General features: G+C 64.9%; 47 protein-coding genes, 1 tRNA gene and 1 pseudogene (2 of these 49 only partly in view). 17 read left to right on the top strand and 32 right to left on the bottom strand.

The genetic code is table 11. The annotated features are described in order from the left end of the window. From NLM25_RS40450 to NLM25_RS40440, 3 genes are all read left to right on the top strand, one after another. Positions 1-826, top strand: the 3' portion of a protein-coding gene (locus NLM25_RS40450) for an ABC transporter substrate-binding protein (RefSeq protein WP_254140617.1). The gene continues 152 nt to the left of window position 1, outside the view; 826 of the gene's 978 nt are visible here — the last part of the coding sequence; the start codon falls outside the window, past its left edge; the stop codon is at positions 824-826. Between the two features lie 193 nt (positions 827-1,019). Then, entirely contained in the window at positions 1,020-2,024 is a 1,005-nt protein-coding gene (locus NLM25_RS40445; protein ID WP_254140616.1) for an SPFH domain-containing protein, read from the top strand. A 52-nt stretch (positions 2,025-2,076) separates the two neighbouring features. Then, positions 2,077-2,520 carry an NfeD family protein gene (locus NLM25_RS40440; protein ID WP_254123457.1) on the top strand — a complete coding sequence of 148 codons (444 nt, stop codon included), beginning with the start codon at positions 2,077-2,079 and terminating at the stop codon, positions 2,518-2,520. Between the two features lie 176 nt (positions 2,521-2,696). Here NLM25_RS40440 and NLM25_RS40435 read toward each other — a convergent pair whose 3' ends face one another. Then, the gene (locus NLM25_RS40435) at positions 2,697-3,023 is read right to left on the bottom strand and encodes a helix-turn-helix domain-containing protein (RefSeq protein WP_254140615.1); all 327 of its coding nucleotides are present in this window, start codon (positions 3,021-3,023) and stop codon (positions 2,697-2,699) included. A 72-nt stretch (positions 3,024-3,095) separates the two neighbouring features. Between NLM25_RS40435 and NLM25_RS40430 the strand changes: the two genes are divergently transcribed. Beyond that, positions 3,096-3,647: a carboxymuconolactone decarboxylase family protein gene (locus NLM25_RS40430; protein WP_254140614.1), complete on the top strand. Its 552-nt coding sequence runs from the start codon at positions 3,096-3,098 to the stop codon at positions 3,645-3,647. A 165-nt stretch (positions 3,648-3,812) separates the two neighbouring features. Here the strand turns inward: NLM25_RS40430 and NLM25_RS40425 are convergent, their stop codons facing one another. Next, the gene (locus tag NLM25_RS40425; RefSeq protein ID WP_254140613.1) at positions 3,813-4,820 is read right to left on the bottom strand and encodes an SIS domain-containing protein; all 1,008 of its coding nucleotides are present in this window, start codon (positions 4,818-4,820) and stop codon (positions 3,813-3,815) included. Between the two features lie 189 nt (positions 4,821-5,009). Here NLM25_RS40425 and NLM25_RS40420 point away from each other — a divergent pair, with 189 nt between their 5' ends. Then, entirely contained in the window at positions 5,010-6,770 is a 1,761-nt protein-coding gene (locus tag NLM25_RS40420; RefSeq protein ID WP_254140612.1) for an outer membrane beta-barrel protein, read from the top strand. Between the two features lie 79 nt (positions 6,771-6,849). Here the strand turns inward: NLM25_RS40420 and NLM25_RS40415 are convergent. The 3 genes and pseudogenes from NLM25_RS40415 to gltB form a co-directional block, all read right to left on the bottom strand. After that, positions 6,850-8,025 (bottom strand): annotated as a pseudogene (locus tag NLM25_RS40415) (IS481 family transposase). A 214-nt stretch (positions 8,026-8,239) separates the two neighbouring features. Beyond that, the gene (locus NLM25_RS40410) at positions 8,240-9,691 is read right to left on the bottom strand and encodes a glutamate synthase subunit beta (RefSeq protein ID WP_254140611.1); all 1,452 of its coding nucleotides are present in this window, start codon (positions 9,689-9,691) and stop codon (positions 8,240-8,242) included. Between the two features lie 156 nt (positions 9,692-9,847). Continuing rightward, positions 9,848-14,581 carry a glutamate synthase large subunit gene (gene gltB / locus NLM25_RS40405; protein WP_254140610.1) on the bottom strand — a complete coding sequence of 1,578 codons (4,734 nt, stop codon included), beginning with the start codon at positions 14,579-14,581 and terminating at the stop codon, positions 9,848-9,850. A 493-nt stretch (positions 14,582-15,074) separates the two neighbouring features. Between gltB and NLM25_RS40400 the strand changes: the two genes are divergently transcribed. After that, entirely contained in the window at positions 15,075-15,845 is a 771-nt protein-coding gene (locus tag NLM25_RS40400) for a hypothetical protein (RefSeq protein ID WP_254140609.1), read from the top strand. A 155-nt stretch (positions 15,846-16,000) separates the two neighbouring features. Here NLM25_RS40400 and NLM25_RS40395 read toward each other — a convergent pair whose 3' ends face one another. Beyond that, a complete protein-coding gene (locus NLM25_RS40395) occupies positions 16,001-16,771 on the bottom strand; it encodes an alpha/beta fold hydrolase (RefSeq protein ID WP_254140608.1) in 771 nt (256 codons plus the stop codon). A gap of 152 nt (positions 16,772-16,923) precedes the next feature. After that, the gene (locus NLM25_RS40390) at positions 16,924-17,385 is read right to left on the bottom strand and encodes an Hsp20 family protein (protein ID WP_254123447.1); all 462 of its coding nucleotides are present in this window, start codon (positions 17,383-17,385) and stop codon (positions 16,924-16,926) included. Positions 17,386-17,590: 205 nt separating this feature from the next. Between NLM25_RS40390 and NLM25_RS40385 the strand changes: the two genes are divergently transcribed. Next, positions 17,591-18,538 carry an alpha/beta fold hydrolase gene (locus NLM25_RS40385; protein ID WP_254123446.1) on the top strand — a complete coding sequence of 316 codons (948 nt, stop codon included), beginning with the start codon at positions 17,591-17,593 and terminating at the stop codon, positions 18,536-18,538. A 42-nt stretch (positions 18,539-18,580) separates the two neighbouring features. Here NLM25_RS40385 and NLM25_RS40380 read toward each other — a convergent pair whose 3' ends face one another. Continuing rightward, a complete protein-coding gene (locus tag NLM25_RS40380; protein ID WP_254140607.1) occupies positions 18,581-21,349 on the bottom strand; it encodes a di-heme-cytochrome C peroxidase in 2,769 nt (922 codons plus the stop codon). 198 nt (positions 21,350-21,547) lie between these two features. Beyond that, positions 21,548-23,344 (bottom strand): adenylate/guanylate cyclase domain-containing protein, encoded by a 1,797-nt coding sequence (locus NLM25_RS40375; protein ID WP_254123444.1) that lies wholly within the window; start codon positions 23,342-23,344, stop codon positions 21,548-21,550. Positions 23,345-23,557: 213 nt separating this feature from the next. Between NLM25_RS40375 and NLM25_RS40370 the strand changes: the two genes are divergently transcribed. Continuing rightward, positions 23,558-24,190, top strand: a complete 633-nt coding sequence (locus tag NLM25_RS40370; RefSeq protein ID WP_254140606.1) for a LysE family translocator — start codon at positions 23,558-23,560, stop codon at positions 24,188-24,190. Between the two features lie 151 nt (positions 24,191-24,341). Here the strand turns inward: NLM25_RS40370 and NLM25_RS40365 are convergent, their stop codons facing one another. Then, positions 24,342-25,094, bottom strand: coding sequence for a sulfite exporter TauE/SafE family protein (locus NLM25_RS40365; RefSeq protein WP_254140605.1), 753 nt, complete (start codon positions 25,092-25,094; stop codon positions 24,342-24,344). Positions 25,095-25,184: 90 nt separating this feature from the next. Here NLM25_RS40365 and NLM25_RS40360 point away from each other — a divergent pair, with 90 nt between their 5' ends. Continuing rightward, on the top strand, positions 25,185-26,075 hold the full coding sequence (locus tag NLM25_RS40360) for a LysR substrate-binding domain-containing protein (protein WP_254140604.1): 891 nt from the start codon (positions 25,185-25,187) through the stop codon (positions 26,073-26,075). Between the two features lie 226 nt (positions 26,076-26,301). Here NLM25_RS40360 and NLM25_RS40355 read toward each other — a convergent pair whose 3' ends face one another. The 3 genes from NLM25_RS40355 to NLM25_RS40345 all read right to left on the bottom strand — a co-directional run bounded on the left by NLM25_RS40355 (position 26,302) and on the right by NLM25_RS40345 (position 29,485). Further along, entirely contained in the window at positions 26,302-27,267 is a 966-nt protein-coding gene (locus tag NLM25_RS40355) for a tripartite tricarboxylate transporter substrate binding protein (RefSeq protein ID WP_254140603.1), read from the bottom strand. 18 nt (positions 27,268-27,285) lie between these two features. After that, complete coding sequence (gene hisN / locus NLM25_RS40350) at positions 27,286-28,068, bottom strand: histidinol-phosphatase (protein WP_254123439.1); 783 nt, start codon at positions 28,066-28,068, stop codon at positions 27,286-27,288. Between the two features lie 526 nt (positions 28,069-28,594). Further along, complete coding sequence (locus tag NLM25_RS40345; protein WP_254123438.1) at positions 28,595-29,485, bottom strand: N-formylglutamate amidohydrolase; 891 nt, start codon at positions 29,483-29,485, stop codon at positions 28,595-28,597. Positions 29,486-29,839: 354 nt separating this feature from the next. On the opposite strand from NLM25_RS40345, the gene cpdR reads away from it, so the two are divergent. Together cpdR and NLM25_RS40335 are read left to right on the top strand one after the other, a co-directional pair. Further along, complete coding sequence (gene cpdR, locus NLM25_RS40340; protein ID WP_007597092.1) at positions 29,840-30,199, top strand: cell cycle two-component system response regulator CpdR; 360 nt, start codon at positions 29,840-29,842, stop codon at positions 30,197-30,199. A gap of 70 nt (positions 30,200-30,269) precedes the next feature. Continuing rightward, positions 30,270-30,344 (top strand) — tRNA-Val (locus NLM25_RS40335). Positions 30,345-30,522: 178 nt separating this feature from the next. Here the strand turns inward: NLM25_RS40335 and NLM25_RS40330 are convergent. Continuing rightward, complete coding sequence (locus NLM25_RS40330; RefSeq protein WP_254140602.1) at positions 30,523-31,047, bottom strand: DUF4440 domain-containing protein; 525 nt, start codon at positions 31,045-31,047, stop codon at positions 30,523-30,525. Between the two features lie 160 nt (positions 31,048-31,207). Then, complete coding sequence (locus NLM25_RS40325) at positions 31,208-32,497, bottom strand: heme-binding protein (protein WP_254140601.1); 1,290 nt, start codon at positions 32,495-32,497, stop codon at positions 31,208-31,210. 487 nt (positions 32,498-32,984) lie between these two features. Between NLM25_RS40325 and NLM25_RS40320 the strand changes: the two genes are divergently transcribed. Continuing rightward, the gene (locus NLM25_RS40320; protein WP_254140600.1) at positions 32,985-33,230 is read left to right on the top strand and encodes a hypothetical protein; all 246 of its coding nucleotides are present in this window, start codon (positions 32,985-32,987) and stop codon (positions 33,228-33,230) included. 12 nt (positions 33,231-33,242) lie between these two features. Here the strand turns inward: NLM25_RS40320 and NLM25_RS40315 are convergent, their stop codons facing one another. From NLM25_RS40315 to NLM25_RS40290, 6 genes are all read right to left on the bottom strand, one after another. Continuing rightward, positions 33,243-33,710, bottom strand: coding sequence for an NUDIX hydrolase (locus NLM25_RS40315; protein WP_254140599.1), 468 nt, complete (start codon positions 33,708-33,710; stop codon positions 33,243-33,245). Between the two features lie 177 nt (positions 33,711-33,887). Beyond that, positions 33,888-34,688: a shikimate dehydrogenase gene (locus NLM25_RS40310; protein WP_254140598.1), complete on the bottom strand. Its 801-nt coding sequence runs from the start codon at positions 34,686-34,688 to the stop codon at positions 33,888-33,890. A 4-nt stretch (positions 34,689-34,692) separates the two neighbouring features. Further along, a complete protein-coding gene (locus tag NLM25_RS40305) occupies positions 34,693-35,520 on the bottom strand; it encodes a carbohydrate ABC transporter permease (RefSeq protein ID WP_254123432.1) in 828 nt (275 codons plus the stop codon). Further along, entirely contained in the window at positions 35,517-36,344 is an 828-nt protein-coding gene (locus tag NLM25_RS40300; protein WP_254140597.1) for a carbohydrate ABC transporter permease, read from the bottom strand. Before NLM25_RS40300 ends, NLM25_RS40305 begins: the two co-directional genes overlap by 4 nt. A gap of 65 nt (positions 36,345-36,409) precedes the next feature. Next, positions 36,410-37,762: an ABC transporter substrate-binding protein gene (locus NLM25_RS40295; RefSeq protein WP_254140596.1), complete on the bottom strand. Its 1,353-nt coding sequence runs from the start codon at positions 37,760-37,762 to the stop codon at positions 36,410-36,412. A gap of 31 nt (positions 37,763-37,793) precedes the next feature. After that, positions 37,794-38,549: a FadR/GntR family transcriptional regulator gene (locus tag NLM25_RS40290; protein WP_254123429.1), complete on the bottom strand. Its 756-nt coding sequence runs from the start codon at positions 38,547-38,549 to the stop codon at positions 37,794-37,796. A gap of 170 nt (positions 38,550-38,719) precedes the next feature. Here NLM25_RS40290 and NLM25_RS40285 point away from each other — a divergent pair, with 170 nt between their 5' ends. Next, positions 38,720-40,147 (top strand): sulfatase-like hydrolase/transferase, encoded by a 1,428-nt coding sequence (locus tag NLM25_RS40285; protein ID WP_254140595.1) that lies wholly within the window; start codon positions 38,720-38,722, stop codon positions 40,145-40,147. A 197-nt stretch (positions 40,148-40,344) separates the two neighbouring features. Here the strand turns inward: NLM25_RS40285 and NLM25_RS40280 are convergent, their stop codons facing one another. After that, entirely contained in the window at positions 40,345-41,436 is a 1,092-nt protein-coding gene (locus NLM25_RS40280) for an enolase C-terminal domain-like protein (RefSeq protein WP_254140594.1), read from the bottom strand. A 192-nt stretch (positions 41,437-41,628) separates the two neighbouring features. Between NLM25_RS40280 and NLM25_RS40275 the strand changes: the two genes are divergently transcribed. Beyond that, on the top strand, positions 41,629-43,191 hold the full coding sequence (locus NLM25_RS40275; protein WP_254140593.1) for an adenylate/guanylate cyclase domain-containing protein: 1,563 nt from the start codon (positions 41,629-41,631) through the stop codon (positions 43,189-43,191). A 267-nt stretch (positions 43,192-43,458) separates the two neighbouring features. Here NLM25_RS40275 and NLM25_RS40270 read toward each other — a convergent pair whose 3' ends face one another. Together NLM25_RS40270 and NLM25_RS40265 are read right to left on the bottom strand one after the other, a co-directional pair. Further along, on the bottom strand, positions 43,459-44,682 hold the full coding sequence (locus NLM25_RS40270; protein WP_254140592.1) for an ABC transporter substrate-binding protein: 1,224 nt from the start codon (positions 44,680-44,682) through the stop codon (positions 43,459-43,461). 243 nt (positions 44,683-44,925) lie between these two features. Then, positions 44,926-45,990, bottom strand: a complete 1,065-nt coding sequence (locus tag NLM25_RS40265; RefSeq protein ID WP_254140591.1) for an AraC family transcriptional regulator — start codon at positions 45,988-45,990, stop codon at positions 44,926-44,928. Between the two features lie 195 nt (positions 45,991-46,185). Between NLM25_RS40265 and NLM25_RS40260 the strand changes: the two genes are divergently transcribed. Next, positions 46,186-47,337, top strand: a complete 1,152-nt coding sequence (locus tag NLM25_RS40260; RefSeq protein WP_254140590.1) for a DUF3047 domain-containing protein — start codon at positions 46,186-46,188, stop codon at positions 47,335-47,337. A gap of 35 nt (positions 47,338-47,372) precedes the next feature. On the opposite strand, the gene NLM25_RS40255 is transcribed toward NLM25_RS40260, so the two are convergent. The 5 genes from NLM25_RS40255 to NLM25_RS40235 all read right to left on the bottom strand — a co-directional run bounded on the left by NLM25_RS40255 (position 47,373) and on the right by NLM25_RS40235 (position 51,979). Next, positions 47,373-48,305 (bottom strand): alpha/beta hydrolase, encoded by a 933-nt coding sequence (locus NLM25_RS40255; RefSeq protein ID WP_256570805.1) that lies wholly within the window; start codon positions 48,303-48,305, stop codon positions 47,373-47,375. 122 nt (positions 48,306-48,427) lie between these two features. After that, a complete protein-coding gene (locus NLM25_RS40250) occupies positions 48,428-48,943 on the bottom strand; it encodes a hypothetical protein (protein WP_254141350.1) in 516 nt (171 codons plus the stop codon). Positions 48,944-48,963: 20 nt separating this feature from the next. Then, positions 48,964-50,586, bottom strand: coding sequence for a flavin monoamine oxidase family protein (locus NLM25_RS40245; RefSeq protein WP_254140588.1), 1,623 nt, complete (start codon positions 50,584-50,586; stop codon positions 48,964-48,966). A 211-nt stretch (positions 50,587-50,797) separates the two neighbouring features. Further along, positions 50,798-51,202, bottom strand: a complete 405-nt coding sequence (locus NLM25_RS40240; protein ID WP_254123420.1) for a DUF3606 domain-containing protein — start codon at positions 51,200-51,202, stop codon at positions 50,798-50,800. Between the two features lie 207 nt (positions 51,203-51,409). Next, positions 51,410-51,979, bottom strand: coding sequence for an alpha-ketoglutarate-dependent dioxygenase AlkB (locus tag NLM25_RS40235; protein ID WP_254140587.1), 570 nt, complete (start codon positions 51,977-51,979; stop codon positions 51,410-51,412). 79 nt (positions 51,980-52,058) lie between these two features. Here NLM25_RS40235 and NLM25_RS40230 point away from each other — a divergent pair, with 79 nt between their 5' ends. After that, on the top strand, positions 52,059-52,199 hold the full coding sequence (locus tag NLM25_RS40230; RefSeq protein ID WP_007597071.1) for a hypothetical protein: 141 nt from the start codon (positions 52,059-52,061) through the stop codon (positions 52,197-52,199). Here NLM25_RS40230 and NLM25_RS40225 read toward each other — a convergent pair. The 3 genes from NLM25_RS40225 to NLM25_RS40215 are packed head-to-tail and all read right to left on the bottom strand — an operon-like array spanning position 52,196 to position 55,999. Continuing rightward, positions 52,196-53,782: an ATP-binding protein gene (locus tag NLM25_RS40225; protein ID WP_254140586.1), complete on the bottom strand. Its 1,587-nt coding sequence runs from the start codon at positions 53,780-53,782 to the stop codon at positions 52,196-52,198. The genes NLM25_RS40230 and NLM25_RS40225 overlap by 4 nt on opposite strands. After that, entirely contained in the window at positions 53,779-54,483 is a 705-nt protein-coding gene (locus NLM25_RS40220) for a response regulator (RefSeq protein WP_254140585.1), read from the bottom strand. The genes NLM25_RS40225 and NLM25_RS40220 overlap by 4 nt, the downstream gene beginning before the upstream one ends. 19 nt (positions 54,484-54,502) lie before the next feature. Further along, positions 54,503-55,999 carry a DUF4153 domain-containing protein gene (locus NLM25_RS40215; RefSeq protein WP_254140584.1) on the bottom strand — a complete coding sequence of 499 codons (1,497 nt, stop codon included), beginning with the start codon at positions 55,997-55,999 and terminating at the stop codon, positions 54,503-54,505. Positions 56,000-56,186: 187 nt separating this feature from the next. Between NLM25_RS40215 and NLM25_RS40210 the strand changes: the two genes are divergently transcribed. Then, positions 56,187-57,086, top strand: the 5' portion of a protein-coding gene (locus NLM25_RS40210; protein WP_254140583.1) for a glycoside hydrolase family 3 N-terminal domain-containing protein. It continues 444 nt past the right edge of the window; the window shows 900 of its 1,344 coding nt (coding positions 1-900); it begins with the start codon at positions 56,187-56,189; the stop codon falls past the right edge of the window.

The raw sequence follows: 57,086 nt of genomic DNA, 5'->3' as shown, positions 1-57,086 counted from the left end.
GGTCGAGGCGCTCGCCGTCCACGGCTGGAAGGAGCACGACAACCTCAGGATCGATTGGCGCAGCGGCGCCGGCGACCGGGCACGCATCGCGCGGCTCGCCGACGAGCTCGTGGCGCTCAAGCCGGACATCCTGCTCGCGGTCGGAACGCCTTCGGTCGAGGAGCTGCGCCGGCGCACCACGACGATCCCGATCGTGTTCGCCGTCGTCACCGATCCCGTCAGTCAGGGCTTTGTCAAAAACCTCGCCCATCCCGGCGGCAACATCACCGGCTTCACCGATTATGACGGCCCGCTCGCCGGCAAATGGCTGGAGATGCTGACGCAGGTCACGCCAAAAGTGTCTCGCGTCTTCGTCGTCTACAATCCCGCCACCGCGCCATTCGCGCCCCTGATGCTGCGCACGATCGAGGACGCCGCACGGTCGCTACATGTGATGGTCGAAGCCGCGCCGGTTCATGACGCCGCCTCGATCGCCGCGCTGGCGTCGCGGAACGATTGCGGCCTCCTGATCCTGCCGGACTTCTTCACAATGGCCAATCGTGCGCATCTCCTGGCCGCGATCGGTGAAGCCCGCGTGCCCGCGGTGTTCTGGAGCCGCACCTTCGTCGACGAGGGCGGGCTGATGTCCTACAGTACGGACAGCGCCGAGCAGGTCCGCCGCGCTGCCTCCTACATCGATCGCATCCTGAAGGGAGCGCAGGCGGCCGACCTTCCGGTCCAGAATCCCACCAAGTTCGAGCTGGCGATCAACCTGAAGACGGCGAGGGCGATCGGCGCCACGCTTTCCTCGAGCCTGCTCGCGATCGCGAACGAAGTCATCGAGTAGGCCTCCCGCTAGGTCTCCGTTTGATGGCTTTCAAGAGCGTCCTGCAAATACTTAATCGTGACCGTTCCCTCTCCGTGCGTCTTGTGCACAATCGTGCCCATGCCGACGTTGAGTCGTGGCCGCTGAACCCTTGAGGTCATGACCTCGACCAATGACAGCGCGGGAAAGGGCTTTTTCCCGCCTTGGAGGAGATATGAGCGGTTTCGACATTTTCGCGATTGTTCTGGTCTTGCTCGTCATCGTGACGCTGGTTGCCGGCGTGAAGACGGTGCCGCAGGGCTATGACTGGACCATCGAGCGGTTCGGCAAATACACCCAGACCCTGAGCCCCGGGCTCAATCTGATCGTGCCCTATTTCGATCGCGTCGGGCGCAAGATCAACATGATGGAGCAGGTGATCGACATCCCCGAGCAGGAGGTCATCACCAAGGACAACGCCACCGTGACGGTAGACGGCGTCGCCTTCTTCCAGGTGTTCGACGCGGCGAAAGCGAGCTACGAGGTCGCCAACCTCACCCAGGCGATCACGGTGCTGACCATGACCAACATCCGCTCGGTGATGGGATCGATGGATCTCGACCAGGTGCTGTCGCATCGCGACGAGATCAACGAGCGCCTCTTGCGCGTCGTCGACGCCGCGGTCTCGCCCTGGGGCGTCAAGGTCAACCGCATCGAGATCAAGGATATCGTGCCGCCGGCCGACCTCGTCGAAGCCATGGGCCGGCAGATGAAGGCCGAGCGCGTCAAGCGCGCCGACATTCTGGCCGCCGAAGGCCAGCGCCAGTCGGAGATCCTGCGCGCCGAGGGTGCCAAGCAGGGGCAGATCCTCCAGGCGGAAGGCCGCCGCGAGGCCGCCTTCCGCGACGCCGAGGCGCGCGAGCGTCTCGCCGAAGCCGAGGCCAAGGCGACGCTGGCGGTGTCGGAAGCCATCGGCAAGGGCGACGTCGCCGCGTTGAACTATTTCATCGCCGACAAATATATCAAGGCGTTCGGCCAGTTCGCCGAAGCGCCGAACCAGAAGATCATCATGCTGCCGATGGAAGCCACCAGCATGCTCGGCTCGCTCGCCGGCATTGGCGAGATCGCGAAAGCAACGTTCGGCGAAAGCGCGGCCTCCGCGGCCGCCGCCGCGCGCCGCCCCGGTTCAGTGCCACCGACTGGCAGCACGCCGCCGGCGGTGCCGCCGCGGCAGGGATAGGATCCGCGCATGCCCTTCCGAAAGGGCATGCGCCAAATTTTGAGGTCGTGTCATGACCGACATGTTCGTATCGCTCGGCACCTGGAACTGGCTGATCTTCGGCTTCATCCTGATGGCGCTGGAGGTGCTGGCGCCGGGCATCTTCCTGTTCTGGCTCGGGCTCGCAGCACTGCTCGTCGGCCTGATCTCGTTCACCGTCGCCATCTCCTGGCAGATCCAGCTCGTGATGTTCGCGGTGTTCGCCGCCGCCGCCGTACCGGTGTGGCGCCGCCTCGCCCGGCCGAAGCTCGACGCCAGCGCCAGCCCCTTCCTCAACAAGCGCACCGAGGCCTTGCTCGGCCGCGAGTTCACGCTGGAGAAGCCGATCATCGACGGCAGCGGCACCGTGCGCATCGGCGATACGGTCTGGCGCGTGGCCGGGCCCGATACGCCGGCGGGGACGAAGGTGAAAGTGGTGCAGGTGGACGGTGCCAATCTGACGGTCGCGGCGGCGTGACTATTCTTTCCCTCTCCCCTTGCGGGAGAGGGTGGCTCGCCGCGAAGCGGCGAGACGGGTGAGGGGTATGTCTCCGCAAATGCTGATCTGAGTTTGAGGAGGCATACCCCTCATCCGGCGCTTCGCGCCACCTTCTCCCACAAGGGGAGAAGGAAGATCCGAGCGCTTGGCGATCTTCAACTCTTCTTCCACCTCTCCGCAAACCGGTGCAGCGGCATGAACGTCTCGCACAATTCCCGTCCGAGCGCTGTCAGCCCGTAACCGCCGCCGTCACCCAGCTCCACGAACCCGGCCTCGCGCAACTCCGTCAGCCGGGCCTGGAGCACCGTCGGCGAAGCCTCGTCGCAGGCGGCGCGCAGCGCGCGGGAGGTGAGAGGAGCCTCGCGCAACTCCCACAAGATCCGCAGGCTCCAGCGCCGGCCGAGCAAATCGAGCAGCGCCATGATCGGCCGCCCGGTACGCGATCCCCGGACGTTCGCTGACGCTACTGCCTGCTTCGCCATAATCACCCTCTTGCGTCTTGCTACAGATAATGTAGCGTCGTGCTACGATAAATGTAGCAATGGAGGCGCCCCGTGTCCCAGGCCATGCCGCGCATCGTCCCGCTCGCGCCGCCTTATCCCCCGGAGATCCAGCAACAATTCGACCGCATCATGCGCGGCGCGCCGCCGCTGGTGCTGTTCCGGGTGATGGCGGGCCACGCCCGCGCCTGGGACAAGTTTCGCGCCGGCGGGCTGCTTGATCCGGGTCCACTCTCCCTGCGCCAGCGCGAGATCGTCATCGACCGCACCTGCGCGCTGACCCGATGCGAATATGAATGGGGCGTGCATGTCGCGGTCTTTGCCGGGCCTGCGAAACTCACCGATGAGGAGGTGCACGCGACCGTGCGGGGCGATGCGACGTCACCATGCTGGTCGCCGGCGGAGCAGGCGTTGATCGCAGCGGTAGACGCGCTGCACACCCGCGCGACGCTCGATGATGCCGAGTTCGCCGCGCTGTCGGCGCATTACGACGAGGCCCAGATCCTGGAGATCATGCTGCTGTGCGGCTTCTATCGCACGGTGTCGTATCTGGCGAACGGGCTGAAGCTGCCCTTGGAGGAGAAGGCGGCAAGATTTCCGGCGTAGCTCTCAATTCCTCATCCTGAGGAGCGCGTCTTCGCGCGTCTCGAAGGATGAAGGCCCGGCCGGTGGCCTCGCCCTTCGAGACGCGCGCGAAGAGCGCGCTCCTCAGGGTGAGGGTCTTCTGGATTGCTTCGCTGCGCTCGCAATGACGGTGGAGAGACAGCGTGCCTACGCCACACCCGCCCGCAGCAAATCGTGCAGATGCACGATGCCGACCACCTTGTCCGCCTCGGTCACCACCAGCGTCGTGATCTTGCTCGTGTTCAACACCTCGATCATCTCGGTGGCGAGCATCGAGGGCGGCACGGTCTTCGGCTGCTTCGTCATGATGTCGTCGACCAACGCCGTCAGAAGATCCGGCCGCATGTGGCGGCGCAGATCGCCGTCGGTGATGATGCCTGCGACCCCGCCGGCATCATCGACGATGCAGACGCAGCCCAGCCCCTTCGCCGACATCTCCATCACCGCGTCCGACATCTTGGTGCCGAGCGGCTTGACCGGGATCTCCGCGCCGGTGCGCATGTAGTCGCGGACGAATTTCAGCATCGCGCCCAGCTTGCCGCCGGGATGGAAATGCGCGAACTCCAGCGCGGTGAAGCCGCGGCCTTCGAGCAGCGCAATCGCGATGGCATCTCCGATCGCGACCTGCATCATGGTCGAGGTGGTCGGCGCCAGATTGTGCGGGCAGGCCTCGCGCGCCTTCGGCAGCTCGATCACGATGTCGGCGGCCTGACCGAGCGAGGACGAAGCGTTCGACGTCACCGCGATCATCGGGATCGCGAACCGCGCCGAATAGTTCACCAGCGTCTTCATCTCCGGCTGCTCGCCGGACCAGGACAGCGCCATGATGACGTCGTCGGTGGTGATCATGCCGAGGTCGCCATGGGCGGCTTCCGCGGTGTGGACGAAGAAGGCGGGGGTGCCGGTGGAGGCCAGCGTCGCCGCGATCTTGCGCGCCATGTGGCCGGACTTGCCGAGCCCGGTGACGATGACGCGGCCCTTGGCGTTGCGGATCAGGTCGACCGCCCTGGCGAAGGTCTCGCCCAGCGGGCCGCGCAGCGCGGCGGCGAGCGCGTTGATGCCGCCGCTCTCCGTCTCCAGCGTGCGGAGCGCGGATTCGACGCTTGTCGTGATGGGGCCGGATGATGGGGTCATCAGCGGTTTCGAGCTCGGCATGTTCAGGTCCAGGGAGGGGGCATTCGCCCGTTGGCGCCTGCTTAGCATGCCCGGGCGGGTGAGGCGACGAGGCCCCAAAAGCCCTCAACCGGTCATTAACCATAATTGTTTTAACTCCATTAACGATGGTTCCCGCCACCCGGCGGAGGTCGTCGTGAAAGTGTTTGATTTCGTTGAGGTAATTCCATCGTGGGGTCGTCTCCAGGCACGGGCCGGAGCAAGCGCGGGCATTTCCTGCGCGCGGCTTTGCCGTGCCTTGCGCTGACTGCCCTCGGAAGCGCGCCCGCCGCCGCCCAGAGCCTCACGCCCGACCTCTTCAATCCCAACCGCGGCGGCTTCGCCGCGCCGGACACGCTGCCGACGCGCCGCACGGCGGGCGTGCCGCAGGCGCCGTCCGACGCGCTGCCGGCGCTGCCCGATCCCAACGCCGATCCGCGCGGGCGCCAGCCGGCGCCGGCAACCTCGCGCACCGGTCAAACCCCGGCCAATCAGGTCCCGACCTATGGCCTGCCCGCCGCCAACGGCGCGAGCAGCTCCGGCTACGACTCGCTGAACCGCAAGCGGCAGCAACCAAAGCTCTATCCGGGTCAGCCGAAGCCGAAGCGCGCTGCGGGGCCGGGCTCGCCAGTGCCGTCGGCCAAGCCGCCGGTGTCCACGCTCGGCCTGCCCAAGATAGCGCCGCCGCCATCCGAGACCGCGAACAGGGCGCCGGTGCCGGCGGCGATGGCGGGCACCGTGCCGGGCCAGCCGCAGCGCCGCCGCCTCAAGGCCGACGACGATGCGTTCGGCGCGGTCGGCGACTATGCCGGCAGCTTCCTGATCAAGGGCGGGCTCGAGCTATCGACCGGTTACGACACCAATCCCGCGCGTCTCAACAAGCCGGTCGGCTCGCCGGTCTATGTCGTCGCGCCCGATCTTCTCGTGGCGTCCGACTGGGAGCGCCACGCGCTGGTCGCCGATCTGCGCGGCTCGTTCTCCGGCTACACCAACAACATGCCGGCGACGATCGACGGCTTTGCCTCGCCGTCGCCGGTCGAGATCGACCGCCCCGATTTCACCGGCCATGTCGACGGCCGCCTCGACGTCGACCGCGACTTCAAGCTGACCTCGCAGCTCCGTCTGCGGCTCGCCACCGACAATCCCGGCAGCCCGAACGTGCAGGCCGGCCTGCAGAAATATCCAATCTACGCCGCCTACGGCACCACGCTCGGCTTCGACCAGACCTTCAACCGTTTCCAGGTCGCGGCCGGCGTGACGGTAGATCGAACCGCCTACACGAACTCCAAGCTCACTGACGGTACGATTTCGAGCAACGACGATCGCGACTTCAACCAGTACGGCGGTGTGGGACGTTTCTCCTACGACCTCAAGCCGGGGCTGAAGCCGTTCGTCGAGATCGAAGGCGACAGCCGCGTGCACGACCAGCCCGCGGACCGCAACGGCTATTTCCGCGATTCATCGGGTGGCTACGCCAAGGTCGGCTCGACGTTCGAGTTCACGCGCATCCTCGTTGGCGAGATCTCGGTCGGCTATACTGCACGCAACTACGTCGACCCGCGCCTCAGCCAGCTCGCGGGCTTCCTGACCGCGGGCTCGCTGATCTGGAATGCGAGTGGCCTGACCACCGTGAAATTCTTCACCGACACGCAGATCGCCGAGTCCACGGTCCCCGGCTCCTCCGGCGTGCTGGTGCACACCTACGCCGCCGAAGTCGATCACGACTTCCGCCGCTGGCTCACCGCGGTCGGCAGGTTCACCTACGGCACCTACGACTACCAAAACCAGAATCGCAACGACAAGACCTACTCGCTCGAAGGCAATCTGATCTACAAGCTCAACCGCAACATCTGGGTCAAGGGCACGTTGCGCCACGACATCCTGAATTCGAACGTCGCGGGCTCGAGCTCGCAGGGGACTGTGGTGTTGGTTGGGGTGAGGCTGCAGAATTGAGGGGGCGGATCGCGTTCTAGCGAATGCGGTTTAGCGGCGCCCTTGCCACTCACTCCGCTGGCATGCCCCGGCTTGATGTTTAGTCCGGAGACATAGCTGACACCTGTTCGGACACATCACTGACAGGTTGGGCGTTGGTCAAGTCGATGGATGCGACCTGCCAGCTGGCGAAGAAGATTCCGTAGTGGCCGTCATGATCCAGCGGTCGGATGGCAAGGCGTTCGCGGGCGAAAGCTTGGGGAACTTTCCAGAAGCGTCCCTTGAAGGAGATGTAGGGTCTGGTCGAGGAGACCCTGCGCACGATCTCGCTGCTGTCGTACGCGACGTTCGGAACGCGGGCCGGCATGGCACGAGCGCTCGGCCGGAAGCGATCGGCAGGGACGTGCATATCCAGGCCCTCGTGGGGCCGCTCCAGATTGTAGACCGGCCGCCAGGCATCGAAGGCACGCTGGACTTCCGGGAGGGTGCGGAAGCGGCGCATGGCAAAGACCTCGGCCTTCAGGGTGCGATGGAAGCGTTCGTTCTTGCCGCGGGCCTGTGGATGGCACGGCCTGGCATGGACCACCCTGACGCCAAGCTTGAGCAGCCACACCTTCAGTCCGGTCCAACGAATGCCGGACGTGTCGCCCCAGGGTGAGCCGTTGTCGGTGTAGAAGGCCTCCGGCAGGCCATAGCAGCGGAACGTCGCCGTCAGGTGATCCTGCACGGTCAGACGCTGCTCGTCGGCACAGGCCTTCAGGCACAGAACATAGCGCGAGTGATCGTCGACGATTGTGAGCGGATGGCACCGTGTCCCGTTGGCGAGCGGCAGGTGACCCTTGAAGTCCATCTGCCACAGCAGGTTGGGAGCTTCCTTCTCGAAGCGGTGCCCCGGATTTGGCGGTGCATTCTCGCTGGGGCTGACCCGGCCGTTCCGGCACAGGATCTGGTGCACCGTTCACGGCACAGGCACCGTCTGCCCGCCCCGCTTCAGGCAATGGGCAATCTTCCGCGCTCCCCAGGCCGGATGCTTGTCGCGCACAGCCAGGACCTCCGTCTCGACCGCGGGCTCACTCCGCCTGGGCATCGCGTGCGGGCGCCGGGAACGGTCGGCCAGCTCCCGATCACCGGCCTGCCAGCGCGCCAGCCACTTGTAGCCAACATCAGGACTGATGTTGAACCGGCGGCAGAGCTCGCGCCGATTGGCTCCCTCTTGCAAAGCAAGCCGCACAAACTCGTGGCGCTGATCCATTACTGACACCTCATTCCAAGGCATGGACGGCCTCCCGAATCGGACCAATCCAGCCAATGTTGATGTGTCAGCTATGTCTCCGAACACCCGTCAGTGATCTGTCCGGGCTAAACACTTGACCGGGGCATCCAGTACGCCGCGGCCTATCCGCATACGTTTGACGTCTCTGGAATACTGGATCGCCCGCTTTCGCGGGCGATGACACCTTTCGTAAATCGGGCAGTGGAGCTAGCCGCGACTACCGCGGCAGATCCGTCTTCCCCATCAGGAACGTATCGATTGACCGGGCACACAGCCGGCCCTCGCGGATGGCCCAGACCACCAGCGACTGGCCACGGCGCATGTCGCCGGCGGTGAACACGTTCGGGCGCGAGGTCTGGTAGTCCAAGGTGTTGGCCTTGACGTTGCCGCGCGGGTCGAGGTCGACCGAGAGCAGCTTGAGCAGGCCCTCGTGCACGGGATGGACGAAGCCCATCGCGAGCAGGACAAGTTCGGCATCGAGCTCGAACTCGGTGCCGGCAATCGGCTTGAACTTGTCGTCGACGCGGACGCAGTGCAGCTTCTTGACCTTGCCGTTCTCGCCGGTGAACTTTTGCGTCAGCACGGCGAATTCGCGGATCGCGCCTTCGGCCTGGCTCGACGACGTCCGCATCTTGAGCGGCCAGTTCGGCCAAGTCAGGCCCTTGTTCTCGCGCTCGGGCGGGGCGGGCATGATCTCGAGCTGGGTCACCGAGAGCGCGCCCTGGCGCAGCGAGGTGCCGATGCAGTCGGAGCCGGTGTCGCCGCCGCCGATGACGACGACATGCTTGCCGCCGGCCAGGATCTCCTCGACGCCGTTCAGGGGCTCGCTGGAGACGCGGCGGTTCTGCTGCGGCAGGAAATCCATGGCGTAGTGGATGCCCTGGAGGTCGCGGCCGGGGATCGGCAGGTCGCGCGGGGCTTCCGCGCCGCCGGTCAGCGCCACGGCGTCGTAGTCGTTGAGCATCTCGCGCGGATCGACATTGCCTTCAGCGCCGACATGGCTGTTGTAGTGGAAGGTGACGCCTTCGCCTTCCATCTGCTTGACGCGGCGGTCGATGACGCCCTTCTCCATCTTGAAGTCCGGAATGCCGTAGCGCAGCAGGCCGCCGGCCTTGGCGAACTTCTCGAACAGGTGCACGTCGTGGCCGGCGCGCGCGAGCTGCTGCGCGCAAGCCATGCCGGCCGGACCCGAGCCGATCACCGCGACCTTCTTGCCGGTCTTGACGGCGGCGACCTCAGGCTTCAGCCAGCCATTGTCCCAGGCGCGGTCGACGATCGCGCATTCGATGGTCTTGATGGTGACGGGGTTGTCGTCGATGTTGAGCGTGCAGGAGGCTTCACACGGCGCCGGGCAGATGCGGCCGGTGAACTCCGGGAAATTGTTGGTCGAGTGCAGGTTGCGCGAGGCTTCTTCCCAGTTGCCCTGATAGACGAGGTCGTTGAAGTCGGGGATCTGGTTGTTGACCGGGCAGCCGGGCGTGCCGGGCGCGACCGAGCCGGTGCCGTGGCAATAGGGGATGCCGCAGTTCATGCAGCGCGCGGCCTGGTCGCGCGTTTCCTTCTCGGTCAAGGGAACGACGAACTCGCCAAAATGCTTCACGCGCTCGGCGACCGGGGTGTACTTGCGGTCATGCCGTTCGATTTCGAGAAAACCCGTGATCTTGCCCATTAAACCCGAAGTCCCTGCCGCTTAGTTCGTCTGCTCTCTAGCTGGACCCTCATCCTGAGGAGCGCGGAACGCGCGTCTCGAAGGATGAAGGCCCGGCTGGTGGTCTCATGGTTCGAGACGGCGCTTCCGCGCCTCCTCACCATGAGGCTCTTTTATTTACGCCCCGATCGCGATTTTCGGCTCGGCGTCCGCGTTGGCGGCCATCTCGCGCAGCGCGCGCCGGTACTCGACCGGCATCACCTTGCGGAATTTGGGCAGCCAGTCCTTCCAGTTGGCGAGGATCTCGGCTGCGCGCCTGGAGCCGGTCGCCTTGGCGTGGCGCGTGATCAGGACGTGCAGGCGCTCGACATCGGAGTCGAGCAGGTCCTTGAACACGTCGACCCGGCCGTGCGCCTCGAGGTCACCGGTGTGGTGATAGGTGCCGGCATTGATCAGCTCTTCCGACAGCACCGGCTCGAGCTCGACCATCGCCATGTTGCACAGCCTGTCGAAGCCACCGGTCTCGTCGAGCACATAGGCGATGCCGCCGGACATGCCGGCCGCGAAGTTACGCCCGGTCTTGCCGAGCACGACCACGATGCCGCCGGTCATGTATTCGCAGCAATGATCGCCGGCGCCTTCGACGACCGCGACCGCACCCGAGTTGCGCACGGCGAAACGCTCGCCGGCGACGCCGCGGAAGTAGCACTCGCCCTGGATGGCGCCGTACATCACGGTGTTGCCGACGATGATGCTCTCTTCCGGCACGATGCCGCTGTTGGCGGGGGGCTTGACGATGATCTTGCCGCCCGAGAGGCCCTTGCCGACATAGTCGTTGGCCTCACCTTCGAGCTCGAAGGTGACGCCTTGCGCCAGCCACGCGCCGAACGCCTGGCCCGCGGTGCCCTTGAGCCCGACATGGATGGTGTCGTGCGGCAGGCCGGCATGGCCGTAGATCTTGGCGACCGCACCCGACAGCATCGCACCCGCGGAGCGGTTGGTGCTGTTGATCCTGGCCTCGATCTTCACCGGCGCGCCGCGGTCGAGCGCGGGCGTTGCCTTCTCGATCAGCGTGCGGTCGAGCACGGCTTCCAGATGATGGTTCTGGCGCTCGGAGTGATAGATCTTCTGGCCCTTCTCTTCCTTCTGCTTGACGAACAGCTTCGAGAAATCGAGGCCCTTGGCCTTCCAGTGCGCGACCAGCCTGGTCTGGTCGAGCAGCTGAACCTGGCCGACCATCTCGTTGAAGGTGCGGAAGCCGAGGCTCGCCATGATCTCGCGGACTTCCTCGGCGACGAAGAAGAAGTAGTTGATCACGTGTTCGGGCTGGCCGGTGAAGCGCTTGCGCAGCACCGGGTCCTGCGTCGCGACGCCGACCGGGCAGGTGTTGAGGTGGCACTTGCGCATCATGATGCAGCCGGCCGCGATCAGCGGTGCGGTGGCGAAGCCGAACTCGTCGGCGCCGAGAAGTGCGCCGATCACGACGTCACGGCCGGTGCGGAAGCCGCCGTCGACCTGGACCACGATGCGGCTGCGCAGCCGCTCGCGCACCAGCGTCTGGTGGGTTTCGGCGAGGCCGATCTCCCACGGCGAGCCGGCGTGCTTGATCGAGGTCAGCGGCGAAGCGCCGGTGCCGCCCTCGAAGCCCGCGATGGTGACATGGTCGGCGCGCGCCTTGGCGACGCCGGCGGCCACGGTACCGACGCCGATCTCGGAGACGAGCTTGACCGAGACGTCGCCCGTCGGGTTGACGTTCTTGAGGTCGTAGATGAGCTGCGCCAGATCCTCGATCGAGTAGATGTCGTGATGCGGCGGCGGCGAGATCAGGCCGACGCCCGGCGTCGAGTGCCGGACTTTTGCGATGGTCGCGTCGACCTTGTGGCCGGGCAGCTGGCCGCCTTCGCCGGGCTTGGCACCCTGCGCCATCTTGATCTGCATCATGTCGGAGTTGACGAGATACTCCGTGGTGACGCCGAAGCGGCCCGAGGCGACCTGCTTGATCGCCGAGCGCATGGAATCGCCGTTCGGCATCGGCTTGAAGCGATCGGCCTCCTCGCCGCCTTCGCCGGTGTTCGACTTGCCGCCGATCCGGTTCATGGCGATCGCGAGCGTGGTGTGCGCCTCGCGCGAGATCGAGCCGAAGCTCATCGCACCGGTGGCGAAACGCTTGACGATGTCCTTGGCCGGCTCGACCTGGTCGAGCGGCACCGGCTTGCGCTTCTCTTCGTCCGCGTTCTTGATCCGGAACAGGCCGCGCAGCGTCAGCAGGCGCTCCGACTGCTCGTTGAGGATCTTTGCGAAGGCGCGATAGCGCTCCTGCGAGTTGCCGCGGGCGGCGTGCTGGAGCAGCCCCACGGACTCGGCGGTCCAGGCATGGTCCTCACCGCGGCTGCGATAGGCATATTCGCCGCCGACGTCGAGCGCGGTCTTGTAGACCTGAGCCTCGCCGAACGCGTCGGAATGACGGCGCACGGCTTCTTCCGCGATCTCGGCGAGACCCACGCCCTCGACGCGGGTGTGCGTGCCGGCGAAGAACTTTCCGACGAAATCGGCCTTGAGGCCGACCGCGTCGAAGATCTGCGCGCCGCAATAGGACTGGTAGGTCGAGATGCCCATCTTGGACATCACCTTCAGAAGGCCTTTGCCGATCGACTTGATGTAGCGCTTGACGATCTCGTAGTCGTCGAGCGAGCCGGGCAGGCGGTCCTTCATCGCGATGATGGTCTCGAACGCGAGGTAAGGATTGATCGCCTCCGCGCCGTAGCCGGCGAGGCAGGCGAAGTGATGCACTTCGCGCGGCTCGCCGGATTCGACGACGAGGCCGACCGAGGTGCGCAGGCCGACGCGGATCAGATGATGATGCACGGCGGCGCAGGCGAGCAGTGCCGGGATCGGCACCCGGTCGGTGCCGACCATGCGGTCGGACAGGATGATGATGTTGACGCCCTCGCGCACCGCGCTTTCCGCACGCGCGCAAAGCTCGTCGAGCACCTGGTCCATGCCGGCCGCGCCGAGACCGGCGTGGAAGGTGGTGTCCAGCGTGCGCGACTTGAAGTGGGATTCGGCGACGTCCGAGATCGAGCGGATCTTTTCGAGATCCGCGTCGGTCAGGATCGGCTGGCGCGCTTCGAGGCGCTTGGTGGTGGCGAGGCCCTGCAGGTCGAACAGGTTCGGCCGCGGTCCGATGATGGAGACGAGGCTCATCACCAGCTCCTCGCGGATCGGATCGATCGGCGGGTTGGTGACCTGCGCGAAGTTCTGCTTGAAGTAGGTGAAGAGCGGCTTGGCCTTGTCCGACAGCGCCGAGATCGGCGTGTCGTTGCCCATCGAGCCCGCGGCTTCCTCACCGGTGGAGGCCATCGGCGTCATCAGGATGGAGATGTCTTCCTGGCTGTAGCCGAACGCCTGCTGGCGATCGAGCAGCGACAGGTTGGAGCGCACGCCGGTGGTCGGCACCTTCGGCAGCTCTTCCAGCACGATCTGGGTCCGCTCCAGCCACTCCTTGTAGGGATGGCTGCGGGCGAGCTCGGCCTTGATCTCGTCGTCCGGGATCAGACGGCCCTGCTCGAGGTCGACCAGCAGCATCTTGCCGGGCTGCAAGCGCCACTTGGTGATGATCTGGTCCTCGGGGATCGTCAGCACGCCCATCTCGGACGCCATGACGATGCGGTCGTCCCTGGTCACGAGATAGCGCGCCGGCCGCAATCCGTTGCGGTCGAGAGTGGCGCCGATCTGGCGGCCGTCGGTGAAGGCGATCGCGGCGGGGCCGTCCCACGGCTCCATCAGCGCGGCATGATATTCGTAGAAGGCGCGGCGCTTCTCATCCATCAGGGGATTGCCGGCCCAGGCCTCCGGAATCATCATCATGACGGCGTGCGGCAGCGAGTAGCCGCCCTGCACCAGGAATTCGAGCGCGTTGTCGAAGCAGGCGGTGTCCGACTGTCCCTCGTAGGAGATCGGCCAGAGCCGGTTGATGTCCTTGCCGTAGAGCTCGGAGCTCACCGAAGCCTGGCGCGCGGCCATCCAGTTGGTGTTGCCGCGCAGCGTGTTGATCTCGCCGTTATGCGCGATCATGCGGTAGGGGTGCGCCAGCGACCACGCCGGGAAGGTGTTGGTCGAGAAGCGCTGATGCACCAGCGCCAGCGCGCTCTCGAAGTCCGCCTCATGCAAATCGGGATAGTACTTGCCGAGCTGGTCGGCGAGGAACATGCCCTTATAGATCACGGTGCGGCAGGACATCGAGCAGGGGTAATAGCCCGCAAGGCCGCGGTCGCGGCGCTGGTAGATCGCCTGCGAGATCGACTTGCGCAGGATGTAGAGCCGGCGCTCGAATTCGTCTTCGGTCTTGGCGGTGCCGTTGCGGCCGATGAAGACCTGCATGCAGGCGGGCTCGGTCGGCTTCACGGTGACGCCGAGCGAGGAATTGTCGGTCGGCACGTCGCGCCAGCCGAGCAGGGTCAGGCCCTCTTCCTTGATCTGGTCGGCGATGATGCTCTTGATGACGTTGCGCCAGGCGGTGTCGCGCGGCAGGAACAGCGCGCCGATGGCGTATTCACCGGGATTGGGCAGCGCGAAGCCGAGCTCCTTCGCTTTGCGGCTGAAGAAGGCGTGCGGGATCTGCACCAGGATGCCGGCACCGTCACCGGCGCGCGGGTCGGCGCCGACGGCGCCGCGATGCTCGAGGTTGCAGAGGATGTTGAGCGCGTCCGCGACGATCTCGTGGGACTTCTTGCCCTTAATGTTGGCAATGAAGCCGACGCCGCAGGAATCCTTCTCCAGGCTCGGATCGTAAAGACCAACGGCCGGCGGGCGCGAATTGTGTTCCTGAATCGGATCGGTCGTTTTCGAGGCGACCGTCGCCGACAGCTCTTCTGCCACGATGTTTGCGCGCTCGAATTGCGACCCGTTCATTGTTCCAATCCTCTCCATGCGGCAAGCTGCCTCACCGCTCTCTTCGGCGCACCTTGGGCGTTCCGCGGCACCCGCCTCTGGGTCACCGCTCGTCCGCTAGCGAGCCGCATTTTCTTAAATTCAGGCCTAGGCGTTCTTCGTCCCCGAGAACGGCTTTGCCTGGTACCTTGCCGGCGCTCGAAAGTGCCAGTTTTTGCTGCAATCCCTGTGCCGGAATCGCAAGCAAAATTGAGACAGTCTTCCTGTCCTAAACAACACCTTGCCAAATTTTTGTCTATCACACAAGCGCGCGGAAGTCCCGATTCCCGATATGTCAATCAATCGCTTTTCGAAAGTTGCGCGGCCCCGGTTTTGAAGCAAACGTGCCCTGATCCGGCCCTGCCGACGCCGAAATCCCGAATGAAGCTTCGGATCAGCCCTTCGAAAGGCGCGCCACGCCGCAAGAAGCGAAAGAGCGCGAGACGTTCGGGGGCCTGACAGGAGCGTGTCGACCATGAAGTTTTTCACAGGATGTGTGGCTGCTGCCACGCTGGCGCTGGCCGCAACCGCGATGCCGGCGCCGGTTCTTGCACAAGTTCCCGCAGGCGGGGTCGTCGCGGTGTCTGATTTCGACGGTCCCTACGCACCGCCGGACGTCGCGCCGCCACCGCCGCCGCGTTACGGCCAAGGCTACGGTTACGGCTATGGCTACGAGGAGCGCGGTCCGGGCCCGGCGCTGCTGCCGTCGATCGAGGTCTACGCGGTGCTGCGCGAAAACGGCTTCTCGCCGCTCGGCATCCCGCGCCTGCGCGGCAGCGTCTACACCATCGCGGTGATCGACCACCGCGGCGACGACGGTCGGCTCGTGATCGATGCTCGCGATGGCCGGATTATCCGTTTCATGCCGTCCGCCGATGCCTTCGGCATGGCGCCCTCCTATGAGGCGCCGGCGGTTGCACCTTACCGCCCGCAAAGCGCGCTGCCGCCGCCGACCATGGTCCGCAGCGGCCCGCCGCGTCCGCCGGCCGCGATTCCGCATGTGGCCAGCCGCACCGTGCCGCTGCCCAAGGCCGCCCCGCGGCGTGGCGAGGCGCCGGTTGCCGCGGCCAAGCCGGCCGAGCCCGCGACGCAGCAGGCGCAAGCACCACAGCAGCAGACCGCCGCCGTGCAGCCGAAGCCAGTCGAGGCAGCACCGCAACCCACGGCGCCAACCGTTGGCCAGGCCAAGCCGGCTCCGACCATCATGCCGACGCAGGACATGCCGGCGGCGCAGGGGCTCGACTAGCGCTGCGGGTTTGACGCGGCTCGCTGTGAAGGGCGAACCACGAACCATACACACGCGGTCGTCCCTGCGTTCGCAGGGACGACGGCCGGGGGGAGAGCTGAGCAAAACAAAAAGCGCCCGACGACCTCGAGCGCCTTTCTGTTACAGCGCTCGCCTCAGCTCCGCGGATACCCCGCGGCGTCCAGGATCAAATTCGCCACGTCCTTCGGATGCGACACCAGCGAGAGGTGGCCGGCATCGAGCTCGACCGTGGTTGCGTTCATGCGCTTGGCGAGGAAGCGCTCGAAATCCGGATTGATGGTGTCGTCTTTCTTCGACACCGCGTACCAGCTCGGCTTGGAATGCCATGCCGCTTCCGTGGTGCGGCCGGCGAAGATCGAGGCTGCCGTCGGCCATTGCACCGCGTAGAGCTCCTTCGCGCGTTCCGGAGCGACGCCATTGGCGAAATACTTCAGGAAGGCGTCTTCCGACAGTTTTGTGTAGCCGTCGCGCTCGACAATGCCGGCGCGCACTGGCCCCGTCGGGAATTGCTTCGACAGTGCCACAAAATCCTCGTTCGCATCGGGCGCGCGGGCGGCGACATAGACGAGGCCGGTGACTTTCGGATCGTTGCCGACCTGGCTGATCACGGTGCCGCCCCAGGAATGCGCGACCAGCACGGTCGGTCCATCCTGCTCGGCCAGCGCGCGCTTGGTGGCCTCGACGGAGTCCGCCAGCGACGACAGCGGATTCTGCACGGCGGTCACATGCAGGCCTGCGGCCTGGAGGATCGGGATCACCTCGGACCAGCTCGAGCCGTCGGCCCAGGCGCCGTGCACCAGCACGACGTTCTTCGCTTTCACCGTTTGCGGTGTCTGCGCGTGAGCGAGGCTGATGGGGGCCGCCAGCAGGCTCGCGGCGACGAAAAGGCTGCGCCAAAGTGACATGATCGTTCTCCGTCTTGTTTTGGGTTCGATGCCCAAAGGACGGAGCGTGAAGTCGCGGCGTTACGGTCCTCACCGTTCTGTGATGCAGTGCAAAACGAAAAAACGCCCCGGGGCACCGGGGCGTTTTCCCAACCTGGAAGTGGCGTGCGTGCCTAGGCGGCGACCGAGCTCTCGATCACCTGCGCCTTCGGCGCGCTGGTGTTGATCGCGATCTGGCGCGGCTTCTTGGCTTCGGGAATCTCGCGTACGAGGTCGACATGAAGCAGCCCGTTCTCGAGCGAGGCGTCCTTCACCTGCACGAAGTCGGCAAGCTGGAAGGCGCGCTCGAAGGCACGCGCGGCGATGCCGCGGTAGAGCACTTCGGACTTCGAGTTCTCGTTGGCGACTTTCTCGCCCTTGATCGTCAGCGTGTTTTCCTTCGCGACGATGGAGAGCTCGTCCTTGGCGAAGCCCGAGACCGCAACTGTGATGCGGTAGGCGTTCTCGCCGGTACGCTCGATGTTGTAGGGGGGATAACCGGGGCTGCCGTCCGAACCGGCCTGGTCGAGCAGGTTGAAGAGGCGGTCGAAGCCGACGGTGGAACGGTAGAACGGGGTGAGATCGTAGGTACGCATGGTCAAGTCCTCCATTGAGCGACTGTTGGTAACCCGCCCGCCAATCGGGCCGGGCTTTAGTCTGTGTGCAGCCTGATGTTCCGGTTCCGAAACACTGGTAGCGGCCTGCACGAAAATGATATGGGTGGAGCGAGACGGCGTTCAAGAGGGCGGCATTCGCGCCTTTTCGGCGCTTTAGCCCCTTGATTTGCAGTACTTCCCGCCCATGACGCTGGTCTCAATCCCGTCCAATCCCGTACCCGAAGACGTCGTCAGCGGCACCATCAAGACCCCCGATGGCGTCGAGCTGCGCTTTGCGCGCTGGGCGCCGCCGGCGAACCGCAAGGGCACGGTTTGCGTCTTCACCGGACGCAGCGAGCAGATCGAGAAATATTTCGAGACCGTGCGCGATTTGCGCGACCGCGGCTTTGCGGTGGCGATGATCGACTGGCGCGGGCAGGGCCACTCCTCGCGCCGCCTGCGCGATCCGCGCAAGGGCTATGTGCGCGACTTCTCCGATTTCGAGATCGACGTCGAGACCTTCGTGCAGCAGGTGGTGCTGCCGGATTGTCCGCCGCCGTTCTTCGCACTCGCGCACTCCATGGGCGGCACCGTGATGTTGCGGATCGCGCATGCCGGCAAGCGCTGGTTCGACCGCATGGTGCTGTCCGCGCCGATGATCGATCTGCCCGGCCGCGCCACCTCGTTTCCGGCGCGGATGCTGCTCAGGACGATGCGCCTGCTGGGGCAGGGCGGCCGCTATGTTCCCGGCGGCACTGACCGCATCACCGGGCTCAATCCCTTCATCAACAACCCTCTGACCAGCGATCCCGTGCGCTACGCGCGCAATGCTGCGATCCTGGAGGAGGATCCGACGCTCGGGCTCGCGTCACCGACGATCGCCTGGGCCGATACCGCCTTCCGCGCCATCAACACCTTCAAGGGCGTGAACTACCCCTCCGAGATCCGTCAGCCGATCCTGATGCTGGCGGCCTCCAGCGACACCGTGGTCTCGACCGCGGCGATCGAGGAGTTCGCCTATCATTTGCGTGCCGGCTCCCATCTCGTGATCGCCGGCGCCAAGCACGAAATCCTCCAGGAGCAGGACCGCTACCGCTCCCAGTTCTGGGCCGCCTTCGACGCCTTCGTGCCGGGCACGCCGCTGTTCAAGTGAAGGTTGCGCGCTTGATCGCGCGGACCATGGCGATTCGGCGCGCTACAACGTCTTCAGATACTCGATCAGCTCGTAGCGCTCGTTGTCGTCCTTGAACACGCGGCCGATCACGCCGGGGCGTTTCGGTTCGCCTTCCTTGCGCTCGAAGGAATGGCCGAGCACGCTGTTGCCCTGCACCGGCTTGCCGTCGGAGCCGGTCATTGAGAACTGCGTTTCGCCCGTCTTGCAGCGCTCGTCGGCGGTGACCGCGAAGCCGACGGTCACGGGATCATAGTCGCGGCGGCCCATGCAGAATTTTTGCGGGCGTTCGTTCTGCGGCTTGAGCAGCCAGTAGAGCGAAGGCACCGAACCGTTGTGCAGATAGGGCGCGGTCGCCCAGATGCCGTTCAGCGGGCGCGCCCGGTAGCGCGGCTCGGGCGCCGGATTGAGACAGTTCTTGCGCGCCATATTCCACAGCTTCGCCCGCTCGGCGTCCGGGACCTTCTCGTCGTCCATCCATTTGCGGGCGACGAGATCGACCACCGTCATGAGGCCGAGCGCGTAGACCATCTCGGTCGGCGAGCTCTTGGTCGGGATGTCGCATTGCCACCAGGTCTGGAGGTCCGCGGTATTCACCTTCAGGAAGCCCGGCACGTCGACGATCCTCTTGCCGAGCACGAGCGACTGTTCGGGATCCGTCTTGATCTCGTCGAGAGGGATCGTCACCGCGTTCAGGACCTTGCTGTCGCCGCTCGGCTCCCAATGTCCCGAGGACCAGAAGGCCTTGGTGTTGACGGCCGGCAAATGGCATCCAGAGCACATCTCGGCGTAGATCTTGCGGCCATTGTCGACCTTCTTCGGATCGATCCTCCATGCGTCGCCGAGGATCTGCGAGGGCCATTGCGGTGCCAGCAGGCCGCCGAATTTCGGATCGGCGGAGGGATCGGCCGGCTTGAACGGATCGGGACCCCTGAGCATGTCCTCGATCCAGCCGAGCGTCCTGATGTGAACCGTGGAGCGCCAAAGCCTGTCCTCCGGATAGGCGTCGGACAGGTTGAGCAGCGCGGTGACGCCGAGGGCTTCGCCGGCGTTGCGGATCAGCGGCTGCTCGATCGAGGCATCATATTGGGCGAACTTGAACCACGGCACGGTCCAGATCGCGGGGAAGCTGACCGGCGCGTCCTGGGCGTGCAGGTTCTTCTCAAATCCCTTGACCCCGCTGAGCGCGAGATCCTGCGAGAACACCTGGTTGCCGATGCGGTTGAGGGCGTCGAGGCGGCCGAACCCTTCCTCGGTATCCTTCTGCTGCTTGCCGTCCCAGGTCTGCTTGTGCTCGATCGTCTCGTTGTACTTCTCCTGCCAGTCGATCAGGAATTTGCCGATCGCGCTGAGCTTCTGCTTGAGCGCGTCGCGGTCCGTCTTGCTGGCTTCGGGCCCGAGCACGCGATCGGCGAAGCGCTGGAAGCGGAACGGGACGTACAGCGTGTAGGCGATCGACAGGCCGGTGGAGAGCTCGAGCTTCTTCAGGTCGGTCATGGCCGGGCCGCCGTCGAAGCGGACGTCGATGCCCTGGTAATGGATCTGGCCGGTATGGCAGGCCGCGCAAGTCAGCCCGATCTTGTCCTGTTCGCGATGGCCCGTCGCGGGATCGACGACGCCGGTCATGCGCGCGAAGCCGACCGGCAGGCCGTCGACGTTCTCGGCGGGGGTCCACCTCGTCGACCAGTCCGGCACCTGTGTCGTCTCGTAGACATTGGCGTAGCCGAAGCGGCGCAGCGTCGTCGCGTCGGTCTGGATCGATTGCGGGCTCGGGATGAAGCCGAAGCTCTCGAGATAGGAGCTGTCCTTCATCATGCCCGGCCGCGAGAACAGATGCAGGCGCGGCTGCTCCAGCGCCATGAACCACTCATAGGGCACCGGAAAGGTCGCGGTGCCCTGGCTGGCATGGTGGAACCAGTGCCGGTCCTTCAGCGACCAGTTCTGCTCGAGCCAGAAGGCGGCCGTCGTCTCGGGGACCGTGGGCAAGGGCGGCGGCAGAAGATTCACGAGGATCCCCTTCTGCGGCAGCATGGCGCGGACCTGGTTGGGGAATTCGGCGACCGCGACGAGGGCGAGAAGGCCGAAGGCGATCAGCAGGGCCGCAAGCTTGAGGGCGCCCCGCACCACGCGCTGGCAGGTCGACAGCACCGGCTGCGACACGACCCGCTGGTTGATGCGCGCAGGAAACTGGCGCTCGTTGAACAGCGTGCGCACGTCGGCGATGGCGAGATAGCGGTTCTCGCCCTCGCCCTTGCCCATGATCTTCAGCAGGATGGGCCATTCGAATTGCATCAATATCGGGTAATACCAGCGCACGGCGCTCCCGGCGCGCTTGAGGTTGTCGCGCATGTAGGTCTGTATTTCCGACGCGTTGATGCCGGGCTCGGTGCCGCCGCCGTTCGGATCGGAATAGGCCCTGCCGAAGCTGGCCAGGCGGGCGATCTGGTCCTCATCGACCTTGCCGTCGACGCTGAGGATTCGCGAACCGGCGCCGTGCTTGTCCAGGGGGCCGCCGCGCAGGGCATCGAGCTGTGCCCCCGAAAACATGCTCTTCAGGATGTGACCGAAGCCGTTGGCGATGAGTGCGATGCCGCGGGTCTCGACGCGGGCCACCGTCTTCATCAGCCCCTTGTCGCCGCTGGCATTCGCGATCGTCTCCGATAGCTTGCCGATCGGGACGGTGCCGCCGTCGACAAAACCTTCGCCGACGAGGCCGCGCAGGAAGGGGCAGGGATTGTCTGGCGAGACCTGGATCGAGGGATCGAAGGGGGGCTTCGAGGCGGGGTCGTTCATGGCCCAAATTCCTGAAAACAGCGAATCGTGAAATGCAGACGCGCCGATCAAGCGCGGAAAGTCCTAACAAACCGACAGCAGGTTATACTACTTCAGCGTGTAGCGAAGTGTGGCCGAATTCACTGTCGTGTCAATAAAAGCCGGCGCGAGGTTGCCTGGAGGACCGAGAAGAACCGTTGGAGGGCCGGCGACCGCCTGTCAGGACTCGGCGGCGCGTTTGACGTCGCTCTGGACCAGGGTCAGCTTGCCCAGCGGCACGCCCGCATTCAGAAGCCCCTCGCGGTAATGGGCGAGGTCCTCGGGCCGCTTCCAGTGGAAATTGCGCAAGTGACGGTCGACATTCAGGGTCGGGTAGTTGCGCATGAGCACGCCGGCGGCCTCGGCCGCCTCGTCGTCCCGGCGCAACTGTGCCAGCGCCGCGGCGCGGATCGCCAGCGCCTGCATGTGGTTCGGGTTGATGTAGAGCTGCTCGCGGGCCCATGACAGCGTCGCGTCGTATTGCCTCAGCAGATAATGGCTGAAGGCGTTCAGCGCGGCCCATTGGTAGCGTGGGTCGCTGTTGTCGCGCTGCGAGGCCATCGAGAACATCTCGATCGCCTCGCGGTGCTCGCCGGTGACGAAATGGCAGATGCCGAGCACGCCGCGCGCGCCCATGTCGTAGGGGTTGAGCGCGACGGCGCGCTTGGCGGCGTCCATCGCGGCCTCGTAGTGTCCCTCCATCGCATGCGCCCAGGACAGGATCGAGAACGCGAAGGAGGAGCGCGGGTCGAGCCGAACGCTGGTCTCGGCGAGGTTCATCGCCTCGGCCCACATCTCGCGCGTGCCCTTGACCCATCCGAACTGGATGCTCTGGATCTGGATCGTGGCAAGATAGGCGTGCGCGATCGACAGCTTGGGGTCGAGCCTGATGGCTTCCCGGAACAGGTCGACGGCGGTGGCCAAATCCTCCTTGGTCTGCCGGTAGTAGTGCGACAGCCCCTTGAGGAAGCGGTCCCAGGCGCTGACGTCGGTGGAGAGCCGCGCCGGCGCCGAGGCCTCGGCACGGACGATCTCGGTGGCGATGGCGGCGGACAAATTGGTGGTGATCTCGTCCTGCATCGCGAACAGGTCGCCGATGTCGCGGTCGTAGCGCCCGGTCCAGAGCTGCTCGCCGGTCTCCGGCGCGATCAGCTCGGCGGTGACGCGGATCTTGGCTCCGGCGCGCCGCACCGATCCCTGGATCAGATAGGTGGCGTCGATCTCGCGCGCGATCAGGCGCGTGCTGACATTGTTGCCCTTGAAGGCGAAGGTCGAGTTGCGGCTCAGCACGCGATAGAAGGATTGCAGCGACAGCGCGTGGATCAGATCCTCGGTGAGGCCGTCGGAAAAATATTCGTCCTGGGCGTCGCTGAGATTGGCGAAGGGCAGCACACCGACGATCGCCGTGCGGTACTGCTGCGACAGGGCCGAGGCCTCCCTCAGCTCGGGCGCGAGCGCCGGTGCGCCCTCGGGCGTCCAGGTCCAGACCCCGACCGCATCCTTGATGTTCTTGAAGCGATGGTTGCCGGCATCGACCAGCGGCACGGTCAGGTGCTTGCTTGCCTCCCGGTAAGCCTTGGCCGAGATGGCGAAGCCGCCGGGGCTCGCCACGGATTCGAGGCGGACGGCAATGTTGACATCGTCACCGAATACCTCGTCCTCGTCGGCGATGACGTCGCCCATGTGGATGCCGAGGCGAAACTGCATGGCGCGCTCGGCAGGCAGGTGATGGTTGCGCTCCGCCATCAGCGTCTGCATGGCGATCGCAGCCTCGGCGGCGCCGACGATGCTCGCGAACTCGAGCAGAAAGCCGTCGCCGGTGTTTTTGACGACGCGGCCGCCGTGGTTGAGGATGATGGGATGGATCGCGCTGCGATGGGCCTTGAAGGCGGCATGGGTGCCGGCCTCGTCGCTGCCCATCATGCGCGAATAGCCGGCGACATCGGCGCAGACGATGGCGGCCAGGCGTCTTTCCATATCCCGGAGCTCCAAGGGATCGATGACCGGCCACGGCGTGGCAGTCGCCTCGAATCCCGCATTTCAAGAACCCTGCCTTTATAAAGCAGATGAGGCCGAGCGAAAGTATGATCCGCATTGCAAATTCTAGGTAAATTCTCTGCAATCCTGGCGGTGGACGGCGGCGGCCGAACCGAATAAGCCCGCCTTTCAGGGCTGACGGGGACACCTCACATGCTGGGCATTCACGAAATCTGGCTCTTCATCCTGTCGGGCATACTGCTCAACATCACGCCGGGGCCTGACACGGTCTATGTGATCGGCCGCAGCATGCAGATGGGCTGGCGAGGTGGTGCCGCAGCGGCGCTCGGCATCAGTTGCGGCTGCTTTTTCCACGTCGCGGGCGCGGCGATCGGCCTTTCGGCCCTGCTGATGGCCTCATCGACTGCCTTCTCGATCCTGAAGCTGGTCGGCGCGGCCTACCTCGTCGTAACCGGACTTCAGATGCTGTGGTCACGCCCGGTGCTGGCCTCAGCCATCGATGAGCCGGCGCGGAGCTCGCTGCGGCGGGTTTTCCTCCAGGGCGTCTTCACCAACGCGCTCAATCCCAAGGTCGCGCTGTTCTTCCTGGCCTTCCTGCCGCAATTCGTCGCAGCCGATTCACCGCAGAAGCCGCTCGCCTTCCTGACGCTCGGCCTGATCTTCATCTTTACGGGGACGCTGTGGTGCCTGGTGCTGGCGGCGTTCGCAGCCAAGGCCGCGCACCGCCTGCGGCGCTCCGAGGGCGCGATCGCCTGGGTCAACCGCGCACTCGGCGGCCTCTTCGTCTATCTCGGCATCCGCGTCGCCATGCTGGAGACGCGGTAACTCGTTCGAACGAATGACACGAGGCTGCGTAGGGTGGGTTAGCCGAAGGCGTAACCCACCACTGTTCGTATCCGCAGAGGCAGAAGAGGTGGGTTACGCCCAGCGGCCTGCGCTTCGCGCAGTCCGCTGGGCTAACCCACCCTACGATTCTTCAGGTGAACTCCTTCAGCAGCGCGCTGCCGGCGAGATAGAGGCCGAGCAGGATCATCGCGATCAGGAACCAGCGGCGAAACGCTTCCGCCGGCATCCGCGCCCGCACCGACTGGCCGATGAACATGCCGGCAAAGGCCATGGCCATGCCCACTGCGCCCGGCACGGCATTGGCCGGCGTCAGCAATCCGCCAGCGGTCAGGTTGAAGGCGAGCGCCAGCGTCGCGGTCGTGAAGAAGACGCCGAGCGCCTGCACCAGCTCGTCCTTCTCCATGCCGATCGCCTGCATGAACGGCATCGACGGGATCACCTGCACGCCGGTCGAGGCCGAGATCATGCCGGTGACCACACCGACCACGCCGCCGACCCATTTCTCGTTTGGCGGCGAGACGTGGAACTTGAACTTGCTCAGCCCGATGATGGCGTAGATCACCAGGAGGATTCCGAGCACGATCGTGCCGTAGCGCGCGTGCGGGCCGGTCAGCGCGCCGGCGTTGAGCCAGCATCCGATCACGGTGCCGATCATCAGCGGCCACAGCCGCCTCAGGATGTCGCGCAGATAGGGGCCGGCGAAGGTCTGCCAGATGTTGGTGACGATGGCGGGCACGATGACGATGGCGATCGCGCGGCTGGGCGCCATGCTCACCGCGAGCAGGCCCATGGACACGGTCGGCAGGCCGAGTCCGACCACGCCCTTGACGAATCCGGCGATCAGGAAGACGGCGGCGATGAGGATGAGCAGCGGGTCGATCATATCTCGCACATTGACCGAAGCCGCGCGCGGGCACAATCTGGAGGTTACGGAGAAAGCCTTCGTCAGATACGAAGGCTGCGGAGACCTGCCATGCGCTTCGACCTCGTCGACCTCCAGCTCTTCATCGCCGTCGCCGACCAGCGCAGCATCACCCGCGGCGCCGAGCGGTCGCATCTGGCCCTGGCCTCGGCCAGCGCGCGCATCAAAGGGCTCGAGGATGCGCTCGGCGTCGCGCTGCTCAAGCGCGGGCGGCGCGGCGTGGAGTTGACCGCGGCGGGCGAGAGCCTGCTCGATCATGCGAGGGTCGTCATTCACCAGATCGACGCCATGCGCGGCGATCTCGCCGGCTTTGCCAGCGGCGTGCGCGCGAGCGTGCATTTTCTCGTCAACACGTCGGGGCTGTCGGAGCATCTGCCGAAGGCGCTGGCGGGCTTCCTGCGCGAGCATCGCGACGTCGCGATCGACATCGAGGAGCGCGAGAGCACAGATATTGCAGCCGCGATCACCGCCGGTGCCGCCGATCTCGGCTTCGCCGCCGAACACGCGCTGCCCGACCATATCGAGCGCTTCGTCTTCAGCGAGGATCATCTGACATTGGTGACGTCGCGGCGCGGCCCGTTCGCGGGCCGCCGCCAGATCGATTTTCAGGAGACGAGCGCCTGCGACTTCGTCGGGCTCACCAGCGCCACCGCGCTCCAGATGCACATTTCGAAGCACGCCGCCCGGCTCGGCATGCGCCCGCATTACCGTGCGCGCCTGCGCGACTTCGACGCGATCTGCCAGATGGTCGCCGCCGACGTCGGCATCGCCCTGGTCCCGATCTCCGCCGCCCGCCGCTGCGCCAAGCTGATGCCGCTCGCCACGGTCCGCCTGCGCGATGCCTGGGCCAACCGCAAGCTCGTGATCTGCGCACGCAGCTTCAAGGCACTGCCGCGGCCGGCCAAGATGCTGGTGGAGCATTTGCGAGCGGAAGCGGTGTGAGCGTGCGTGTTGATGTGAGCCCGCACTGTGGCCGCGAGCACAACTGCGCTCCCTCCCCCCTTGCGGGGGAGGGCGGGGGAGAGGGGTAGCCCAGCAAAAGGTGTGATTGTTGCGAAGGTTCTTCGTGCGATCGATGGAGTCCCCGTGTGAACCCCTCTCCCTAACCCTCCCCCGCAAGGGGGGAGGGAACGCACCCGTCGTGGTGAGGCGGTTTGCTTATTGCGCGCTACTTCGCCGTCTCGACGCCAGCGTCCTTGATCACCTTCGCCCACTTCTTCGTCTCGTCCGCGATGAACGCGCGAAAATGCTCCGGCTCGTCACCGATCAGCGTCGCGCCTTGCGCGGCGAGCTTTTCTTTCACCGCGGGATCCGCCATCGCCTTGGTGGCGAGGCCATGCAGCGCGGTGACGATCTCCTTCGGCGTGCCCTTCGGCGCCACCATGCCGTACCAGTTCTCGACGCGCAGGTCGGGAAAACCCCCTTCCGAAAGCGTGGGGACGTCAGGCGCGGTCGGTGCGCGCTCGGCCGAGCCGACCGCGATCGGCCGCAGCGCGCCGGCCTTGACCTGCGGCAGCAGCACAGGGAGATCCAGGAACGTCATCTGCACCTGCTGGCCAAGCAGATCGTTCACCGCAGGCGCAGCGCCGCGATAGGGCACGTGCACGATGTCGATCTTCGCCGTGAGCTTGAACAATTCGCCGGCGAGATGCGGCAGGCTGCCGGGGCCGGAGGAGGCGAAGTTGAGTTTTCCCGGCTGCGCCTTGGCCAGCGCGATCAGCTCGCCGATGCTTTTAGCCTCCACATTGGTGGCGACGACGAGCATTTCCGGCACGGTCGCAACCAGCGTCACCGGCGTGAGGTCGCTCGAGGTGTCGTAGGCGACCCGCTCCATGCTCGGGCTGATCGCGAGCGCGCCGGCGCTGGAGATGGCGATAGTGTAGCCGTCAGGCGGCGCCTTCGAGACCGCGTCGGTGCCGAGCACGCCGCCCTGGCCGCCGCGATTGTCGATCAACACCGGCTGCCCTGACAGCTCCGACATGCGCTGGCCGATCACGCGGGCGATGATGTCGTTGGGCCCGCCGGCCGGGAACGGCACGATCAGCTTGATCGGCTTTGTTGGAAAATTCTGGGCGAAGGCGAGCGTTGGAAACAGCAACAGGATGGCGAGGAGGAGCTTAGGCCAGTTTTTCATGCAGGCTCCTTGGGGCGCCTATGCGTTGAGCAGTTTCAGTGCTTCTTCGTGTACGCGCGGATCGCCGGCCGCGATGATGCGGCCGCCGCCTTGCGCGGGCTTGCCTTCCCAGGTGGTGACGACGCCGCCGGCGCCGGTCACGATCGGGATCAGCGCCGCGATATCGTAAGGCTTCAGCTCGGTCTCGACCACGAGATCGACGTGACCGGCCGCCAGCATGCAATAGGAGTAGCAGTCGCCGCCATAGCGCGACAGCCGCGCGCCGGTTTCGATGCGGCCGAAAATGGCGCGGTCGCGCTCGTTCATCAGCAGCGGGCTGGTGGTGTAGGTCGTCGCCTCCGAGAGCGAGGCGCAGCGGCGGACCTGGAGCCGGCGCTCGCCGGAGGGGCCTTTGTAATTCGCCGAGCCGTTATCGCCGGAAAAGCGCTCGCCGATGAAGGGTTGGTGCATCATGCCGTACACCGGCGAACCCTTGTGCAGCAGCGCGATCAGCGTGCCCCAGATCGGAAAGCCGCCGATGAAGGATTTCGTGCCGTCGATGGGGTCGAGCACCCAGACATAGTCGGCGTCCTCGCGCTCATTGCCGAATTCCTCGCCGACGATGCCGTGCTGGGGGAAGCTGGCCTTGATCAGCCGCCGCATCACCGCCTCGGCGGCACGGTCGGCCTCCGTCACGGGGTCGAAATCCCTGGCCTTGCCCTTGTCGTCGATCGACAGCGAGGTGCGGAAGAGCGGCAGGATGGTTTCGCCGGACGCGGTGGCGAGCCGTCCGATGAAGGCGGAGAAGTCGATCACCGTCACGGCGTATCCTCAAAGCGAAAGGCGGATGAAGCTCGCTCCTGCCTAACCCAATTCGTCGCTCGCGTGCAGCGCTGTCTTGATTTGCACCCTGGTATTTTGGATGCCGAAGCCGGCTGCCCCATCCCAGTCATCTGCTGGCCAAATATCGATCACAGAGTTGAAAACTTAGTTCCGAACATGCCTTGTTCGTATGCAAATGACAATCAACCCATTGAATTTCCTTATCAAAGAAACTGAATCTGGGTTTCTTTATAAGCAACTGAGCCATGTCCGATTTGCATGGGAAACCGCTCAAAAGCCCTTGCACTTTGTGCGGCGCGGCCGCATATTGTTGCGGTGCGGTAGCGCTTTGCGTTACCGCTGCCCTCCTTGGGCGTTTCCTCCCTAGACTTGGGCCGCTTCTTCATCAGAAGCGGCCCTTTTTTCTTGGCGCCTCTGTTTTCATTTTGCCGCGCGCTGGGACGCGAAGCGAAAACGCGTTCGCGCCAATCGCAGACGACACGAGCGTTCGAAGAAAAGCTTCCGTCTATTCCGCCGCGGCCTGGAACGGGCCGAGATCGCCGAACGGGATCGTGGTCGCCAGCACGTCGGCGAGTACGCCGAAGTCGCTTGCCACTTGCGCAAAGCGCGGACCGCGCTCGCGCCGCCGCTCGTCCATGTAGATCGCGCGGTTGAGCTCGAGCTGCACAGCGTGCAGCCCGCTCGCGGGGTTGCCGTAATGCTCGGTGATGAAGCCGCCGGCATAGGGCTTGTTGCGGCCGATCGAATAGCCGAGCCCCGTCATGGTCTCCTCGACCCTGTCGGGGAGCAGCGGCGTGCAGCTCGTGCCGTAGCGGTCGCCGATCACGACATCGGGCCGTCGTGGCTCGTCTCTGCTGACGCCGACCGAGGGCATCGAGTGGCAGTCGACCAGCACCACGGTGCCGAACATCTGGTGCACCTTGTTGATCAACCGGCGCAGCGCGCGATGATAGGGCTTGTAGAGCGTCTCGATCCGCGCCAGCGCATCGTCGACCAGGATGCGGTCGCGGTAGATCTCCTGGCCATCGCCGACCACGCGCGGAATGGTGCCGAGGCCGCCGGCGACCCGCATCGAGCGGGTGTTGGCAAAGCTCGGCAGGCGCCCGGTGAACATGCGGGGATCGAGCTCATAGGGCTCGCGATTGACGTCGACATAGGAGCGGGGAAAGTTGACCCGCACGGTCGGAAAGCCGCGCTCGCTCAGATGGCCGATCAGCTCGTCCATGAAGGAATCTTCGGACCGCCGCAGCTGCGGCAGGTCGATCCGCGAGGCCGCCAGAAATTCGTCCGGATAGGTCGAGCCGGAATGGGGCGAGTTGAAGATAACCGGCGCGCGCCATTGCGCGGGCTCCACGATCTCGAACGCTGGCGACACCTCGCCGTCAAACCGGGTCATCTTCTCAGGCTTCGTCCCTTACTCTCAGGCTTCATCCCTCGGCGCCGCAGGGATCCGGCATGGGCTCCGGATCGAATGATTCGGCCGATCGAGCGGCTCTTATGTGTCCTCATTGTCCGGAATCGCAACCATTCTGCCAAGCGAAAAGATGTGATCGTCGCTGGAACATGTCTTAACCCTGCGGGCAGGGAGGCGGGGACACGCCCGTTCGGCTCGATTGATTCGATCCGCATTCGGGTTCACAAGAGTGCAGGAGCGCGGCCCTCCCGGGGTAAAGATTTTCACCACAAATTTACCCTCTGTCGGGCTTAGTGACCTCTGCTGATATCCTCTGGGGATTCGACGTTTCCTGCCATGCCAAAGATCCTGCTCGCCGAAGACGACAACGACATGCGCCGTTTCCTGGTGAAGGCGCTGGAAAACGCCGGTTTTCAGGTCTCGTCCCACGATAACGGCATGGCCGCCTATCAGCGGTTGCGTGAAGAGCCGTTCGAGATGCTGCTGACCGACATCGTGATGCCGGAAATGGACGGCATCGAGCTCGCCCGCCGGGCTTCGGAACTCGACCCCGACATCAAGATCATGTTCATCACCGGCTTCGCCGCGGTCGCCCTGAACTCGGATTCGGACGCCCCCAAGAACGCCAAGGTGCTGTCCAAGCCTGTGCACCTGCGCGAATTGGTCAGCGAAGTGAACAAGATGCTGGCGGCCTAAATCGGCCCCCTTCGGTCCTTGCACCGGCTCCCCTGAGCCGTTATAGGGACCCGACCCGATACGACATCTAGGGCGCGTAGCTCAGCGGGAGAGCACTACCTTGACATGGTAGGGGTCACAGGTTCGATCCCTGTCGCGCCCACCACGCTTCGCCTCCGGCTTCGCGTGGCACAGCCAAGAGCATCGGGCGAAGCGTGTCCGGCGTAGCTCGAAGAGCGTAGACGGACTAGAGCGTCTCGCTCCTCTCAGTCGACCATCCCGGCCTGCCGACCGCTGTAAACAGTGGCCGTCCCCAGCCGGCGCCGCCCCCTCAATGATCCCGGCTATTTCAGTTCCGTGTTCGCGACCGGCAGGACGGAGGCGACGGACCAGCCGTTCGCATCCCGCACGTAGGTCTGGCTGATCAGAAACGTATTCTGCTGGGGTGGCTTGCCGGGAAGGCCGCGCGTGAAGACGATGGGAACGAGGACCTGCATGACCTCGTTCGAGATCACGGCGACGTGGAATTTCGACATGTCGGGTTCGAGGTGCCAGGTGCCCTCGTAATAGCCCCTGAAGCGGTCGGCGACCGCATCGCGACCTCTGGTTTCGATGCCTCTCGCGAACAACAGCGTGCCCGGCGAATTCCACAGCATGGCTTTCACATCGTCCGCGTTGTGCGCATTCTGCGCGGCAATGAACTTCTCGAAGATGGTTCGCGCCTCCGCATCATCTGCCGCGGCCAGCACAGGTCCGGGTGACCAGGCCGTCGCCGAGAGAAACAGTGCTGCGGTAACCGTCGCAGCACGAGGGCCTTGTGCAAATCGTCGTAGCCTGATGGAGCCTCGAGACAGCTTGGAAGGGGGCATGTTCATCTCTGTTTTGGATGACAATGATCATGCCATAGATCACCTCGCCGGCTTTTCAGGATCGCGCGAGCGGCGGTCACCGTTGCATCACGGATGCGTTGGTTCAGCCCATGTCCGATGCCGCGGAACGTGGCGCATCGTCGTCACACCGCTATCCGCATCACGTCAGCGGCAGCAGATGATCCGGGATCGGCACCGGCGCAGCCGGCACCAGGGATGCCACCGAAACGTGCGGCCAGGTCAGGCCGGCGAAATCCAGCATGACCTTTTGCGAGTACTGGATCTGCGTCGTCGCCACCTTGATGTGCCCGCCCTTGAAGCCCTTGTTGGGCACGAACGGGATCGCGGCGACGAAGCTCGGAACCAGCGGCACGTTGCTCTTCTGGCGCGGTTGCAGGATCACCGGCGGCGTTCCCGGCGGCAAAGCCGGCACGTCGATGTCGTAAACCACCGTCTCGATCCAGAATACCGCGTCCATCTGGAAGGCGTTGGCGTTGGCGCCATTGCCGCCGGGCGGAGGAACGGGCAAGCCCTGAAGGAACGCGATGTTCGCGGTGCCGCCGGCGAAGCTCGGCGCGGTCGGATGAGGTCCCGGCGAGGGGATGGCCGGCAAGGGTCCGTCGGACAGCGGCGAGCCGGGCTTCGTCGAGGTCTCGATGACGATGGTCTGGGTGATGGTCTGATGCGCGATCTGGTTGCGCAGCACCGTGTTCGGATCGGTGATCATGGCCTGGGTGAGCTTGCCGGAGGCGATCAGCGCGGTCAGATCCTGCGGCAGCCTGCGCGTGGTCTGGTTGGTCGCAGTCTGGTTCTGGAACGGGATCTTGTTGGCCGGATTGCCTCCGATGAACGGCGTGATGTCGATCGCCGCGATGGTCGGCTTGCCGGCGACCGGCGGCAGCGCCGTGCCTTGCGCGACGATCGTCGTGCCGTGCGGGATCGATGCCATGCGCGCAACAGTGAACGGCTCGTTCGGATGGGTGGTGGCCGGCACCGCCAGCCAGATGCCGGGTTCGAAGTGAATGCCCACGGGCGTTCCGGTGGTGACGTCGTTGATGGTCTGGAGATACGGCACGCCGTTGAGGAAGGCATCTGCCTGCTGCAGCGAACCGCGATTGGGGATCGAGCCGAGATTGTTCGAGAACGACATCGTCTCGTCGGTGAGATTCAGCTCCAGCACGTTGTCGTCCGGGTCGGTGGTGTTGATCGGCCCCGGCATCGGCGTCGGCGTGATCTTGCTGTCGGGCCGGAAGATCGTATTGAACCCCTGTCCGGTGAAGGTGCCCGTGAAGGCCGACAGCGGACCGAGGATGGGCGGCAAGGTGATCGGCGGACGCGCGGCTCGGGCGGCGGCGGGCTGTGCGGCATCCCTGAACACCTCGTCGACCTCGTGGATGGAGAAGTTCGCGGTCTTCGTGAATGCACTGGTGAGTGGCTTGGGCTCGTCCATGGTGATCCCTCGTGATGCTGCAACTGTCGATGTCGGCGTTCCTCCGGGCCGGCTGTCCGGGCAGATGAGTCCTTCTCTTGCGCCTTGCTCTGGCGCCTTGCGCTATTGCGTCTCGCGAGTCCGCCCTGTGCCGGGCATGACACGTCGTTCGCGCGCGCTGATGCGCGCGTGCCCGCTGATGAACATCGAGCGGCCTTACGTCGGCGACCGGACCACAGGCTGAACGGACCTGCGTGCATCGATCGTGATGTTCAACTTATGGTTCCGGCAGGTGCCCGGTCGAGAAACGAGCGAGTGCCGCGACCTGAGCGAAGCATTGCCTCCTTCTGCTCCGTGCTCGAAAATGAGATGGTCAAAAATGGATTGCGGGCGCCTGCCGCCCCCGGCTTTCGATTTATGCTGTGCGAGTATACAACCTTGAGATGGTCGCAAATGTGGTCCATCTCACAAGGCCAAAGAGTTGCAACAGCACAATGAGGGAATGCGGATGACGCGAGTGAGCTGTCTTGCCGTGGCGATTTTGGCGCTGATGGTGTCGCGCGCCGATGCAGCGATCATCGACTGGCAGGCCGAGCTCCAGCGCTGCCGTGCGCTGCGGCAGAACGTGGCGCCGTTGCTGCAAGCCGGCGAGGGGATATCCGCCGTCGGCCGCTCCAACAGGTCCGTGCGCCGTTGCATCTGGATCCAGCGCATGGCGGTGCGCAAGAAAATCCCGGGCGCCGAGGTGTGGTAGCCAGCGCGCCTGTCAGGTGGACTTGGTCTTCCGCCCGAGCAGCACATCCTTCAGTCCGGTCGGATAGAGGCTTGGACTGCCCTCGACGTCGAGGTCGGCGAGGTCGAACCAGCGGGCGACGATCTGCTCCCCGTTATCCTCGCGGAAATCGATGCGGTCCTGGCCGCTGAACGCGCCGTCCGGTAACGCGACCTCCGCGATGAACATCACCTCGTGTCCGGTGGCTCCCTCGTGCACAAAAATGTTCTCTATCACCAGCGGCTCGCTTGTGATGGTGATGTCGATGCCGAGCTCTTCGAAAAACTCCCGCACCAGCGCCGCTCGCCAGCCTTCGCCGAACTCGATCTCGCCCCCGAGCGGCCGCACGCCCTTGATCCGTCCTGCATCGTCGCGCACCTCGGCCGCGAGCAGCCGCCCGTCCCGCCAGTGCAGGCCGAGTGCGACGACGCGGATGTGAGGGTGAGGGCGCCATGTGGTCATGGGGGATCGTTAGTCGGCTTTGCGCGATGGCGCAATGCAGGTGGAGTGAGTTCGAGAACGACGACAGTACCCTTGCTCCGTCATTGCGAGTCCAGCGAAGCAATCCAGATCGCCGCCGCGGAAAGATTCTGGATTGCTTCGCTGCACTCGCAATGATGATGTGGAAGCGCTCGCGGCTCAGTGCGGTGGGGATGCTGCCCGCCAGAACGCCGTCTGCAGCGGCAACTGGTGTCGGATCATCGCGACACCGTCGATGACCTTCAGGCCCCGCGCCGCGCAGGCTTCCATGAAGCCGGTGCGCCGCGCGGCGATGATGTCGAACACTGCGCAATCCCCAGGCAGCCTGGCCGGGTCCATCGGCAATGGGTCGGTTGCGTGCAGGCCGAGCGAGGTGGCATTGACGCACAAACCGATGTCGTCGAAGCGCTCCGCGAGGTCGACATCGAGATCGGGAAATTGCCCGCGCAGCTTCGCTGCGAGGGCTTCGACCGGACCGGGCACCTCGTTGAGGATACGCAAGCGCTTCAAGCCGGCCGCCGCCAGCGCATGGCAGATCGCGCGTCCGGCGCCGCCTGCACCGATTACGACGGTACGGCGCTCGGGATCGAAAATGCTGGCTTCACGCGCAGCGTTCAGAAAGCCGCCGCCGTCGAAGGACTCGCCGACGAGTTTGCCGCCGGCTTCGATGCGGATGGTGTTGACCACGCCCTCGAATTTTGCGGCCGGGCCCACCTCATCGCACAGCTCGAAAGCGGCGGGCTTGTGCGGCATGGTCAGGTTGAAGCCGGCGGTGCTCGGCGATTTCGCCAGCGCGCGGATCGTCTCGGCGAGATGCTTCGGCGCGATGTCCATCGGCACCATGTGCCAGTCGAGGCCCTGTTCCTCGAAGTAGGGCGTGTAGTAGCGCGGCGCGGCGACATGGCCGGCAGGGTGGGCGAAGATGAAGACGGTGCGCGATGCGCCGGTCGGAAGCTTCATGACGTCACCCCTTGACGGCGCCGGCCGTCAGTCCGCTGACGAGATAGCGGCGCACTGCGAGCGAGAAGATCAGCACCGGCGCCATCACCAGCGAGCCGCCGGCGGCGATCTTGCCCCATTCCCAGCCCTCGTAGTTCATGAAATTGACGACGGCCACCGGTGCGGTGCGCGCATTGGTGCGGGTCAGGATCAGCGCGAAGAAGAAGTCGTTCCAGGCGTAGAGGAAGCACAGGATCGCGGTCGCCGCGATTCCCGGGGTCACCATCGGCAGCACGATCTTTGTGAACACCGTGCGCGTCCGCGCGCCATCGACGAGGGCAGCCTCCTCGAGCGAGACCGGGATGGTGTCGAAGAACGGCTGCATCATCCAGATCACCAGTGGCAGGTTGAAGCTGGTATAGACCAGCACGAGGCCGGTGATGGTGTCGAGCAGGCCGATCCAGCGGTAGAACAGGAAGAACGGGATCGTGAACGCGATCGGCGGCGCCATCCGCGTCACCAGGATCGCAAAGGACAGCGCGTGCTTGCCGCGCCCGGCCCAGCGCGACAGGGCGTAGGCGGCGGGCACGCCGAACAGCAGTGCGAGCGCCGTCGAGAGCGAGGCGCTGAGCAGGCTGTTGACGAAGGAGGCCGAGAACGCGCTGTGCCAGAGCGCGGCATAGTGCTCCAGCGTCGGCGTGAAGATCAGAGGCGGCGGGAATTGCAGGATCTGGTCATTGGTCTTGAAGCTCATCTGCAACAGCCACAGGAATGGCGAGAGCAGGATGAGCAGCGTCACAATGATCGCGGCGAGCCGGCCCGGCGTGGCCTTGCGTGCGGAGGGCGCGTTCATCCCATCGCCTCCCGGCGGCGGCCCATCCAGACGAGGCCAAGGCTGATGCCGGCGACCAGCAGCAGCATCACCACGGTGACTGCGCTGGAATAGCCGATCTCGTTCGTGTCGAAGGCGAGCAGATACGCATAGTAGTTGGTGACTTCGGTGACCGTGCCGGGGCCGCCACTGGTCAGTAGAAAGATCAGCGGGAATGCCTTCACGCTGTCGATCAGGCGGAACATGCCTGAGATCACGAGAATAGGCGTAATGAAGGGCAGGGTGACGTACCAGAAGATCTGGAGCGTATTGGCGCCATCGACGAGGGCGGCTTCCGAATATTCATCCGGAATGGTCTGGAGCGCGGCCAGCACCATCAGGAAGGTGAAGGGCATCCATTCCCAGGTGTCCGCGATGACGATCGCGGTCAGCGCGAAATCGACGCTCGAGGTCAGCGCCGGCATGGTGAAGTGCAGCGCCTGCGCGGCGTAATAGAGCGGGCTGATGTCGGGCGTGTAGATCAGCTTCCAGATCACCGCAACCACGATGGGCGGCAGCACCATCGGAATCAGGAAGAAGGTGCGGGCGAACTCGACGAAGCGCGAGGGAACGTTCAGCAGCAGCGCCAGCAGCATGCCGAGCAGTACCTGGAACAGCACGCCCCAGCACGACAGTTTCGCCTGGACCCACAGCGAATTGACGAAGCGGGGATCGCCGGGCAGGAGGCCGTAGTTGCGCAAGGGCGAGCTGAAATCGGTCGCTGAGCCCGGCGTCGTCAGCTGAAACGGCGTCAGGCTCGTCACGACGAGATAGACCGCCGGCAGCACGGCGACCGCGAGCAGCACGATCAAGCTTGGTGAGAGCGCCCAGGCAATGAATCTGCGACGCTCTCCGTCAATTCCCGACTGGTTCAAAGCTGCGTCCCGGCACGGCGGAGTGCGGCGATGGCCTGGTCCTGCGCGGCGTTCATCGCGTCCTTGGCCGGCAGCTGGCCGGTCGCGACCTGCTCGAACGCCTTGTTGAGGACGTCGCCGACGATCGGGAATTCCTTCACGGTGCGATAGGCCATGTAGTTCTCGCCCTTGGCCGGCAACTCGAGCACCTCGAGATAGAGCGCGCCGAGGTCCTGGCCGTTCACCGTGTTGAGCTTGCGATAGGCCTCGCTGGTGATGATCGAGCGGCGGCAGACCGAGGAGTGGCCGTGCTCCTTAACGAGCCGCATCGAGATGTCGGGCGAGAGCGCCCATTTGATGAATTCCCACGCCGCCTTCTTGTTCTTGGCGTTCTTGGGAATGCCGAGGCCCTGGCTGTTCGACGCGGGATGGTCGTGCACGGGGCCGGCCGGCGAGCGCACCACGCGCGAGGTCTCCTTCACCTTGCTCTCCTCGGAGAGCAGGATCGGCGTCACCCACGAGCTGGAGTGAATGAAGATGTTGGCGCGGCCCGTCAGCAGCGATTGCCGCGCCTGGTCCTCGGTGTAGGTGAGGACGCCCTTCGGCGCGCTCTTGAGCAGGTTGGCGTAGAACTCGATGCCCTGAATGGTCTCGGGTGTGTTCAGCGCCGGCATGATGTCGCCGGGCGGCTTGCGGAAGATGTTGCCGCCAAAGCCCTGGATGTAGGGCGGCAGGTTCCAGTGATGCAGCTGGAACGAGGTGATGCCGCTAACGCCGTCGGTGCCGTTGATCTCGGTGCAGACCTGCTGCAATTCGGCGAAGGTCTTCGGAATCTTGAGGCCCTTCTTTTCCATCAAATCCATGCGCGACAGGCCCATCAACATCGCGCCGCCTTCCCAGGAATAGCCGTAGGTCGCGCCCTTGGCATCGCGATAGGGCACCTGCGCGCCCTCGACGAAATCCTTGGGATTCCATTCCGCCGGGGTCAGGTTGGGGTCAGCCGTGAACTCGTCGAGATTGGCGAGCAGGCCGGCGGCGACCCAGCGCGCGGCAAGGATGAAGGTGACGTTGACGAAGTCGTAGGCCGAGCCGCCTGAGGACAGTTCGAGATTGGCCTGCTGGTTGTAGACCGGGAAGGCCGAGAGCTGGAGGTCGACCTTCATGCCGGTCTTTTCCTCGAACTCGGGAATGTATTTCTGCAGCAGCGTGAAGAAGCGGTGCTGGAACGAGGCGCCGTGCAGCGTCACGCCGGCAAACGGCTTTGTCTGTGCGATCAGCGGCGCGGGGAATGCCGCAAGGACGGCGGTCGCGGCGCTGGCCTTGAGCAGGTTACGGCGGGTGAGCGAACGCGCGCGTGATGAAGTCTTCATGTTTGTCTCCCTCGGATTATTGCTTGCCGTGTCAACGCGCCCGTCTGGTGCGGGCGTTCTCGTCCTCGGTGTCTTTCTTTTTCTGGCGCGACATGGCCGTGACGATGTTCTGTTCGGTGAGGTCCATCAGCTTGTGCATGGCCCGGCGCGCACCATCAGGGTTGCGCGCCCAGATCTCGTCGAGCACCGCGCGGTGATAGGGCAGGCTCTTGCGCGGTGCGCCCGGATTGGTGCTCGACAGGTCGAACGACATCCGCAAGGCTGCGGCGACCGTCGCGCCGAACGCGATCAGGAAATCGTTGCCCGTGGCGATCAGGATGCCGCGGTGAAACTGCAAATCCGGCTCGGCATAGGCGACGCGGTCCATGCCGGCGGCGTCCATGCCGCGATAGGCGCGCTCGATCCGGGCAAAATCCTCGTCGGTCCCGCGCGCCGCGCAGATCGCGCAGGCCTCGGGCTCGACGATCCGGCGGACCTCCAGGATCTGCTTGGCGAACTCCTGCGTCGGCAGCGCCGACAGAGTCCAGTTCAAGAGCTCCTCATCGAGCATGTTCCAGTCGAAGCGCGCGCGCACATGCGTGCCCGCCTTCTGCTTCGAGGCGATCAGCCCCTTCGCCTTGAGCAGCGACAGCGCCTCGCGGATCGAGGCGCGGCTGACATCGAAACGCGACGCCAGCTCGATCTCGCGCGGCAGCGTCGTGCCCTCGCGCCACACGCCGGTCAGGATCAGCCGGGCCACCTCGCGGGCGACCTGGGCGCTCGATTGCGGATTGTCGGCCTTGGCCACGTCAACTTGATCCGTCAGTTTAAATGTCTGATTTATTGCAAGTGCGAACGGATTGGCTGCGAAGAATGCGGCCTATTCACGCAAGATAGTCCGAGCGCGCGAGGTTTGACAAGAATTATTATGTCAGACATATTTTCTATTATGCCAACGCCGCGTAGGACAAATCGATCGTGACAAAACCCCACATCATCCTGGTCATGACCGACCAGCAGCGTTTCGACACGATCGCGGCGACGGGGCATCCCTATATGAAGACGCCGAACCTCGACCGTCTGGTGCGCGAGGGCGTCTATTTCGACAATTGCTTCATCAACGCGCCGAGCTGCGTGCCCTCGCGCGCGGCTTTGTTCTCCGGTCTCTATCCGCACGCCTCGGGCGTGCTGAAGAACGGCCAGCACTGGCAGAAGACCTGGGTCAGCCAGCTGGGGGAAGCCGGCTATCACTGCGTCAATGTCGGCAAGATGCACACCATTCCCTATGACGCGAAGGCCGGTTTCCACGAGCGCTTCGTGGTCGAGAACAAGGATCGCTTCTTCGAGGGGCGCTGGTTCGCCGACGAGCTCGACAAGGCCTTTGCCGCGCACAAGCTGACCAAGCCGTCGCGCGCCGGCTATCGCAGCCTGCCTGATTACGGCGATCGCATGGGCGCCTTCACCTGGGAGATGCCGAAGTCGCTGCATCCCGACATCTTCGTCGCTGAAACCGCGATGTGGTGGCTGGAGACGCGGCCCAAGCCCGAGGCGCTGTTCATGCAGATCGGCCTGCCCGGCCCGCATCCGCCCTATGATCCCTTGCCGGAATATCTCGAGCACTATCTCGCCCGCAACGATCTTCCGGTGCCGCAGCCGACCGAGGCCGAGATCGAAGGCCTGCCGGCCTATCTGAAGGAGAAGCGCCGCCACGATACCGAGGTCGACCACGACGCGGTGTCATGGAAGCTGCAGCCGACGCGTGAAGAGATGCGCCGCCTGCGTGCGCATTACTATGCCAATGTCACAATGATCGACGAGCAGATTGGCCGCCTGATCGAGATGCTGGACACCAAGGGCTATCTCGACAATTGCGTCGTCATCTTCATGTCCGACCATGGCGACAATCTCGGCGAGCACGGCCTCAGCCAGAAATGGTCGATGTACGAGCCCGTCACGCGCATCCCGCTGCTGTTCTGGTCGCCGAATTTGTTTTCCGACGGCCGCCGGATCCGCGAAAAGTGCCAGCTGTTCGACCTCGGCCCCACCATCCTGGATCTTGCCGGCGCGCAGCACCCAAAGCCGTTCCAGGCCCGCAGCCTGCTGCCGGCGCTGAAGGGCGAGGAATGGGCTGGCCGCGATTTCGTGTTCAGCGAGCAGGCCGGCGATGTCGCCATGACCGGCGCGCGGCTGATCACCATGGTGCGGGACGACCGCTGGAAGGTCGTGTTCATCCACGGCGCCGAGGACGGGCAGCTGTTCGATCTCGCGACCGATCCGCTCGAGCAGCACAATCTCTGGGGCGCGCCCGAGCATGCGGGCGAGATCAGCCGCCTCAAGGACGCCTTCATCGACTGGCGCCAGAACAGCCTGCTCGAGACGATGGATTTGAACGCGGCTGCGCGGTGAGCGAGTAGCTCTTTGCCTCTCCCCGCTTGCGGTCAGTGTGATGGTCGTGCGCGGCGAGAGCTCGGCCTTCATGGTTCGAGACTCGCCGCAGGCGGCGCTCCTCGCCACGAAGGTCTACAGTTTTGCCGCGCAACAAAACCTCATCCTGAGGAGCCCGCGAAAGCGGGCGTCTCGAAGGATGGCCACAAGGAAGCTGCTCACTCCACCAGATACTTCCTCACCGCCGCCTCGTCCCACGCGATCCCGTTCCCCGGCTCTTCGCTCGGCAATGCAAAACCGTCCTTGATCTTCAGCCGCGTCGAAAGCACGGCGTCGGCCCAATCGACATATTCCAGCCAGTGCGCGGTTGGCGTCACGCACAGAAGATGCGCGCTCACTTCCGAGAACAGATGCGTCGACATCTCGATGCCGGCGGCGTGCGCCAGCGCGGCGGCGCGCAGCCAGCCGGTGACGCCGCCGATGCGCTGGACATCCGGCATCACGTAGTCGCAGGCTTCCGCGGTCAGCGCGGTCTGCATCGAGAACGCGCTGTCAAAGTTCTCGCCGATCTGCACTGGCGTGCCCAGCGCATCGGCAATGCGGGCGCAGCCCTCATAATCGTCGTGGCGGATCGGCTCCTCGATCCAGGTCAGCCCTTCGTCGTCGAGCATCTCGCCGCGGCGGATGGCCTCGGTGACCGTGAGTGCCTGGTTGTAGTCGCACATCAGCGTGACCTGATCGCCGACGGCTTTTCGTATTGCGCGCACCACGGCGAGATCGTCGCGCGCATCGGGCCGGCCGACGCGGATCTTCGCGGCCTGGAAACCTTCGGCCAGCAGCTTGTGGGCTTCCTCCACCGCGGCGCCCGCCGGCATGATGCCGAGCCCCTTCGAATTATAGGCACGCACCGGCTTCGGCGCGCCGCCGAGCAGGCGCGCCAGCGGCAGGCCCTTGCAACGGGCCAGCGCGTCCCAGGCCGCCATGTCGATGCCGGATTGCGCCAGCCGCTGCAGGCCGGCGAGGCCGAGCAGCGTGAAGCGCTGGGCGAGCTTGCGCTCGATCTCGAACGGCAACAGCTCGTCGCCGGCGAGCAGCTCCGACATTTCCGTGACCATCGCCGTCAGCGGCTTCAGGGCCGAAGGCGTGATCGAGAACAGATAGGCATGCCCCACCGCGCCCTGGTCGGTCTCGCAGTCGATCAGCACCAGCGGGGCCTTGGCGACGGCCCCGGTCGAGGTTTTCAGCGGCAAATTCATCGGCACGATCACGGGCCGCGCGTTGAAGCTCTTGATGCGGATGGTCTCGGTCATGTCCAGGTCTCCCGGCGGAGTGAATGCAGGTTAATACTGATCTTAAACATTCGTCATGAAACGAAAAGCCAGTTGCTGCGACCACCATAAAATGGGGTTGCGCGGGCGCGGGTTTATTGGCTCTGTGGCGCCGCATGCTTTTGCCGCGAGTTCCAGAGATTTGCGGCAAGATCGCACACGGGGAGCAACAAGGTGAAACAAGAGATCTCCGAAGAACAACGCAAGAGCGGCATCCTGACGGGCGCCGTGATCGCCTTTCTCCTGCTCGCTCTGCCGCTCGCGGTGTGGCTGGACCTGACCGAGCTCAGCAAGACGGCGCTGCGCCGGCAGGCCGCCGATCTCAATTCGGTGATCACGAGCGTGCGCAGCTACTACGCGTCCAACGTGGTCGGCCGCATCCTGGCCAACCCTGGCGGCGCCACCAGGGTCGTGCACAATTACGAATCCGTCCCCGGTGCGATCCCGATTCCGGCGACGCTGTCGCTGGAGCTCGGACGGGTGATCGGCGCGCAGCAGGAGAACATCACCTACCGCTTCGTCTCGGATTTCCCGTTCCAGAACCGCGCCGCGCACCAGCTCGACAAGTTCGAGAAGGACGCGCTCGATGCGCTTCGCAAGGATCCCGAGCAGAAGATCGTCGAGACCGAGACCTCGCTGTTCTCCGACAAGGTCCGCCTGGTCGCGCCTGTTACCATGGGCCCGGCCTGCGTGAGCTGTCACAACAGCCACCCCGAGAGCCCGAAGAAGGACTGGAAGGTGGGAGACGTCCGCGGCATCCAGGAGGTGATCATCGCCCAGCCGATCGCCGCCAACATCTTCTCGTTCAAGTTCCTCCTGGCCTATTTCCTGATCGCCGCCGGCTGCGGCCTGTCGTTCCTCTCGCTTCAGCGTCGCCAGGCCGGCCGTATCAAGGGCATGAACAAGGAGCTGGAATCCGCCAACGACTTCCTGGCCTCCTTGTCGATGAAGATCTCGCGCTACATCCCGCCGCAAGTCTACAAGAGCATTTTCAGCGGCCAGAAGGACGTCACTATCCACACCGAGCGCAAGAAGCTCACCATCTTCTTCTCCGACATCCAGAACTTTACCGCGACCGCCGAGCGGCTCCAGCCGGAGTTGCTGACCCAGCTCCTCAACGAATATTTCACCGAGATGTCGGCGATCGCGCATGAATATGGCGGCACCATCGACAAGTTCATCGGCGATGCCATGCTGATCTTCTTCGGCGATCCCGAGACCAGGGGCGACCGTGCCGACGCGCAGGCCTGCCTGCAGATGGCCTGGCGCATGCAGCAGCGCCTTGCCGAGCTCAATGCGAAATGGCGGGCGTCCGGCATCGAGCAGCCGTTCCGCTCGCGCATGGGCATCAATTCCGGCTATTGCAATGTCGGCAATTTCGGCAGCAGCGATCGCATGGACTACACCATCATCGGCGCCGAAGCGAACCTCGCCGCGCGCCTGCAATCGATCGCCGAGCCCGGCGGCATCGTGCTGAGCTACGAGACCTTCGCGCTGGTCAGCGATATCGTCCGCGCCCACGCGCTGCCGGCGATCACGATGAAGGGCATCAGCCGCGAGGTGATTCCCTATTCGGTCGACGCGCTGAACGACGCGGCGGCGGAGCGAAGCGGCGTCATCACTGAGCGCGCGCCCGGCCTGGAGCTTTATCTCGATCCGGCGGTGGTGAAGTCCGGTGATGCAGCACGGGTGCGCGCGCTGCTGGAGAGCGCGCTGGCCTCGCTGAAGCCGGCGTGAGGATGCGGGGATTTACACAGTCGTTAATCGAGGGAGTCCCCGTGTGGTACCCCTCTCCCTAACCCTTCCCCGCAAGGGGGGAGGGAATGCGCCTGCGCGTGTGGTTGGATCAGGCGACGATCATTTGCGTTGAGTTTTTGCCTTGAGCCCAGCTCTCACTGCGCGGCACCCTGCGCTCCCTCCCCCCTTGCGGGGGAGGGTAGGGGAGAGGGGTAGCCCAGCAAACGGTGCGCGTATGAACGCCGTGCACCCGCGCCATGAGCCATCTCACCGCGCCGCCCCCTCCGTGAACGCCGTCTCGATCACCTCGCCAAAAGGTTGCCACGACCGCCCGTCGAATTGCACGAGCCGCATCTGCCTGATCGGCAGGTAGCTGCTGGGCGAGGTATTCATCCTGATGTTGGGCAAGGCAACGGAGGGCTGCTGGTCCCTGAGTGAGGCCGCCTGACGCATGATGTTCTCGCGTGAAAAATCGTTGCCGCATTGCTTCAGCACCTGCGTCAGCGCCTCGGCCGCGGCGTAGCCGTAGAGCGCGGCGCTGTTGTTGGTGCTCTCCGCGTGATGATACTTGTCCATGAAGGCGAACCAGTCCTTCATGGCGGGATCGTCCTTCCATGCGGGATCGCTCGGATCCTTCAGAAAAGCAGCCGAGATCACGCCGGCGGAATTCTCCAGGCCCGCGGGCGCCATCGCATTGGCGATCGAGGCGGAGGCATCGTTGACGATGAAGACCGGGCGCCATTTGAGCGATGCCGCCAGCTTGATCACCTTGGACGCCGTCGATGGCACGCCGAGAAAGACGAAGATATCGGCGCCGGCACGCTTGAGGATCGAGACGTGCCCTTCGAGATGCTCGTCGTTGATGTCGAAGGCGATGTCGACGAGGACAAGACGGTTCAGATCGCCAAGGCCTTCCTGGATGCCCCGATAGAGCATGCGCCCGAACTGGTCGTTCTGCCAGAGCACCACGATCTTCTTCCTGGGATAATAGGCCTGGATGTAGTTGGCGTAGATGCGTCCCTCCGAGCGGAACGAGGGCTGCCAGCCCATGGTCCAGGGAAACGCCTTGGCCTGGCTCAGCTCCTCGTCGCCGGAGGCGACGAACAGCTGCGGGATCTTCTTCTCGTTCAGGTACCAGCGCGTGGCGAGATTGCCGGGCGTGCCGAACGAGCCGAACATCAGGTGCACGTCGTCCTTCTCGACCAGATTGCGCGTCAGCTCCAGCGCGGTCGCGGGATCGGAATTGTCGTCGCGCGTGATGAAGCGGATCTTGCGGCCGTTGATGCCGCCGCGCGCGTTGATCATGTCGAAATAGGCGACTTCCGCCTGGCCGATGGCGCCGAATTCCGAGAGCGGTCCCGAATACGGCATGACATTGCCGATGCGGATTTCCTTGTCGCTTGCGGGTTGGTCTGCGCGTTGCTCGGACATCGCCCCCAGCGAGGCGAGAGCGGCAATCAAGACGAACAGCAGTCTGCCGGTGACGCGCATGCTCGACACCTTGACGTTGGCCCCTCGGCGAGGTCGGCTCGATCTGCCCCACGTTGGGTTGATCTACGTCAAGCGTTTGGCAAAGCTGTGGCTTGTTGCCGCTTCAAAGCAGCGCAGCTGCCATCCTCGAAAGAAACGGCAGGCGTGCTGACGCGCCACAAGAGGTCGTCAAGCCCAGGCTTGTCCCGCCCTCGAGGCCGAAGCCACCGAGCGGCGAGCCGCTCTCTGGCTCGATGGTTTGCACTATTCTGTCCGGTCCAGGATCGTCCTGGCGACGCGGTTTGTGCCCGGCGGCACCTGCGATTCAAGGAGACGCCGCCAACGGGTGGGAGCAACACCGCTCCAACGCTCGAAAGCCCTGCTGAAATGAGCGGGGTCGTCATAGCCGAGCATTGATGCAATGTCGCGAATTGACCGGTCCGTCTGACACAGAAGTCTCACCGCCCGTCGTTGCAGTGCGTTTCGCAGCAGGTCGCTATAGCTCAGTCCGCCTTCGCTGAGCCTGCGCTGCAGCGTTCGTCGCGCGAGTCCCGACCGGTCCCCGATGCGTGACAGGGTGGGGCGCCGATCGAACAGCTCCAATTCGATCAGCACGGAGAGACGGCCCGGCAGGTCTTCTGGATCCGGCAGGTCAAAAACGCGTCCGAGCTCGCTCGCGCTCAGCCCGTCGCCCTGCTTGAGGTTTGGATTGACGGCCGTTAGCAGCCGCCGATCGAACACGATCGCGCTGGCGGCATTGCCGACAGCCGCATCGGTACACATCACGTCGACGATCGGATATCGCAGCCGGTTCGGCAGGTCCCGAAGAATGATCCGGCCCGGCAGCCACCTGGCGCCGGCAAAATGCCTGATGACGGCAATCATGTACCAGACGGCGAGCATCTCGTTCTGCTGGCGCCCGTCGCGCGCGGGGTCGGACAATTCATATGACCAGTGGATTTCGCCGCCAAAACGGCGGACGACCAGCTGAGTGGCGTTCTGGAGCATGTGCGGCAGGCTGGCTCCGGCGCGATGGATCGCTTCGAGCAAGGTCGGGGCCTGGGTCACCCATCTGCCGTAAACGCCGAGGCCCGCCATCGATGTCTGGCGGCCAAGCCGGGCCGCAAAGACTTCGTCGTGCAATTCCCGAGAGGTCACCATCAACAGGCGGAAATGATCGCGTAGCGGCAACAGCGTGTCCGGCGACTCCAGCAATGCGAGAGGAAGATCGGCGCGGCGAAAGACTCGCTCGATCGATCCGCCGGCCGCCGCGACGACCTTGGCGATCGGACCAAGCGTGCTCGCGCGGGTGTAGCCGGTCTGGTGCATCTGCCCTCACGCGCCAAAGTGACCGCCATGTCGGCGCATCATGGCAGGCTGAATTCGCAGCGACAGCATAGCATCCGGGTCCCCGTCGATGAACACGGTCAAACGCCCGCGTCGATCGGGACCAGGGAGGAATGCATGTGCTTTGCTTGTCTTGGTTTGTCGTCTTCAGCCGGGAAATTTTCCCGACGTGATGTGGTGTTGCGTGCATCGGCACTGGGCCTGGTTCTGCCCTTTGCCCCTGCGTTGCGGACGGCGCAAGCGGCGGAGCAGGGCGCGCCGCCTCCAGCGGATGTGGTGAGCGGCATCAACGATATCATCGCCAAGGCGCGTTCGCCCGAACTGCTCGTCGCCAAGGCTTTCGAGATCAACGGCGGCGATCTCCCATGGACCGATCTCGGTCTCGATGCGGCGCGGGGCCAACAGGTGACGTTCCTGCTGACCGGCAAGATGTGGCTGTCGCGTGACCACGATCTCTGGTTCGGCCCGGGGCTGGTCTTTCACGCGCGCACGCGCGGGCTCCGGCCGATCTACAATCCGATGCTGGACACGGGAACCATGACGGTCGCCCACGATGGACGGATCGAGGTGGCGCGTTCGGCGGCGGAATGGACCAGTGAGGACGGGACACTGGGTACGCCGGAAGACATCTACAAGAAAGCGGACGTCAAGATCACCGGGATAGCGCTGCTGTGGCGCGGCGATGCCGCGGTCGGCGTCAAGAGTCTGCTGGCGCAGGGCGACGTCGGCGGACTGCTCAAGTCCGAGCTTGCGCGTCTTCAGCGTGGCGGCAAGCTGCCGGCGGGCTGGTCGAACCTGCTCGGGTTTGGCGGCGGTCAGGAAGTCTTCAGCCAGGGTGCCGACGGCGAGATCATTTGCGACACCACGGGCCATGTCAGTATCATCGAGAGGCCGCTGCCGCTTTCGCTAGCCTCCCGTCCGCGCCTCGCATGGCGCTGGAAAATCGATCAATTGCCGTCCGTCGTCGCGGAGGATCAGGCCGCGACCCACGATTACCTTTCGATCGGCGTGAAGTTCGAAGACGGGCAGGATCTGACATATATCTGGAGCGAACATCTGCCTGAAGGCAAGGTTTTCCGGTGTCCGTTGCCCGCCTGGAATGCGATCGAGACACATATGATCGTTCGTTCCGGGAAGGCTGACCTCGGAAGCTGGAAAGAGCAGGAACGCGACATCGCAGCAGATTATGCCGCCCATATCGGCGGACCCGCGAAGGCGATCTCGAAAATCTGGCTGCTGGCCGTGGCGCCGTTCCAGCGCCGTCATGGCGCTTGCCGCTACGCCGATATCAAGGTCACCACCGACGACAAAGTCGTGCACAAGGTATAGCGCGAGAGGTCAAGCGAGCCTGCGGCATATTTGCGCTACGGCAACCCCCGCGCCTCGAGCTGATGCACCAGCAGCAGCGTCGGTTCGGCGAGGCTGTCGCCGGAGCCGTCGAGGCCGAAGGCGCTCGCGATGCTGTCGCGGCTGCGCAGCAATGTGCTGCGCGGGCAGTGCCCGGCGCCGCAGAGCGTCTTCTTCAGGATCTCACCCTGCGCGATGAGGCTCGCGGGGTCGTTCGCGGCCCAGGCCAGCACGATCGGCGCGTCGATGTTGAGGATGCCGGGAAAGACCGACCGCTTGTCATATTGGGTGGCGTCGGTGCCGAGATAGGCTTTCTCGCTGTCGCTCGCGTCCTTGCCGGCGCGGTAGATGCCGGACACCAGCACCACGGCGGCGACATCGGCGCGGTCGGTCTGGAACTCGGGATGTGCCAGCAGGGTGGCCACATGGAAGGCGCCGGCGCCGTAGCCGACCGCGACGATCTCGCGGGCGTCGCCGTTGAACAGGTCGATATTGCCGTGGACCCAGGACAGCGCCGCCGCGACGTCGGTCGCACCCATCGGCCAGGTCGCCGAGGGCGCAAGGCGATAGCTGACGCGCACGCCGATCATGCCGTTGCGCGCGGCAAAGCACATCGCCTGGTCCTGGATCTCGCGCGACAGGTCCGGCGCGCCGCGGTCGCCGGTGAAGGTGTCGCCCGCCACGAACAGCAGCACGGGCCGGGGCGTATCCGCCTTGGTCTCGCTGCTGGTGGCGACGTCGAGCACATTGGCCTCGCTCTCGCCGTAGCGCAGCCCGCGCGAGAATGAGACTTGCTCGCACAAACGTGCGGTGCCGCCGGCGGTCGTGTCGTTATCGGTGAGGCCCACGCGGACGAGATCGGTCGGCACTGTGAGCCGCGCCGGCAACGGACCCTGTGCGGAGGCCGCCGTCACGCTCAAGCTTAGAAAAAATGCGAGATAATTCTTCATCTTGGTGCCAGCCCTGCGTGCCCGATATGGGCTCGCTTGTTTGGCCTGTCTTTTCAATTCGCCTTATTAGTTAGTTCGTCTGAGGCGATTTCACGGCACCGCGTTTCTTCCCCACCTTCAGCTCAATTCCCCGGCTGGAACGTGCAGTCCGCCCCGCTGCCGTCCTTCCGCCTGATCGCATTGGGGTCGATCGTGCAGCTCAGCTTGCTGAGGCTCTCGAAGTTCGATCCCGCCGCACCGTCGGACGGGACGCCGGCGAGCGCTTCCGTCGCGAAAATTTCATTGGCCGTCGCGCCGTTCACGGTCCTGGCCTTCTTGCCGAAGGTCACCTCGCAATTGCGTAACGTGATGTCGACATTGCCGGTGCGGCAGACGATCCTGTCCGCGGTCACGACGATCGGCTTCTTGTAGGGAATGTCGCTGTTTCCGGCGAACAGCATCGCCACCGCCTTCTTCTCGGCGCCCGTCAGGTCCGGCGACAGCGGCGCGATCACGCCCGCGAGCGCCAGCGCGGTCGAGCCCGAGACCGTTGCGGGTGTCGCGCCGGCGGCATCGGCGATGTTGCAGGCACCGGCGAGAACGAGAGCGGCGACGGTGCAGGCCCAATTCCCGGATCGGGACCACGTCGTGAATTTCATGCGCATCGCTGCTTCCCTCGTCACGGCTTCGATGCCGCAAGGCGCCCGGAGCCTCTGACAGAATCGCCGTTGCTGGCCGAGACGTGCGCTTCAGGCTGCTTGTCGATGGCCTTGATGATCGCAGCCGCCGCCGTCTGGCCGGACTGGAGCGCCCCTTCCATGTAGCCGAAATAGGCAAAGCAGGTGTGCTCACCGGCAAAGAACAGGCGGTCCTCAAAACCCCTCGCCAGCCGCGGCCCGGCGCGGCAGACCTCGCCGGGGGCGGGACAGGAGTAGCCGGCGGCGGTCCATTCGTCGCGCGGCCAGGCCATGAACTCCGGCTGAGCGGCCAGGTGCTTGACGTAGCCAGTGTAGACGCTACCGATCTGCTGTGCGTAGAACGCGTCGACCTGCGTCTGGTTACCGGGCTGGTAGTGCTTGAGAGCTGCCGCCGCGACGTCGGCGCCGGCAAACAGGCTGAGTTCGACCGGGCGGTCCGGCGGGGCGATCTGGTTGTCCGTGCCTTCCCAGGTGACACCGAACTGGTTCGAGATGGCCGTCGGGGCGAGGCCCTCGCCGATCCAGAAGCGCTTCGTCAGCGGGCTGAGATATTTCACAGCGGTCCCCATCGTCACGTAGTAGTCGTGCGGCAGGTTGGGCGTGATCGTGATCTTGGCGTTGGGTGAGTCCGGCCACAGGCTCGGAGGGATCGCCAGCACGGCATAATCGGCGGTGAAGGCGGCGCGCGTGGTTCCGTTCTCGGCCGGGCTGAATTCCAGGATCACGCCTTCGTCCTCGATGCGGATGGCGCGTACCGGCGTCGACAAATGGGTGCTGGCGCCCTTGTCCCCTATGTCTTTCGCGAGACGAATGGCGAGTTCCTGATTGCCTTCCGAGCAGCGCAGGGTCTCGGTTTGGGTGAAGAAGGCGTCGATCTGGTTCTTCATCCGCCCACCGGCGACGACGGCCAGATTGGCGAGGAAGCTCTGCTCGGTGGTCGGCTGGCCGGCGTCGTTGGAGAATTGCTCCTCCATGGCGTATCTGGTGAGCTTCGAGCAGTCGAGGCTGGCGATCCACTTCGCAATCGACCTGGCGTCGAGTTTCTTTGCACCGTTGGCAAGCCAGGGCTTGCGAGGGTTGACCCTGCCGGCCCAGCGGCTGAGCTTGCCGAAGGCGTCGTCCATCTCGTGATAGACCAGCTTCATCTGGCCGTCGGAAAGCTTGTGGCCGTCGAGAAACAGCGGCATGTCGAGCTCGAGCGCGTCGAAATTCGTGTCCGAGGTGATAACGGACAGGCCGAGCTCGAACCGCTTGGCGTATTGCAGCCAGAGCGGATGGTTGTAGCCGATCAGCTCGCCGCCGGCCTCGACGATCCCGCTCGGCTTCGTCTTGCTGAAAACCCGGCCGCCGAAGCGGTTGCGTGCCTCGAACAGCGTCACCTCGCAATGCGCGACGAGTTCGGACGCCGCCATCAGGCCGGCGAAGCCGCCGCCGATGATCGCGACCTTCGGACGTCGCACCGCCAGCGCGCGGAGCGCGGTGGGTGAGCGGATCGAGGGCGGGGTAGGCTGAAGGGCGACCTTGTCCCTGACCCGCCGCTGGCGCTCTGCCCCCGAAATTTTGGGCCCGTAGCGCCGGTGCAGCCGCGCAAACAGCGAACGCATCGCGTGCTTCCTTTGAAAATGTCTTCTGCCTGATGGCGCTGTGGCCGCCCGGCTCGCAAATGCAGCAATGCCGCCGGAAATCGGCGGATGGTGCGAAGCTTAGCGTGCAATCTCAGGAGGAGTCGATAGTGGTGCCACAACGGCCGGGGTTCGGCCGTGTGCGTTGCACGAGAATTTCGCGAGAGGCGGCGCCGTACCCGCAGGCGGCGACCTATCGCTTGACGGCCTTCTTCGTCGTCTTCTTGGCGACCTTCTTGGCCTTTTTCTTCTTCGCTGCCTTCTGGGCCGCGAGATAGGCCTCGACCTTCCTGGAGGAATGGCCGGCCGCGGCCACGGCGGCCTTCAGCCTGGCCGGTGTGATCTTGAACTTTGTCGACCAGTAGCGGACCTCATAGGCCTCGCTCAGCGCGATCCGGCTCTTGTCGGAGGCGCGGTGCTTCTGCAGCTTGATGTAGGCTTCGACCTTTTTGGCGGAGCGGCCGACCTTCTTGACCGCGTATTTCAGCTTGGCCGGCGTCACCTTGAACTTCTTCGACCAGTAGGCGACTTCGTACTTCTCGGTGAGCGCGATCAGCGCCCGATCGGCCCCGCCCCGCTTTGCCTTGTTGTCGGCCATGCTTCCCTCCTGCCTGAATGGCGTGCATCCAATCTAGCATGCAGCCCGATTCGGAAGGCAAGCTGCCGTTTTCGTGACGCTTGCGCGCCGACGCTGTTTTGCACCGATGTGTCAAACGGTTGCCGCGCGCGACCCCGCCTCGCGCCGGACAGGGCTTTCTACTGTGCATGGGGTTGTTTTCGCAGTTTTTGTTTTGGAGCCGGCCTGTCACGCCCGCTTCATCGTCCTGAAGGTGATCGAATAGCGGGGTGCCTCGACCGGCGGGATGCTGTGCTCCCATTGCGAGCGCGCCTCGCCGTCCATCATGTAAAGCGAGCGCGGCAGGGCTTCGAGCGTGTGGCGCGCCCATGTGTCGCCGCTGCGGCGGCGGAAGCGGAATTTGCACGGCGAGCCCAGCGACAGGCCGAGGATCTCCTTGAAATGCGGCTTGTCGCGGTGCCAGCCGATGCCAACGCCGGCGTCGTACGCGGTGCACAGCACCTGCCGCACGCTGCCCTCAGTGAGGCCCGCCCATGCCTCGACCTGCCGCGCGACGGGCAGAACCCAGTCCGGGATCGGCTCGGCCTCGGCCAGCCGTTGCAGCGAATAATCATAGCGGTAGCCGAAGGACGCCACCCGGCGGTTGCCCTCGAAGGCGCCGAACTGGAAGCGCTGGAGCGGCAATGCCGCGATGCGGCCGATCAGATCCTGTTCAGTGGCGGCCTCGATAAAATTGTCCGTATAGCGAAGGCCGGCTGGGCCTCCTGCCGGGTCGGCGAACAAATCAAGCTGGGTCATTCCTCGCATTTCCGTGATGGAACCTATTGGCGGCTGGTGCGACTTACATAGGACACGGAAAAAAACGTGCGAGGCTGTCATGGCAGAGAAGCATACCGCCGATCCGGCAGAGATCATGCGGGCGACCGGTCATCCTGAGCTGGAATACGCCGCCGGCTGGACCATCGCCGGTCTGGTCACCATCGGCACCATCGTCGCCGCCTGGGTGTTCGCGATCTAGGCGACAGGAAACTGGAGTTCGAAGGCGGCGCCGTCGTCGGTCGGCTTGAGCCTGATCGAGCCGCCATGGCTCGCCATCACCGCGCGCGCGATTGCCAGTCCCATCCCGGTCCCTCCCTGGTCGCGGCGGGTGGTGAAGAACGCATCGAAGATCCTGTCGCGGTTCGGCGCCGAGATCGGCTCGCCGTCATTGCTCACCGTCAGAAGCAGGGTGGTGCGCGCGTCCACCGCCTCCAGCCTTATTGTCCCAGCCCTGTGCCGCATCGCGTTATCTGTGAGATGCGACAGCACGATTAGCGCCTTCTCGCCGGACATGCCGATGGGACGGTCGAGGCTGCCGCTGGCCTCGATTGCGCTCTGCGGAAACCGGCTTCTGAGGTCGGCGATGACGGGCGCAAGCTCGGTGCGCTCGTTCTGCGGCAGGCTTTCGGCCCGCGCCAGCTCGCGCAGCCGCTGCGCCATCGCTTCCAGCCGTTGAGTATCCGAGAGAATGTTGGCGATGAACGTCTTCTGCTCGGCCGGCGTCAGGCCCTCGGCCTTGCCTTGATAGGAATCCTGCAACAGCTCGGCGGCGCCCTTGATCGAGGTCAGCGGTGACTTCAGCTCGTGGGTAAGGTGAGCCGAGAACGTCGCGATATAGTCGGAGCGCCTGGCGAGTTGCTCGGCCATGCCGAGGAAGCTGTGCGAGAGCTGGGCGAACTCGCGCGTGCCGTAATGCCGGAGCGGCTGAAACGCCTCGCGGTCGCCGCGACCAATCCGCGCGGCGCGATCGATCAGCTCGCGCATCGGCAGCGTGATGGTGCGCGAGAACACGAGGCCGATCGCGATGGTGCCGAGGATCACGGCGAGCCCCGCCAGCACGAACTTGGCGCGCTCCTGGTAGAGGTGGTCGAAGATGTTGCTCGGTGTCCGCGTGGTGTAGATCACCCCCGCAACGCGGTTGTTGACGATCACGGGCATCGCCGAGAACACGTGCACGCCGAGGCCGCGGCTGAAGGAATAGATCGGCGGCGGCGGCTTGTCCGGCACCCGGTTGCGCAAGGTGGCGCGGTATTGCCCGTGCAGCGCGTCGGCGACCTCCTCGATATGGGCGAGCGACTGCCCGACCTCCTGGCGCCCGGCGATCACCACGCCCTGCGGATCGAGAATGCGAAAGCCTGCCAGCGTCACCTTCTGGGTCTCGCGGATGATCGGCGTCAGCTTTGCGCCGATCTCGACATAGGCAGGCTGCGCCGGCTGGGCCGCTGCTTGCGCATCCGGCCGCCGCCTGAGCAGGTCGTTTGCCGTGAGGTCGAGCGCGGGGCGGATCGGCGTAACCTGGTCGCCGGGGTCGGGCAGCACGTTCGGCGGCACCTCGGCGCCGAGGGTCAGGCCGCCGTCTAGCCTTGCCGTGACCTCCTGCGCATAGATCGTCGCCAGCACGCGGCTCTGCGCGATCAGCTCGGCCTGGGTCTGGCGGATCAGCTGGTTGTCGTAGAGGCGGAAGAAGAACAGGCCGACCAGCGGCAGCACGCCGACGGTCGCCAGCACCGTGAAAATCACGAGGGTGAGCGAGGGCCGCCATTTGTCGGGTGCCGCGCTCATGCCTCTTTCTCGCAGCGGCCGAGCTTGAAGCCGACGCCGTGGATGGTCTCGATCACGTTCTCGCAGGCCAGCGCCGCGAGCTTGGCGCGGATATTGCGGATGTGGCTGTCGATGGTGCGGTCGGAGACCTGGATGTTGAGCTGATAGGCCGCCCGCATCAGCTGCTCGCGATTGAATACCGAAGTCGGCCGGGTCAGGAACGCGCGCAGAATGCCGAACTCAATCGCGGTCAGCTTCAGCGGCGTGCCGGCGAAGGTCGCGACGTGCTGCTCGGGATCGATCAGCAGGCTGCCTTGCGACAGCGCGGCCGGCCCGGCCTTGGCCTCGCCATTTCGCGGGCTGAGACGGCGCAGGATGACGTTGACCCGCGCCACCAGCTCGCGCGGGCTGAACGGCTTCGTCACGTAGTCGTCGCCCCCGATCTCGAGGCCGAGGATGCGGTCGATCTCCTCGTCGCGCGCCGACAGGAACAGGATCGGCACATCGGACGTCTTGCGGATCTCGCGGCAGACGTCGAGGCCGTCGAATTCGGGCATGCCGATGTCGAGCACGATCAGATCGGGCTTGTCGGTGGCAAAGCGGGCGAGCGCCTCCTTGCCGTCGCGGGCGTCGATGACGTCCATGCCGGCCTTCCTCAGGGCGACGCGGACAACCTCGCGGATATGGCTCTCGTCGTCGACGATGAGAATGCGATGCGCCAAGAAATTCTCCGCTGCCTTGTCAGCCGGCCGGCTGATTTGTCGCCTGCGCGTCCAGCTTGTGCTGGAGCCGCCAGTTCCGGAAGCCCCAGCTCCGCCAGGCCAGATCCTGGCGCTGCTGTTCTACAAGGCGGTCGCGGCGCGACACAAGGCAGCTCTCGGGGTTGCCGGCCCGTAGCAGGATGGCCTTGTCGATGGCGGGCAGCGCCTGCGGCCCAAGCGTCAGCAGATAGTTGATGTCGACCAGCAAGCCTTTGCCCGATGCTTCCCGGCTGTGGGCGACATTATAGTTGGCGATGAAGGCATCGAAGTTCACCAGCGAGCAGCCATAGAGCACGATCGCCAGCGCGATCAGATTGACGCCGACCAGCCATTCGTTGGACCTGTCGAGCACGATGCGGGCCACGATCAGGATCAGTCCGAGCGCCACCAGCCCCATCCAGATGAACGCCGCGATGCGCCAGTAGGTCAGCATGTAGATGTCGACGTAGAGATCGAGGCGGAGGATGGAGGAGGCGACGAGCAGGACGTTCTGCCCGACCCAGAGATAGACCAGCGGCCGGATCACCTTCGATTTCTCGGCCGGTCCGCCCGGGCGCATCGCCACCAGCACGAAGGCGGCGGCGAGCAGGGCGGTTGCGATCAGCGGGTAGGCGCCGCGATGCGCATAGGACGCATAGGTCAGATTGTCGGGCAGCGCGACATGGCCCCAGAGATAGATGCCGTCGAGAATGGACTGCGCTGCGAACAGCAGGTTGAACAGGATCAGCGAGCGCAGAATGGTGGAGGCGCCCAGAAATTCCGGCGAGACGAAGGGCGGAAGCGGGGGCGGCGCTGCGACGTCGGCTTCGGTGGCGACGGCAACCTTCCTGCGCCGCCAGCGCACCTGGATGAACGGCCAGACCAGCGCCAGCATCAATGCCCAGAACAGCACGCGCCAGACGCTGACATACTCGAAGATGACCTTCGGATTGAGCAGCGACACCCATTGCTCGATCACCGGATTGGCAGCGGCGAACAGCGCGACGAACACGGTGCTCAGCACCACCGGCATCAGCCACAGTGCGATGCCGCGGGTGAAAGCCGACATGTTGAAGACCTGGAGCGCGTCGGGGAAAAATCTGAAGGGACCGAACAAGAGGAAGTTTCGCAACGCGCGGGCGCGGTCCGCAAGCCCCGTCGTCTCCGGATTGGTCGCGAGCAGCAGGGCGATGACCAGTGCCGCGACGAGGATGAGGAACGAAAGCGTGTTGAGCTCCTCCACGGCCGGCACCAGACCGAGGGCAATGATTACGCCTCCGATGGTTGCGCGGCGAAAGTCCAGCGTCGCATGATTGGCAAGCAGCGAGGCGCAGGCGACCGCGATGGCAAAGATCACCATCGATAGCCCCATTCGCTGGCCATACAAGAGCCAGTCGGCGAGCGCGGCGAGCACCAGCGCCATCGCGAGCTTGGTCGAAATCGCCGAAGGCCTGATCGGCTGAATGTCCGTCGTCGATGTCGTCGCCAGGCTCGTCATATGCAAATGACCTTTCGTGAAGTTCGATATCGTGCAGTCTGCACGGGGCTTGCGCAGAAATCGGGACCTTCGTCAGCACGCTTTCAGGAGTCTTTTGCAGTTTTCGTGCAGGCGTGCTTTTGCCCCTCGCGCAGCGTAAGTCTCGCTGATAGGTGCGATGCGTTCATCATTTTGGACGTGACGCATCATGCAACTCCTCCATCGCATCGGTCTCATCCTGCTCTGGCTTGCCGCACCTGTCGTCGCATTCGCGGCAGTGAACAAGAGCGATCCCTATCTGCTCGTGTTGCGCGGCGTCGGAAACATCGCGCTTGTCGTCGCAAGCATCGTGATCGTCATCGTCCTGCTGCGCCTCGGGCGCTGGCGCAGCATCGCGGGCAAGCTGCTCGTCATGCTCTGGTGCCTGCCGCCGCTGCTGATGTCGGCCGCGCATCTGAAGTTCGAGCTGCGCAAGCACGATGTGCTTGCCGCGACAGCCACTGAAGCGCGTCAGCTCGGACCGCACTTCATGGTCGGCTATTCCTCGGTTCCCGAGGTCGCGCGCCTTGCCGAGCAGGGGTTGATCGGCGGCGTCTACGTCACCCGGCACAACATCCGCGGCCGGACGATCGAGGCGCTGCAGGCCGAGATCACGGCGCTCCAGGACAAGCGGCGCGCCGCCGGCCTGCCGCCGCTGGTCGTTGCGGCAGACCAGGAGGGCGGCATTGTCGGGCATCTCGCGCCGCCGCTGACCAAGGTGCCGGCGCTGGCGACACTTGCCGGGCTCGCCCCCGACGAGCAGCAGGCCAAGGCGGAAGAGTTCGGCCGCATCCATGGCCGCGAGCTAGCCGGCGTCGGCGTCAACCTCAACCTCGCGCCGGTGCTCGACCTCAAGCCGCCGGCGAGGCGCAATCGCCTCGACTTCCACACGCTGATCGGCCAGCGCGCGATTGCCACCGATCCCGCCGTCGTCAGCACGATCGCGAGCGCCTATGTCCGCGGGCTGGAAGAGTCAGGCGTCGGCGCCACGCTGAAGCATTTTCCGGGCATCGGCCGTGTCCGCGCCGACACGCATCATTTCAGCGCCAATCTCGACACGCCGGTGAAG

Origin of the sequence: Bradyrhizobium sp. CCGB01 (genome assembly GCF_024199795.1) — a bacterium.
GTDB lineage: Bacteria > Pseudomonadota > Alphaproteobacteria > Rhizobiales > Xanthobacteraceae > Bradyrhizobium.
This window is presented reverse-complemented; position numbering and strand designations above follow the sequence as displayed.

Excerpts from the sequence above, each read along its gene's own strand:
- NLM25_RS40365 (WP_254140605.1), bottom strand. The coding sequence starts at position 25,094 with ATGATCGACCCGCTGCTCATCCTCATCGCCGCCGTCTTCCTGATCGCC.
- NLM25_RS40280 (WP_254140594.1), bottom strand. The coding sequence starts at position 41,436 with ATGACCGAGACCATCCGCATCAAGAGCTTCAACGCGCGGCCCGTGATC.
- NLM25_RS40385 (WP_254123446.1), top strand. The coding sequence starts at position 17,591 with ATGACGCTGGTCTCAATCCCGTCCAATCCCGTACCCGAAGACGTCGTC.
- NLM25_RS40440 (WP_254123457.1), top strand. The coding sequence starts at position 2,077 with ATGACCGACATGTTCGTATCGCTCGGCACCTGGAACTGGCTGATCTTC.
- NLM25_RS40295 (WP_254140596.1), bottom strand. The coding sequence starts at position 37,762 with ATGAAGACTTCATCACGCGCGCGTTCGCTCACCCGCCGTAACCTGCTC.
- NLM25_RS40310 (WP_254140598.1), bottom strand. The coding sequence starts at position 34,688 with ATGAAGCTTCCGACCGGCGCATCGCGCACCGTCTTCATCTTCGCCCAC.
- NLM25_RS40345 (WP_254123438.1), bottom strand. The coding sequence starts at position 29,485 with ATGACCCGGTTTGACGGCGAGGTGTCGCCAGCGTTCGAGATCGTGGAG.
- cpdR (WP_007597092.1), top strand. The coding sequence starts at position 29,840 with ATGCCAAAGATCCTGCTCGCCGAAGACGACAACGACATGCGCCGTTTC.
- NLM25_RS40255 (WP_256570805.1), bottom strand. The coding sequence starts at position 48,305 with ATGAAGAATTATCTCGCATTTTTTCTAAGCTTGAGCGTGACGGCGGCC.
- NLM25_RS40390 (WP_254123447.1), bottom strand. The coding sequence starts at position 17,385 with ATGCGTACCTACGATCTCACCCCGTTCTACCGTTCCACCGTCGGCTTC.
- NLM25_RS40395 (WP_254140608.1), bottom strand. The coding sequence starts at position 16,771 with ATGTCACTTTGGCGCAGCCTTTTCGTCGCCGCGAGCCTGCTGGCGGCC.
- NLM25_RS40445 (WP_254140616.1), top strand. The coding sequence starts at position 1,020 with ATGAGCGGTTTCGACATTTTCGCGATTGTTCTGGTCTTGCTCGTCATC.
- gltB (WP_254140610.1), bottom strand. The coding sequence starts at position 14,581 with ATGAACGGGTCGCAATTCGAGCGCGCAAACATCGTGGCAGAAGAGCTG.
- NLM25_RS40320 (WP_254140600.1), top strand. The coding sequence starts at position 32,985 with ATGACGCGAGTGAGCTGTCTTGCCGTGGCGATTTTGGCGCTGATGGTG.
- NLM25_RS40315 (WP_254140599.1), bottom strand. The coding sequence starts at position 33,710 with ATGACCACATGGCGCCCTCACCCTCACATCCGCGTCGTCGCACTCGGC.
- NLM25_RS40265 (WP_254140591.1), bottom strand. The coding sequence starts at position 45,990 with ATGCACCAGACCGGCTACACCCGCGCGAGCACGCTTGGTCCGATCGCC.
- NLM25_RS40355 (WP_254140603.1), bottom strand. The coding sequence starts at position 27,267 with ATGAAAAACTGGCCTAAGCTCCTCCTCGCCATCCTGTTGCTGTTTCCA.
- NLM25_RS40245 (WP_254140588.1), bottom strand. The coding sequence starts at position 50,586 with ATGCGTTCGCTGTTTGCGCGGCTGCACCGGCGCTACGGGCCCAAAATT.
- NLM25_RS40410 (WP_254140611.1), bottom strand. The coding sequence starts at position 9,691 with ATGGGCAAGATCACGGGTTTTCTCGAAATCGAACGGCATGACCGCAAG.
- NLM25_RS40400 (WP_254140609.1), top strand. The coding sequence starts at position 15,075 with ATGAAGTTTTTCACAGGATGTGTGGCTGCTGCCACGCTGGCGCTGGCC.
- NLM25_RS40215 (WP_254140584.1), bottom strand. The coding sequence starts at position 55,999 with ATGACGAGCCTGGCGACGACATCGACGACGGACATTCAGCCGATCAGG.
- NLM25_RS40230 (WP_007597071.1), top strand. The coding sequence starts at position 52,059 with ATGGCAGAGAAGCATACCGCCGATCCGGCAGAGATCATGCGGGCGACC.
- NLM25_RS40380 (WP_254140607.1), bottom strand. The coding sequence starts at position 21,349 with ATGAACGACCCCGCCTCGAAGCCCCCCTTCGATCCCTCGATCCAGGTC.
- NLM25_RS40375 (WP_254123444.1), bottom strand. The coding sequence starts at position 23,344 with ATGGAAAGACGCCTGGCCGCCATCGTCTGCGCCGATGTCGCCGGCTAT.
- NLM25_RS40370 (WP_254140606.1), top strand. The coding sequence starts at position 23,558 with ATGCTGGGCATTCACGAAATCTGGCTCTTCATCCTGTCGGGCATACTG.
- NLM25_RS40425 (WP_254140613.1), bottom strand. The coding sequence starts at position 4,820 with ATGCCGAGCTCGAAACCGCTGATGACCCCATCATCCGGCCCCATCACG.
- NLM25_RS40270 (WP_254140592.1), bottom strand. The coding sequence starts at position 44,682 with ATGCGCGTCACCGGCAGACTGCTGTTCGTCTTGATTGCCGCTCTCGCC.
- NLM25_RS40240 (WP_254123420.1), bottom strand. The coding sequence starts at position 51,202 with ATGGCCGACAACAAGGCAAAGCGGGGCGGGGCCGATCGGGCGCTGATC.
- NLM25_RS40250 (WP_254141350.1), bottom strand. The coding sequence starts at position 48,943 with ATGAAATTCACGACGTGGTCCCGATCCGGGAATTGGGCCTGCACCGTC.
- NLM25_RS40235 (WP_254140587.1), bottom strand. The coding sequence starts at position 51,979 with ATGACCCAGCTTGATTTGTTCGCCGACCCGGCAGGAGGCCCAGCCGGC.
- NLM25_RS40305 (WP_254123432.1), bottom strand. The coding sequence starts at position 35,520 with ATGAACGCGCCCTCCGCACGCAAGGCCACGCCGGGCCGGCTCGCCGCG.
- NLM25_RS40360 (WP_254140604.1), top strand. The coding sequence starts at position 25,185 with ATGCGCTTCGACCTCGTCGACCTCCAGCTCTTCATCGCCGTCGCCGAC.
- NLM25_RS40330 (WP_254140602.1), bottom strand. The coding sequence starts at position 31,047 with ATGCCCCCTTCCAAGCTGTCTCGAGGCTCCATCAGGCTACGACGATTT.
- NLM25_RS40225 (WP_254140586.1), bottom strand. The coding sequence starts at position 53,782 with ATGAGCGCGGCACCCGACAAATGGCGGCCCTCGCTCACCCTCGTGATT.
- NLM25_RS40435 (WP_254140615.1), bottom strand. The coding sequence starts at position 3,023 with ATGGCGAAGCAGGCAGTAGCGTCAGCGAACGTCCGGGGATCGCGTACC.
- NLM25_RS40325 (WP_254140601.1), bottom strand. The coding sequence starts at position 32,497 with ATGGACGAGCCCAAGCCACTCACCAGTGCATTCACGAAGACCGCGAAC.